The organism is Lacicoccus kunmingensis DSM 17847, assembly GCF_059568765.1.
Genome location: NZ_JCANUC010000009.1, coordinates 57,226 through 105,460, shown reverse-complemented (window position 1 = coordinate 105,460; position 48,235 = coordinate 57,226). Strand labels below are relative to the sequence as shown.

The window sequence follows — 48,235 nt, the reverse complement described above, 5'->3', positions numbered from 1 at the left end:
TTTTCTTCTTCAGTCAGTTCTGCAATCCCTTCAGACATTGGTTATCACTTCTTTCCTATGTATTAATGCAATCGTCATGATTTCTTTAATATGCTGATCTTCCAGAGAATAGAACGCGAGTTTCCCTTCTTTCCTGAATGTAACGATGCCTTCTTTGTAGAGCGTGCGTAAATGATGAGATGCATTTGCTACAGTCACACCGAGTATATTTGCGATGTCACAGACGCATAATTCCTCTTCCTTGCATAAGGAATAGGTGATTTTTGCCCTATTCACATCGGCAATAGCCTTAAGCATCTGTGATATACCGGCAATATCGACAGTTTGTAAATTCTCTTGCATCCGGTTAACCTTTTCTTCGTCATAACAAAAAACTTCACATGTTTCTTTCTTATTCATACATACACCTCGTCAATCAAATATTTGTTTGAATATAGTATATCATCTTGTTTTTCTTTATTAAAGCAGATGTTTGAATAATAATAAACTTGTATAAGTTTTTCGCGACATAGAAAGAATTTTCTGAAATAAAGCTGAAAGAAATTACGATATCGTAAGTGAACTTTATTGTGATAAATAATTTATTCGTTCTTAAAAGTACACATAAATTAAATAACGTTCGTAAAGTATTTTCACACATTTACGAACGTTGTTTTTAGTTGTTTTGAAAGCATCCGTGAAAGTGTACTTTTATGAACGCTTATCATCTTTATAACTATACAAATTATAATTCCAATAAAACGATAGTTATTTAAAAATGACCCCGATTCAATATCGAGGTCATCTATGCACTGCCTAAGTTTTTTGAGCTGTTACATTATAGGTTACAGTTCACAGTCGTTTAAGGTTTGCTTTTTACTAGTTCAATCTCAGCGTCATTGCATTCAGCGCAACAACGACCGTACTGATCGACATCAGTATTGCACCGACAGCAGGAGACAGGATAAGCCCGACTGAAGCAAGTACACCTGCTGCAAGCGGAACTGCGATTATATTATACCCTGCCCCGAGCCACAAGTTCTGTACTGTCTTACTCATCGTCTTCTCTGCCAGTGACAAGAAATTCATGATATCCGACGGTTCACTCTTGACCAGTATGACGTCTCCGGATTCGACTGCGACGTCAGTACCGGCACCGATTGCCACACCGATATCCGCCCGTACGAGGCTCGGTGCATCATTGATGCCGTCCCCGACCATCATCACTTTCTTACCCTGCTCCTGGTACGACTTGATCATTGCCTCTTTGTCTTCAGGCATCATCTGGGCATGTACATCAGTGATCCCCAGTTCAGCTGCGACGGCTTCCGCCACCTGCTTATTGTCCCCTGTCAGCATGACCGGTTCAATGCCGCGGTCAATCAGCTCTCTGATCATTCCTTTGGAGCTTGATTTGATCTGGTCGCCCTGTGCAACAATACCGCTGTTTTCACCGTCTATGACCAGGAAGCTGACCGAGTTCCCCTGCCCTGCAAGGGATTCAAACTGTTCCTTATCATAATCCATATCATTATCTTCAAAATAAGAAACACTTGTTATTTTCATGTCTCTACCCGCAATTGTGGCTTCCAGCCCGATGCCGGGTATGTTGTTGACACCTTCCGCCTGCGGGATATCGACATCTTCTTCTGCTGCTTTGTCAAGAATACCTAATGCCAGCGGATGACTCGAGCTTTTCTCCATCGCTGCCATGAATCCGAGTACTTCTACATCCGAATATGCATCATTAAAGCTTTCAAAATGGTTCACTGCAAAGTTGCCTTCTGTAAGCGTACCTGTCTTATCCATCATTACGACGTCCAAGTGTCTCGCAGTTTCAAGGGATTCACGGTTCTTCACAATCAGACCGTTTCTTGCGCCAATGGATGTCGACCGTGCCGTCACCAGTGGGATGGCGAGCCCGAGCGCATGAGGACATGCAATGACCAGCACCGTCACCAGTCTTTCAAGCGCAAAGTCCACGTTGTTTGAAATCAACATCCATACGATAAACGAAATCAGCCCCGCACTGAGTGCGAAGTAGAATAGATACCCGGCAATCCTGTTGGCCAGCAGTTCTGCGCGTGACTTATCACTTTGAGCCTCGCTCACAAGCCCCATCACCTGCGACAGATAACCGCTCTCCCCGGTACCTGTCACTTTTACCGTAACCGTACCGGATCCGTTCACAGACCCGCCGATGACAGAATTATCGACTGTTTTTTCAACATTCCTGGATTCACCTGTAACCAGCGACTCATCCACTGAAGTGTGGCCGGATACGATGATGCCGTCTGTAGGGATGTTGTCACCTGCCCCCACTTGGACGACGTCACCTTCGTTCACATTTGAGAGTTCAACTTCTCTCGTGTTGCCGTCCTGATCAACGAGGACAGCAGTGCTTGGGAGCAGCTCGGCCATTTTTTTGAGTGCGTCCCCTGCATTACCGACAGCATTCATCTCAATCCAGTGACCGAGGAGCATGATGATGATCAATGTCGCGAGTTCCCAGAAGAAGTCCATCGTATGTGCATCCGGAGCAACGAAATTATTCATGATGAATGCATACAGGCTGTAGAAGTATGCAACGGAGATCCCCATTGAAATCAGCGTCATCATGCCCGGTTTACGAGCTTTCAACTCTTCCTTGGCCCCGCTCAGGAAAGGCTGACCACCGTAGAAGTAAAGAATTGTGGCAAGCACCAGCACAACCCATTCAGAGCCTGGGAATGTAAACTGGAATGGAAGTTCGAGGCCCATCATCGGGGCGAGAAAAATGATCGGTATCCCAAAAATCAATGAAATAAAAAACTTTTTCTTGAAATCTCCGTGATGATGATGGCCATCGTGACCGTCATGGTCTCCGTGGCCGTGGTGGTCTCCGTGGTCGTCATGGTCGTCATGATTATTATGATCGTCATGGTGATGACCATGATGTTTGTGATCATGTTCTGACATTTTATCCCTCTTTTCTTTATTATTAAGGAAAAGCATAGTGAAATTATCTCCTTCACTCCAATACCCGCTCGGGGTATTTAAAAACTTAAAAGATTACGCAACCATTTATATACAATCGCTTTCTCAATGATGATGCGTTTGACATTTGCACTGCCCGGGTGTACAACTGCAAGCTACTTCCTGCACTGCATTTTTTTTCTTCATCTCTATCGTTCTTTCAAGTTGCTCTATATCATCAAAACTTAAAATCGACTTTTCAATCAAGCCTGCTATCGTATTTCCGGCATCCTTATCACAAATATTATCGAAAGTCTCATCCAGAGTGAAACTAATGAATTCATCCTCTTTAATACTGGCTGAATATAGAAACTTCTTGCCGTCTTTTTCAGTCTCAAGCATACCTTTTTTAACTAATCTTCCGAGAAAAGTTTTTATCGTGGCTGTGCCCCAATCTTTCTTCTGCTGCAGTACGTCTATGATTTCTCTGCTGCCCATTTTATCCTGCGCCCAGACAGCACGCATCACCTCCCATTCGGAATCTGTAATCTTCAAATCTTGCTGTGGCATACTTCACCCCTCCAATCATTTACATTTGTATTGTTCTTAATTAAAGTTTACAATTGTAATCGATAATTGTCAAGGTCTTATTGCTTTTTAATGAATCAAAACTGGAGAATTAGGGATTAGGCTCTACAGGATATGATTATAGTATTAAAGTTTTGTGCAGTTTCTATGGAGTTCATCAAAATCAGTTTATATGTAAAATAAACGAGAATCCGATTCATGTAAGAATTTTTAAAATTCATAGGAGGGGTTTTCAAATGGCTCACGAACAACATCAACAACTGATTCAGACGTTACATGAATGTATGGCTGCCTGCAACCATTGCTACGATGCGTGCTTGAAGGAAGAAGATGTAAAAATGATGGCAGAGTGCATCCGTCTGGACCGCGAATGTGCAGATATGTGTGCTTTTCTGGAACAATCGCTGACGAGGAATTCACCATTTTCTTCTGATCTTGCAGCAGTTTGCGCTAAAATATGCGAAGCATGCGGCAAGGAATGTCAGAAACATGACCATGATCATTGTCAAAAATGTGCAGAGGCATGCTTCAAGTGTGCAGAGGCTTGTAAAGAAGTCGCATAATCAATTTTTCCAAATAGAAGGTGGCATACTGAAAACACCTCAGTACGCCACTTCTTTTATTTTCTTATCCATTTATAGCCGACACCCCATACAGTATGAAAGCATTCATCAATGGGAAAACCGCTTTCCCTTATTTTCTCACGCATATTTCTTACATGTGAATCTACTGTCCGACCTTCAGTTTCAGAATCCATACCCCATATTAAATCAATCAATTGATTTCTGGTGAACACTCTATCCGGATTTTTTATAAACAATCCAACGAGTGCAAATTCCTTTGGTGTCAACTTGATATATCGACCCTTATAAGCCAATTCAAATCGATCTTCATTCCATGACAATCCACCTATCTCAATCTGACTGCCGGTCTGGGTCCGCCTTAATAAAGCCTCAATCCGTGCAATCAGTTCAGCTTCATCAAAAGGTTTTGTGACATAGTCATCTGCGCCAAGCCTGAGTCCTTTGACGGTATCCTCTTTCTGTTCGCGCGCAGTCACCATGATGATCGGCACATCTGAATATTTCCGGATTTCTCTGCAGGCCTGCCAACCGTCCACTTCCGGCATCATGATATCGAGTAATACAATGTCAAATCTTTCTTCTTTGATATATGTGAGCCCTTCTTTCGCACCGAGTGCTTTTTTGCAATCATACTGGTAAGGTTCCAAGTACAAAGACAACAATTCCAACATTCTTTCTTCATCATCAATCAATAAAACTTTCTTCATTTGCAGCTCCTTTTTGTAAAGATATGATGAAAACCGTACCCTTCCCTGGTTTGCTCTCCACTCTGATATGACCGCCATGCAGTTCCACGATTTCTTTGGCGATGGTCAGTCCGAGTCCGGAGCCTCCGTTCGCTCGTGACCTTGATTTATCTGCACGATACAGCCTTTCAAATATGTGCAGCACATCTTCTTCAGCGATGCCTTCGCCTGTATCCGATATGATTGTCAAAATTTCATTTTTACTTTGGCTCACTTCCATTGTGATGCTGTTTCCTGCAGACGTATATTTTATCGCGTTATCCAGTATATTAAGCAGCACCTGCCTGATTCTATCGGAATCGACATAAGCCACCAGATCATCTGGATAATCAACAGTAAATTGTATATTTTTATTCTCAATGGCGGGTTGGATTCGTGTCACGACAGTTCGAATCAACTCTCCGAATTCCATTTTTTCTTTTTTGATGGTAAATTTATTATGATCTATTTTAGCCAATTCAAATAGATTTTGAATGAGATCGACTAAATGTCTTGTTTCTTCCTGAATAATTTTAATGTATTGATTTCTATTCTCTATGGATAAGTCTTCCCGACTGAGTATATCCGCATACCCCTTCATATAAGTTAAAGGTGTACGGAGTTCGTGTGAAATACTGCCTAAAAATTCGTTTCTTTCATTTTTTAAACGTTCCAGATCTTTTGATAGTCTTGAAATTGAAGTTGCCAATTCACCGAGCTCATCCTTCCGATGGGTGTATAGCCCCACTTCATGATGCCCGCTGCTTAATTGTTCCGTCGCTTTTTTCATTTTAAGCAACGGCTGCGTGATGACTCTGGAAAGTATGAACACTGTAATGATTGTTAAGAAAACAGTGAGCAGACCAACAAATAAAAATTGCTGGCTGAGTTGGTCGATGATTCTTTTAATATTATCGCTATCAGCAAACATGAACACATGCCCTATATGGTTTTCATTTATGGTGATCGGGCTGTCTGTAGATACATAAGGTTCATTGGACCAGTCTGATTCAAGAATCGTTCCGCCCTCAGGGACCCCATCATGGTCAGTATGTTCAACCACTGCTGCCAGCTCTGATTCCACCGGATTCGAACTGGTTATGACCTCACCGACGTCATCTGTTATCACGACGATAAATTCAGATTCTGATTCCATAATGGCAACATGCTCTATGGTGGAAGAGGTATAGTTTTCTTCCAGTACGTCGCTGTGGGTATTTCCGCGTGCCAGTAAATCACTCATCACTTCTTCAACACGATTGTCGACCAGATTAGTATACAAGATATAAAACAGGATTATCTCCACGGTCAAAATAACCAGGAAGAACAGCAGCCCTATTTTCAAAGATAATTTGTTTAACATAAAAACCCTCTTTTTCTGATATATTGACGAACTATGAATTATGAAAACAAGTATCTTTAAATGATTTGTTTACAAAACTTTAAATCATGGAATCTATAGTATTTTAAAAAATTTCACTCATTTGGCATTTCCATCATTTAAAATCTTACCCCATTGCTCTACCGAGCCATCTTTAGACAAGTACGCATCTCCATTTATAGTATATATCCCTAATTCTTCAGTATTCCGAGGATTTCTAGCAATGTATAAAATCCCATCATCATTCATTTTAGGTATATTAATTGCAACCTTATCATCATTTCTGACACTTCTTTTGACCAGCTTCACACTCTCCCCATACGTCGCATAATATAAATCATCCTCAAAGAAATATACAGCTGTGCCTGAATGGCCGGCATCAGTTAATACTTTAAAGTCATTTCCACCATTTTTTGATAAATAAATTCCTTCGGAAGTGGCAGCTGCAACAAAATTTGAATCCGCTGGATGCATGGCAAATGATAACACGCCTCCTTCTAACCCTTCAGCATCTACTTCCTCCCAAGTTTCTCCTTCATCTACACTTCTATAAAACCCTTTCTCCAGTTCAGAGTTTCTTTCAGGATTCATGAGAAAAATATCGTGGCTGTCATACCCAACTGCCATGGCATGGTAATCAGTTTCCCCTTCAAACTTGATATGCTCGAGGGTTCGTCCCCCATCAAAACTGCGCTGTATACCGAATGGATTGGGTATATCGGAATCTCCGCCTGGATGACCAGAAGTGTAGAATCCTTCATCCACAGCATTGAATCCCATATAGTCATTATAATTTCTAGTCGTTTCATACCCTTCACTATCGCAATATATTTTCAGGCCACCATGGGTCGCAAAGTATAATCCATTAGTTTCACCTGCATATCCTATTCCATGAATATGCTCTATTTTGTTATCAAAAGCGACTTCAAAGTCTCCCTCTTCATTACTGGTACATCCTGCCAGAAATATCGCTGATAGTATTATTATATTGATAAATAGTATTTTTGACATCATTATTATACCCCCATGCACTTATTACAAAATTAACGCGGTAGTATTCTCATATATTTTATAATTATTATATGGATTTTTTGTGCAGATGTGATATATCATATCTATTTCAAATTGTCCTAAATTCAATGTGCTGAAAATGCAAAGCTCTGCTGTTTATTAAATACATATAAATTTAATGAAATCTGGATTGAAACTGCACATGTCACTGTTATAGTCTTGAGTGACACAAAAAATGGAGGTTGTTTACATGGTAAAAAACAAAATAACATTGGGTTCCTTTATCATTTTCGCATCTATTTTATTGGCTGCATGCAACGGCGAGGAGACTCAGCCTGACGATAATGGGGAGAACTCGGAAACTGAAAATGAGTCGGCCACTGAAGAAGGAACTGACACGGAGTCAGACGGGCACTCTGAAGGCCACATGGATCACTCTGCTGAAGAAATGTCAAGTTCCGGTGAAGTACCCGACGAACTTGAAGAGGCAGAAAATCCGACATATGGAGTTGGGAGCCAGGTGATTATAGAAGCAGAACATATGCAAGGGATGGATGGTGCTGAAGCCACTATTTCAGGTGCTTTTGATACTACCGTCTATACTGTCTCATTTACACCAACGGATGGGGGACAACCGGTTGAAGATCATAAATGGGTGATCCATGAAGAATTGGAAGACCCTGCAGAAGCACCATTGGAGCCTGGTACTGAAGTAGTGCTGGAAACAGATCATATGGAAGGCATGGAAGGCGCAACAGCTACAATTGATTCAGCGGAAGAAACGACTGTCTATATGGTGGATTTCGTGACCACAGATACTGAGGAAGAAGTACAGAATCATAAATGGGTAACTGAAGAGGAACTTGCACCTGCAGAATAACTTCTAAATGATTTTCAATAATTATAGGAAATCATTTGAACGATGTTCTTAACAAATAACATGACTGATATTAAACTCCCGGGGTCACAGATGATACAATAATCTGTGACCCCGGGGGTTTCTTTCGTCACTCTGGTGTTTTTCCTATCCTCTTGCAGTATATCCATCATCCTCATACATAAAGTTTGGATCATCTTATTTTCACCAATAATTATTCAGTGCTGGCAAAATACTCAGTCAGACGGACGAGATTTGATACAAATCCATATTCACTATCATACCAGGAAACGGTTTTTACAAGTTGACTGTCGCCATTCTTTACTATGTCTGTGAGTGTTGCATCATAAACGCCACCGGCTGACGTTCCGATGACATCTGAAGACACGATTGGTTTGTCAGAATACTCAAATGATGGGTTCGATGCTTTTTTCATCAATTCATTCACTTCTTCAATTGTCACTTCTTTTTCCAAGTTGGTATAGAACTCCACCAATGCACCACCCGCCAGTGGTACTCTGACAGCTGAACCATCAACGATCCCCTCAAGTGCAGGAATAACCTTCCCTACAGCCTTTGCTGCTCCGGTGGAAGTCGGGATAGCATTCATCGCACCTGCTCTTCCGCGCCTCAAGTCTTTACTGGGACTGTCATGCAATGATTGTGAAGGTGTATAGGCTTTTATTGTCGTCATATACCCGTTGACAATTCCGAAGTTATCATTTAAAACTTTAGCAACCGGGGCTAAATCATTAGTTGTACAAGAGGCAGAAGATATGATTTTATCATCTACGATAATCTCCTCGTTCACACCATAGACAATCATCTTTGTTTGCTCATCCGCCGGCGCTGTTATGACGACCTTTTCAGCACCCGCGTCCAAGTGTACTTTTGCCTTGTCTGCAGTCGTATAAAAACCGGTTGCTTCCAGCACGATATCTATCTTCAGTTCTTTCCATGGAAGGTCTTTTGCATCAACTTCCTGGTAGACCCTGATTTCTTTCTCACCGACGATCAGAATATTTTGACGCACCTCAACATCATGTTTCAACCTGCCGTATGTCGTATCGAACTCCAACAGATATGCCAGGTTTTCAATACTGGCTAAATCATTTACAGCCACCAGTTCCAGTTCTGAATACGTGTCGAGTAATCTCCTCAATACCGTTCTTCCCACACGTCCAAATCCATTAATTGCAACTTTTACAGTCATCCAATTCCCTCCATATATATTGACTTTGTTTTTATAAAGACAAAGTTAGTTTAGAACATAACATTAGATGATTATATAGTCCATTTATGTAAAAACCATCGAGATGGAATGAAAAAGTAGCAGATCGACTGAAAAACAGTTGCTCTGCTACTTTCTTGAACTTTAATTAAGTTGCAAATCCGTCAAGCAAGTGTTATCTCCCTCGAAAGTAGAAAAATCATGCTCGAGAGTATTACCTTCGTAATTGACTTCCATCGTGTAATTCTTGTCCCTCGGCAGCCAAAAATCCAAAAAGCCGTTTTCCAGCGTGGTCATCGTTTCGTCGATGTGAACTTCACCATCATCATCGGTGATCTTCACGTCCATTTCTTCGTTTGCAAGTTCACCCTCGCATCCAGTCAGACTATGAACTTCACACGGATGTGTATATGTCATGTAAGGTGCCGCTGATACAAAGAACTCATCTTCAGGAAGGTTGTAAGTATCTTCCTCCCCACCGTCTTCCACTACAAGATTCTTATCATCAATAGAAGCAGATTCCACCATATTGCTGGCACTCAACTCTGAAACAAATTCTTTGACATCTATTTCGTTAGAAGCTGATTCATCAGCACACCCAGCTACGATGAATGTTAAACTCAGAAAAACTATCATCAAGTATTTTTTCATTTAAAACTCCTCCTTAAATCTTATTATATATATACCATTGAAATACTTTACCTTTTGCTTTCCTAGTTTCTATGTTTATAGCTAGAATCCTTGGAAATCGCCGAAGAATGGCTGTAGCCAAATGATAATTTGAGTCAGACCGTCGAAGTACAGTAGCACACCCATCAAGACCATAATGACGCCACCAACCTTCATAATTATGTTTGAATATTTCAACATCCAACGTGTACGGGATACAAAGAAGCTCAAAATGAAAAATGGTATTGCAAATCCAAGACAGTAAACAATCATTAAAACTAAAGCATTATTTGGTGCTGTTGCACTCATAGCAAAGATAGCACCAATAATTGGACCATTACAAGGTGTCCATCCAGCACCGAATGCCGTACCGATAAAAATTGAACCTAAAAATCCAGATGGTCTATTTTTAAACTGTATTTTTCTATCTTTCATCAGGAAATTAAAGTTGAGCACACCTGTGATGATGAGTCCAAATACCACTATCAGAATGGAACCGAGCTGCCTGATTAAATTCGAATGCTCGACAAGGAATCCGCCGAGAAATACTGTACCAAAACCAAGTGCAATATATACCAGGCTGAATCCAATGAGGAAAAACAGTGTATGTAATATCGCTCTTACGTTAAATTTTTGATTTTCCACTTCATTATAGCTCATACCTGTAATGTAGGAGACAAAAGCAGGAAAGACCGGAAGCACACAGGGTGAGACAAAACTTAAGAATCCGGCTCCGAATGCAAGGAGAAACGTTACTTCACTTCCCATGCAAATACCTCCTTTTCATAATTTATCGTAACAGATAGGATCAAGACAGTCTCTTACTGTCAGCTTATATTTAAGAACTTTCTATGACATCAACAATCAGAATTTTTTCTGTCGTATCAATCCTTTTCTCTAATTATGCATATGAATGAAGTCCTGCAACAATCAGATGGATTGCAATCAGGTTAAAGAGTATCAGTATAAAACCTATTAATGCAAGCCATGCAGATTTTTCTCCTTCATACCCTCTGTTCAGTCTCAAGTGTAAGAAAATGGTATAGAACATGAATGTGATGAACGCCCATGTTTCTTTCGGGTCCCAGCCCCAGAATCTGCTCCAGGCGATCTGCGCCCAGATTGCTGCAAAAAAGATGCCGCCGAGTGCGAATAATGGGAAACCTATGATGACCGAGCGGTAGCCGATTTCATCCATCAAATTCAAGTCCGCTCTATTTGCCAGTGGTTTGACAAAGGCCATTAACCGTTTTCTCAGTATCAGACGAAGTACTCCATATACGATTAGCCCTAGAATGACAGACCAGACCACAGTGTTCAATGACTGTGAATTGATGACAGGCGGTAAATTGATGCCTGTATGAAAATGATCCGCAAGTTCATATTGATTATCCCCGCGCTGATCGGTATACATGAACTCATCACTGTAACCGACTGCGCCTTTCATGATTAGCGTCGTTCCGATATAAACCAGAACTATTACAAGCCCTACCATGATCATCTCAAGTATACGAGCTCGCCACGACTTCTCACGTAGCGGAATTGCTTTCAGAAGATAGATCAATCCCGCAACGGCACTCATGGAGAGGACACCATAGGATATTGATACAGTGATCACATGAATTGCGAGCCAGTTACTCTGCAATGATGGAATCAGCGGATTGACATCAGTCGAAAACATACTGCCATAAGCGATCAAAAGCAATGAAACGGGAATCACAAACAATCCCAGGACTTTTGTTCGATAATAATGATATGTGATCAGATAACCCAAAATTATCATTATTGAAAAAGTTGCAATAAATTCATACATGTTCGATACCGGCGCCTGTTCCGTTGCAACCCATCTCAATATAAAATAGCCAATTTGCATAAGGAAAGCTATTACAGTCATTAAAATAGCCAGTTTTTCAGATTTCTTCTTCTCAGTTTTTACACTGAGTGAAAGTGGCACCAGTGCAATCAAAAGATGGAAGTGAAGAAAATCCATATCTTATCAAAGATGCTTCTGGATCTTGTCTTTGATCGGATGGCACTCCCGTCATAACGCATGAGATCCTTTATTTTATTTTTATCGTAATCACTGTCGATCATCTTTCCGCAGGATTGGCACAGCTGGGTGCCCTGCGGGTTCACATGACCACAGGATTCGCATTTTATTTCTTTTAATTCCATAAAACTTCACCCTATTCCGAAGTTGAAAGTTCCACAAAACGGTAAATATCATTTTTGGTCAGCTGATATTCCTGTTTATCCACGACCACACCATTTTTATCGATGGCGATCGTCGTCGGCAATGGACCGATCTGATAAGCTTTGGTGACATCCCGGTTGCGGTCGAGCGCAATTGGATAGGATAGATTATCATCCAGACTCATCAAAAACTGATTGATCTGCTGCTCGTCCTCTGAGACGTTCACAGCGACCAGTTCATACTCATCGTGACTTTCGTTATAAACTTCGTTCATATCAGGCATTTCTTCACGGCAGGGGGCACACCATGTCCCCCAGAAATTCAGGATGACACCTTTATCTTCATTAATTTCCGACAGTTGAACAGTCCCTCCGTCGAGTGTCTCAAGCTGGAAGTCGACTGCGTCATCACCGACCTGTACTGCCTGTATATCCGAAGTTAAATTGAACCATAAAGTCAGACCTACCAAAATGAAAATACTTGATATGATGCTGATCCTGAGAATGTTTCTCGTTTGTTTTTTCATATTGATCTCCTTTACATTCACAATTCATCTATATAAATCATATGATTTATAGCTAACTGCGGTTTCACATTAATATGACAATTATAAAATCAGCCTTTTGCATTGGCTATCAATTTTTAATCTCATAGGGTTTTAAAATCTGTACCCGCTTTGAGCCCTAAGTGTTGGAAATTTGGAATGAGCCATTTACATCATCATTCTTTAGATAGTACTCAACTGTCCCTAATTCTTCTTTAAAGTTCCTATGTCTACTCAATCAAAACCTCTCAGGTTACATATTGTTAAATTTCGATTCTGATATGACAAAATATATTCAGCCATAACATTAGATGATTATATAGTATATATGTGCAGAAATTATCCAGATGCGTGTAAGTGAAGAAATAGCAGGTCACTTGAAAAACAGTTGCTCTGCTACTTGTTTGGATTTTAATTACGTTTCAAATCTGTCAAACAGATATTATCCCCCTTGAAAGAGGATAAATATTCTCAAGAGTTTTACTTTCATGATTGACTTCCATTTTAGTCATATTAAATACTTATTTTATGCATAACTTCTCGAAAATTTTAATTTAACATGATACATGGCAAGTTTCTTGCAAAAGTAGAAAGAAGGAGTTGTGTAGTATGAGGAGAAATAATTTTTTAATAAGCTTGTTTTTACTAATGGCAGTCGTCGTGTTATCAGCTTGTACAAACAATGCCGGAAAAGCATCTGTTGAAAACAATGACGATGGTAAAACAACAAACGGAGGGATGAATATGGAAAGACATGATGAAAGTTTCATGGGTGAAAGTATGAATGATCATTCCATGGAAGAAGAAATGGATGGTGCGTCTATGGATAATGGCCATATGGACCATGACAACGTGGTGAGTCTGAATGACTCGACAGGAAAGGATGAACTGGGTATCCCACCTTTACTCCAAAGTGGAAGTGACGAAAAAACTGAGTATACAATACGCGCTCAAAAAGGGGAAACAGAAATATTTGATGGCGTTCAAACAAAAACATATGGCTATAATAGTTCGTTTCTTGGCCCTATGCTCCAATTTGAAAAAGGAGAGACCGTGACAATAAACTTAATCAATGAACTCGATGACAATACTACTTTTCACTGGCATGGACTGGAAGTAGCAGGGAATGAGGATGGCGGACCACATGAAGTATTGGAACCGGGGGAAGAAGATACTATCGAATTTGAGGTGACACAGGAAGCTGCAACTTTATGGTTCCACCCCCATCCGGAAGGAGAAACTTCTGAACAAGTATATAATGGTCTTGCCGGCTTAATTTACATTGAAGATCAAAATTCAAAAAATCTCGAGTTACCAAGTGATTATGGTAAAAATGATATCCCGCTTGTTTTCCAGGACAAAATATTTGATGATGAGAAACAACTGAACTACGAGGCAGCGGCTAATGAAGATGGTACAGTCGGTGATACATCATTAATTAATGGCACGTTGAATCCTAAATTGACTGTAGATAAAGAAAAAGTAAGACTTCGACTGTTAAATGGATCAAATGCAAGAAACTATATCTTTAAACTAAATACGGGAGATTCTTTTGTACAAATCGCAACAGATGGCGGTTTCTTGAATGAACCGGTCTCAATGAATGAAATTACGCTCACACCTTCAGAAAGAGCTGAAATTATCGTTGATTTTTCAAAAATGAACAGTAATGAAAATGTAGCTTTGATTAATGAAGATGATGGTTCTACACTCTTGCCTTTTGAAATCACAGATCAAATTGGTAAGAATACAGAGCTACCTGATGAAATGAATGACTTTTCAGTCACAGAAGAAGAAATGAACATGCCGGTGACAAAAGAAATTGAACTTTTCGGCATGATGGATATGGTAACGATAAATGGTAAAAAATTTGACCCTGAAAGAATTGACTTTACTCAAAAACAAGGTGTTACGGAAGTATGGGAAATTTATAATAAACCCGATATGATGGGCGGCATGATTCATCCGTTCCATATCCACGGGGCCCAATTTAAAATCCTTTCAAGAAATGGAGAGACACCACCTGAGAATGAAAGAGGATGGAAAGACAGTTTTTCCGTTGTCCCGAATGAGACTGTAAAAATCGCCATTCAATTTAAAAATAAAGGTATATATATGTTCCACTGTCACATCCTTGAACATGAGGACAATGGGATGATGGGACAGGTCAAGGTAGAATAGACCTAAAATTTTTCAAATCGATAAATAATAGTATTAAAAAAATCAGGAAGCTATTTCCTGATTTTTCTATAGCTTATATGTGGTTATTAAAATAAAATTGGACCCAACTGCATAGTTTCAGTACATTCAAAGGCTTCTATGCCTATCCAAACTAAGACCTCCCAAGTTCAAAGGTCATCTCTTTCCTTTGTGAACTTGGGAGGTGGTACTTTATAATAGTAAGGTCTTTTCTATTTTACCTAGTGTAAGATTGCTTCAACTCTTCTAGATTATTGACAACATGAGCAGCTGCTGCCTGCTTTTTCAGATTCATCCTTAACCTTGTAACCTGTATCTTCAATAGTATTTTTAATTTCTTCTAATTTAACATCATTGTCATTATATGACACATCCACTTTTCCATCTGAAAGCAGAACTTTTACTGACTCGACTCCACTAATCTTGCTAACGTTCCCTTCAACTTTATTAGCACATGCACCACATGACATTCCTTGTACATTTAATGTTTTTTGTTGCATATAAATTCCTCCTTTAAATTTCCTCTTAATGTAACACACTTTGTGCTTTATCTAGGTAAAGTATATTGAAATGTAGGAATAATAAAATTATCATTTTGCTGAACTTATAGAGCCACCCCCCATAATCATTTAAGTTTCATTTCATGGCAGAGGCAACTAGTGAAATCTGAGCACATGACCCACTTATATAATTCGAGTTCTAATTTATCCATCACTCCACTTTATTCCTCCTTAAGCAACAGACGGACCAACAGAAGGACCAGCATGCGAGTCAACAGATGAATCATCAGACGGTTCAAATCGTTTTAAACGCAGTGCGTTGAGTAACACTGATATCGAGCTGAAACTCATCGCTGCTGCTGCAAATATAGGGCTCATCAGTGGTCCACCGAACAGGAATAATATGCCCATTGCAACTGGGATACCCGCTGTATTGTAAGCAAACGCCCAGAACAAGTTTTGTCTGATATTTCTAATGGTGGACTTACTTAGTTCTACTGCTGTCGGGACTTCCATTAAATCACTTCTCATCAGAACAATGTCAGCAGATTCCATAGCTACATCCGTACCGGAACCAATAGCAATCCCGACATCTGCCTGGGCAAGAGCTGGTGCATCATTGATTCCATCCCCCACCATGGCTACTTTTTTACCTTCATTCTGAAGTTTTTTCACTTCACTTGCTTTATCTTCCGGCAACACTTCACTCAATACCCGGTCAATCCCGACTTGCTGGGCAATTGCTTCAGCAGTCCGCTTGTTATCACCAGTTATCATTGCTACTTCTATTCCCATGCCGTGGAGTTTTTGAATCGCTTTTAAGCTGCTTTCTTTTACTGTATCCGCAACTGCAATAATACCGGAAATTTCATTATTGATTGCTATATACATTGGTGTTTTTCCTTGATTCGCTAATTCATCTGAAGTACTTGCCAATGAACCTAAAGAAATGTTTTGATCATCCATCAATTTTCTATTACCCAGCAACATATTTTTATCGCCAACCATCACTTCTATACCATGACCTGTTAATGCATTGAAATTTTTCGTTTTTTGTAAAGTTAACCCTTTATCTTCGGCGTCATTGACTATTGCTTCACCTAGAGGATGTTCTGAGCCTTTTTCAGCGGATGCAGCCAACACCAATAGTTCATGCTCTTCAATCCCCTCTACAGTAATTATATCAGTGACTTTTGGTTTGCCTTCTGTAATTGTTCCTGTTTTATCAAAAACTACCGTTTGAAGTTTATGCGTCGTTTCAAGGGCAACTCCACTTTTAATTAATATGCCATTTTCAGCTCCCTTACCAGTTCCAATCATAATGGATGTCGGTGTCGCCAAACCGAGTGCACATGGACATGCGATAACCAACGTCGTGATAAAAACGGTGAGGGCAAAGAGTACTGATTGTCCACTTATAAACCATAATAAACCTGCGAGGATAGCAAGTCCAATGACAATTGGCACAAAGTATCCAGAAATAATATCAACCAGCCTAGAAATAGGTGCTTTTGAACCTTGTGCATCTTCTACCAGCTTTATAATTTGAGACAATGCAGTATCTTTTCCGACTTTAGTCGCTTGATACTGAATTGTTCCATTTTTATTGATACTCGCTCCAATAATATTATCTCCACTGATTTTTTCTACTGGAATACTTTCACCTGTCAACATGGATTCATCTACTGCGGTCATACCTTCAGTAACAATACCGTCAACAGGTATTTTTTCTCCTGGTTTGACAATGATTGTGTCACCAACCATCACTTCATCGATTGATATTTCCATTTCGTGTCCATTTCTTACTACAATCGCATTCTTAGGTGCAAGTCCCATTAATTTCTTAATCGCATCTGAGGTCCTTCCTTTAGTTAATGTTTCCAGATACTTACCTAATGTAATTAAGGTTAAAATTACTGCTGCAGTTTCAAAATATAAATCATTTGCAAAACTCACATTACCAGAAAAGATCATAAATGCTGCAAAGATACCATATGCGAATGCTGCACCTGTTCCGACAGCAATTAAAGAATCCATATTGGGATGTCCACGAAGTAAGGTTTTAAAACCCGATGAATAAATGCTTCTAGCCATATAGACAACAGGTAACGTAAGTATAAATTGTATGATCACAAACCCTTCCGGACTTAAAGCCGGATCGATGATTCCAGGTAATGGTGCGCCTATCATATGACCCATCGCAATATATAATAGAGGTGCAGTAAATATCGCAGATATCAAAAATCTTTGCCAGAGACTTTTAATAGCTTTTTGTTTTTGATTACGGTCTTCATCAACAGATTCTGTTGATGTGATATCTTCATGTGCTTCATATCCAGCGCTTGATACTGCTTCCAGAATATCTGAAACTGAAACCATGGAAGCATCATAGTCAATATTCATTTTTTCTGTAGCTAAGTTAACATGAGTGTCCAATACACCATCAAGTTTTCCTGTGGCCTTTTCAATAGTTTGTACACATGATGCACATGTCATACCTTCTATTTTAAATGATTTCTGCTCCGTATCTGTTAACGCCTTATACCCAGCCTTATCTACGGCAGCTTGGATTTCTTGTACAGATAGTGCATTCTCGTCGTAACTGATATTCAGTTTTTCAGTAGCCATGTTCACATTTGATTCTTTTACACCTTCTAACTTCTTGGTTGTTTTTTCGACTGTTTGTACACAGGATGCACATGTCATGCCTTCTATATTAAATGATTTTGTTACCATTTATTATCAACTCCTTCTCTAATTGATTGATTCAGCTTCATAACCAATCTTCTTTATAGATTTCATTAAACTATCTGCTGCCCGGCCGGTTTCATCAAATTTAACTCTGGCTATTCCTTTTTTCAAATTGACTTTTGCATTTTCCACATCTGGCAAGCTTAGCAATGTCTCTTCAATTTTACTCACGTTGGGAGCACAGTTCATTCCTGTAATCTTTAAAATCGCCTATTCCATAATTCTCATTCCTTGCTAAATATTTTAAAATTAATTTTTCTATTGTCTTACCAGCATCCCTGTTTAAAATATTAGAGAAACTTTCATCCAAACTACTTTTAATAAATTCATTTTTTTATATTAGAGAAATAAGTATACTTTCCTCTTTTTTTCTGTACAAAGCATTCCTTTTTCAACAAGTCTTCCGATAAACGTTTTGATTGTTGCCGGCTTCCATTTTTTCTTCTGCTGTTAAACTTCTACAATATCATTGCTTATAACATTGCTCTGCACTCAAACAACACGCATTACTTCTCTTTCGAAATCGGTAATCTTAGAATCTATTTCAGAATGCATAATCTTCCTATCTACTTTGTTTACATTTGTAATCTATATATACATTTAGTTTACAACTGTAATCATAATTTGTCAAGATTTTTTTCTATAGTTCCTTCTTCTATCAATTGCTTACATTATTAACGAAAATATAGCAGTGGTGACCGGAATCGAACACGCCGATCAAGGCTTTGTAGACCTTTGCCTTAGTTCTTGGCTACACAGCCATGAATTTAAACTAAATATTTAAGTGGATATAAGCAAAATTTATTAGCGATTTATTTAAAATGGAATCAACTAATCCATTCATTTTTATTTATATAAATAGTGCTGTGTTAGTCATTTCTCAATACTATGGCTTAGATTAGAATAAGCTTTCTGTTATGACATAAATTAAGAAATAATCGAAGAATTTATTTTTATATATAATGTCACTAGCGTTACATAAAACAATTTAGAGTTTATCAACCCGGCTCACATGGTCGGCTTCATTACATTCAGAATATTCTGAATGTAATGGGTTCTACATTTTGAAAAAAAGCCAACGACCCGGCAAATGGTCATCCAATCCACAAAATGTAAAATATTTACTGTGCGTCATTTAAAGAATCAAAGGGTCGTACATCAAATCATCTAAATGGGCCACCTCCCCCGCATCAAAATGGCGACAATCTGCTGAAAGTCGCGCTCCCAGTGTTGTTTTTGCCGGCCTTTCGAGGCGCGTGTGTCATTTTTGACGATAAATTGCATATATTTTAAGTGTTATTTTGCATAATAAATGTTAAAACCCAGCTATCTTCGTGAAAAGATAAGCTGGGCTTTTTAACTATAGTGCAAGTTATCACTTAAATCAGTGCAAAATAACATAGAAAATGACAAGATGTGTTTTTCTCTCTTAAATATTTGATTGATTAGAGTAGACCCTGATCACACATATTAAATATGTATGATTGCCGAATAGAATTCAAGAAAGATGTAGGTATCATTATCCTTTTAATAACCGCATCAAAGACTGATACGTTGAACAATATCACAAGTAATTCGCATCATAAAGTTATACGTTAGGCTTTTGGGAAGTAGCAATATACCGTAGAACGAATACAAGGCCGTTATCTAAAGACCTTGTATTATCCTGAAAAATTTCATATATACTACAGACTATATCTACATGCTAAGTCAAGACTGCCAATATAATTTTGACTTGATACTGTCCAGCTAGTGAAGGTTGTATGTCTATAAGAGATGTTTGCTGGCCGACTGGCTTCAATTTAATAGGGTGAAATTTAGGTTGGTTCGCCCTTACAATAAATTCTCTTTAAATATTTTATATAATACATTGAAAAATGAAAAGCGATGGAGCTCGTCATAACTGCCCTAAGGCTAATTCCTCCTAACAAATTCCGTAAATCAACGGTTTGGTTAGGAGTTTTTTTTATATCTTTTCAGGAGAGATGAAACAACGAAATCTTGGCAAGTGAATGCTTTAGCTATTTTGATTGGTGGTGCTATTGAAAGTTTGCTTCGTTACAGCGTTAACACCTGGAGGGCGTTTACAACTTTCCATTTGGGAACATTACTGAAAAACATTAATGCATGTTTTCTAGCTGTCCAATACAAGACTCTAGTAAAAGACCATTTAAATCAAGCGCTAGAATTTCAGTCAAGAGGAATAAAAGTTTTATCTTTAATATCTTTAGACAGAGTTGAAAATTATCATCAGTGTTTTTCAATTGAATATTTAGTGTAGTTTTTACTTTCATAAAAATATTTAAAATGTTCGACTTATCGTGAGTATATTTACTCTATTGCTGATGCCTTATAAAGAAAACTCTTGCCATTATAAAAGAGTAAATAAAATAAGGAATAAATCTATCAAATCTTATACATATTTCCTATGATATAATTATTATCAAGCATTTTTGAAAGGACGTTGAATGAGTAATGAAGAAAAGTGTAGTTATAGCTGAAAAACCTTCTGTAGCTAGAGATATTGCACGTGTACTAGATTGTAATAAAAAAGGTGATGGCTTTTTAGAAGGCAACAAATATATTATAACTTGGGCACTTGGTCATCTAGTTACCCTTGCAGATCCAGAATCATACGATACTAAGTATAAAAATTGGAACTTAGAAGAGCTTCCTATGATTCCTTCTAATTTAAGGACGACTACAATAAAGAAAACCCAGAAACAGTTCAACTCAATAAAGAGACAGCTGAATCGTTCAGATATCAATGAGGTCGTGATAGCAACTGATAGCGCAAGAGAAGGAGAATTGGTTGCGAGATGGATAATAGATAAAGCTAATATAAATAAGCCAATTAAACGACTGTGGATCTCATCAGTGACTGATAAAGCAATTCAAGAAGGCTTCAAAAACTTAAAAGACGGTAAACAGTATGAAAACTTATACCATGCAGCTGTAGCACGATCTGAAGCAGATTGGTACGTTGGCTTAAATGCAACAAGAGCCCTTACTACAAAGTTTAATGCTCAATTATCTGCAGGACGAGTGCAAACACCAACTGTGGGTATAATAGCTCAACGTGAAGATGAAATAAAAAACTTCACCCCAAGAAAATATAATGAAGTTACTTTTAAGTCTAACAATGGCATAACTTTTCTCTGGAATGATGATAAAAATAATTCCAGAATTTTTAATAAAGAACAAGCAGACAATCTTTATAATAAATTGAATAACCAAATAGCAATTATAAATTTTGTTGAAAAGACTCAGAAGAAAAATTTTGCACCACAGCTATATGATTTAACTGAGCTACAAAGAGATGCTAATAAGTTTTACGGATTTTCTGGGAAACAAACGTTACGCATAATGCAGCAACTCTATGAGAGACATAAGGTTTTAACATACCCAAGAACTGATTCTCGAGTTATTTCATCAGATATTGTACCGACACTTAAAGACCGAATTAAAGCATGCAGTGTTAGTGAATATAACAAACACACCAGTAAGTTGGCTCATAAAACTTTTCACTTACCAAAATCAGTAGTAAACGATAAAGCTGTTAGCGATCATCACGCAATCATTCCAACAGAAGAGCCCGTTTTTATTGATACATTGGATATCAATGAAAGAAAAATTTATGATTTAGTAATCAAGAGATTTTTAGCAGTACTTAGCGAACCTTTTGAATATGAACAAATAAAGATAATAGCAGAAATAAGTGGAGAAACACTAGTCGCTAAAGAAAACCTAACTACAAAACTAGGTTGGAAAGAGATTTACGGAGAGAAACACAGTAGCAAAGGAAGCAACCTTAGACAAGGTCAACACATTGAAGGTCAGCTTCTTCTTAAAGAAGGAAGTACGTTGCCGCCTGAACGACATACAGAAGGGTCACTATTAAAAGCGATGGAAAATCCAGCTAGATACATGGAAGAAACTGATAACAAAATGACAAAGACACTTCAAGCTGTTGGAGGAATTGGTACTGTAGCAACACGTGCTGATGTAATAGAAAAGCTTATCAATGGTCGGTATATAGAACAAAGAGGGAAGTATCTGCACCTAACTAAGACTGGGAAACAGCTGCTTGGTTTTGCCCCCGAAGATCTTCGTTCCCCAGCTTTAACGGCAGAATGGGAAGATAAACTGCTCAAAATCGAAAATGGAGAGTTACAAAAAAATCAATTCATTTCTGAAATAAAGTCATATACTAAAGATATTGTTCAACAGATTAAGAACATGGATGAAACTTTTAAGCACGATAATATTACTGGAACTAAGTGCCCAAAGTGTGATGATTTTATGCTAGAAATAGAAAATAGACAGGGTAAATTTTTAAGGTGCAAAAACCAATCGTGTAATCATAAAAAGAACATCTATAAAAACACTAATGCCAGGTGTCCTAATTGTAAAAAACGATTAAAACTCTATGGTGAAGGTGATGGACAAACATTTACATGTGTTTGTGGACATAGAGAGAAACTATCCTCTTTTGAGAAAAGACGTAAAAAACACCAAAAATCTAAGGTGTCAAAGAAGGACATTGATAAATATGTTAATAATCAAGATGATGAATTTGTAAATAACCCTTTTGCAGAGGCATTATCAAAGTTGAAAGAATAATTCTTTTTTCAAATATCATTATTAATCCAAAACTCCCTATCTGGATATTTAAATTCAACCGCACTTTCTTAATAGTAAGTGCGGTTGAAAACGTTAAAACTTTATTTTATTTGCTTTAAATAGCATGTAAAAACCCAACCCTCTATAACAATACCTTCTTTATGATCAGAATAGTGTATATAAGTCCAATTTCTCTTCTTTTCTGTTATTTGAACTACATCCCCATGACTCAAACTTCCTTGGGATTTTGAATTCACTTTTTTGTTTTCACGAGCTATAAGGTTATTTTTTGTGACAATCCTGAAGTTTTGAGTAATTTGTTGTTCCGTCTCTTTTTTATAACGTCATTTAACCATTTTATCGATTCTCGATCTGACACATTGTGATTTTCTGTAATATATTCTTCATAGCTTTCCATAACTGTAGGTATTTTTTCTTCCACAAAATTTATTACGCCTGCAACATTGTTTAAAAATTCCATAAGGAAGTAAAGCGTTATAATAATAGCCCCTATTGGTTTTGGTATGTAATCTTTAATACTCATTTCTCTTTTTACTCGTTCTGCTGGATTATCACTTTCTAAAATTTCATTTGCTTCTTTCAAATCTTTTTCAGTAAAATCGAACTTTTCAATCTCTACCTAAAAATCATTGATTGAACTCAAAATTACATTGATGTCAGGATATGTCACTTGACTGCCTTTCCTGAAGTTTTCTATTATCCCACTGATATCCGGATATGCCACTTGACTTGCCTTTCTGACACTCTTAGCAATCCCACTGATATCTGAAGAAGGTGTCATAGATTTACTATTAGTTTGCAACAAACTTAAGAATTCATTATAATTAATAAAAATTGAACTTTGATATTTCATTAATTTTTCCTGTAACTCATTATAAAAATAATTATTCAACTTTATTAACCTCCTTTTCAAAAACGATAATTTTAAAAAAGAATTATTCTTATATGATTTTATTAGATAAATTTAAAGTCATAATGCACATAAATGCGAAGTTTTAGTCAATTATGTACAGTTATTTATTTTTGTACATTTAAAACAAGAGTTAAATATACTGTAATGATAAGCATGTGGATAAATATTAAAGTTATGTACATATGATTTTATAGAGATATTTCTTCATCTGTTGCGATGATGATTTCTCCAACATCTTTTCGTTTCAACTGCGTCTGTACCGATTTGAACTGCTTTGTCGTCTGCGGAATATGCGTCAGTTTCAAAGGACTCGGAAGCATCGGCAGCTCATTCAAGTCCCATTTCTGATATTTTTTATCGTAACGTTCCGGATCCTGAAGCGTCACCAGGTGACCAAGCGCCCACGTCACTATATAATTATTTCCTTCAAGAAAACCATTTCCTTTTTTACTGCATTTCAGTACACGGGCAATGTCCCGTGCCACTGAAGGTTTTTCAGCAAGTACTACACTCTTTGCCAAAATATTCATCCTCTCTCGTTCGTCCAATATATCTTTCAATTATACTTCTTTTAACAGATAGAATAAAGTTAAGGAAAAAAGACTACCCGAAATTGAGTAGTCTTTACAAAGTGATTATTTTTTTCCGCCTGCTTCATCCACAAATTGTTTTGCTTCTATAAGGGACATGCCGGTTTCGTCTCTGACGTATTTTACAGTTTTGACGTTACCTTCAGTCTTCAGTTTTTCTCTGACTTTGGCCTTCCACTCTCCCTTATTCTCATTGACTCTCAGTTTGCCGTTAATTTCTCTCAAGTGTTGCAGCTCTTTACGCTGAGCCATAATGATAAAAGCAGATGCTATTACAATGAAAGCAAGACCCACTGTCATGATATCCATTTAAAACTCTCCTCAGTCTGTACAAGTACTGTTGTCCTCTATACCTTGCACATTCGATATATTCCATTATATGAATTATACCATTCCTGCACAGGACACTCCATTATCGTACGGCAGTATATTTCGGTTTTTTCACTGCTTCAATAAAATTCCTGATGATCTCTGTGCCGTGTTCGCATGCGAACGATTCCGGATGGTACTGTATACCGTAATGCGGCATAACGAGATGTTCAAATGACTGGATGGAGTCTTCCGTTTCTCCAGTCACTTTCAAATCTACGGGAAATGTTTCCCTTTCACTTACAAGAGAATGGTACCTCATAATTCCGATTGTTTCACCGAGCAAATTATACAATACCGAGTCACCCAGCACTTTCATTTCATCCATCTTACCGTGTTTGACAACAGTGCCTTCTACAACTTCACCACCGTAATAGGCTGTCAGCGCCTGGGAACCGAGACATATGCCGAGTATCGGCATGTCCCTGTAATTTTCGATAATATCAATAAGATGATCATTATCCAAAGGATGGCCCGGGCCGGGGGAAATCACGACACCATCCACATCCAGGGACAGCACGTCTTCATCGTCCGGGTATCTGACGATGACATCATCAAATGCTTCTATCATATCAATCAGGTTATAAGTGAATGAATCATAATTATCTATTACAAGTATCATGGCTGCACCTCCAGCAGGCTTTTGACTTTCAATTTTGTTTCTTCCAGCTCTTTTTCAGGGACTGAATCATATACAACGCCACAGCCCGCTTCCACATTGACATATTCCTCATCGACAAGCATTGTACGTATCGCAAGCGCAAAATCAAGCTCCTGGTTACAGTTGATATAGCCGACACCGCCGGAATATATTCCACGCTTCTCAGGTCTCACTTCGTAAATACGTTCAATCGCCCTGAGTTTCGGGGCGCCGGATACAGTGCCTGTCGGAAGCAGGCTCGTTACCACATCTATAGGGGAGATATCCTTTTTCACTTCACCGGTGACGACGCTGACAATATGCATGACATGTTCGTATCTTTCAATTTCCATTAAGCGGTTCAGCTCCACACTGCCCTGTTCACTGACACGGTTTACGTCATTACGTCCGAGATCGACAAGCATTCGGTGTTCACTGAGTTCTTTTTCATCGCTTGCCAATATTTCAGCATTCTTTATATCCTCTTCAACGTTCTTGCCTCTTTTAATCGTTCCGGCAATCGGGTTTGTAACCACTTTGCCTTTTTGTACTTTGACAAAACTTTCAGGGGAACTGCCGACAATGATCGGATCGTCCAAATTCAAATAGTACATATATGGACTCGGATTCTGCCTTTTCAAGTTTTTATACAGCTGGAAAGTGAGGGGGTTTTTATTTTCTTCGAACCCATGCTTATACTTATATATTCTGGAAGGCACAGCCTGGAACATGTCGCCTTTTTGAATCAGTGATTTAAAATATGACACTGTATTTATAAAATCACTTTCAGTTATATTCGTCTCTATTTCCCGGGTAATATTTTCAAATGCGATTTCACGATGATACAGCCTGATTGACTTGATTTCTTCCACCATATTGTGAAGACGGTCTTCAAGCTCGGAAGCAGTGACACCTGAAAATAAATTCGATGTAATGATATGGATTTTCTCTTTATAATGGTCAAAGATATACACACTTTCCACCATATAGAAGAGCAGGTCATTCGTCGTGTTTTCGACTTTTATTTCCTGAAGTTTTTTAAACGCATGACGCACAAGATCAAAACTGCAGCTGCCGACAAAACCGGAAACGAAGGGCAGGTCAGCGAGCACCGGATCATCAATATCCGCTTTATATTTGTTGAGCAGCACTTTAAGTTCCTCGTATGGATCCTCACTCTTCTTGAAAATCCTGTCCGGATACTCGATGGTTAAAGTATCACTGTCCAACGCCACTTTCCCATAATAATCAAAAGCGACGATCGAGTATCTGCCTTTCATTTCATGCTGTGAAGCACTTTCAAATATCACTTTCTTCTCCCGCATCTGTGCCAGTGCTTCCGGTGTAAATTCTGCATTCAATGTTTCATATATAATATACATCCCAATTACCTCCATTTGATATAAAAAAATAAGCCTCCTCACAATAGGACGCTTACACGCGGTACCACCTAAATTGGGACTGATAAAAATCCCCGCTTGACGATTATATAATTTTGCACCGACAAAACCCATTTCATTCAATATCCATGCCAGTTCACATCCACCACTGACTTTCTGCAACTATAAAATATTGAACTACTAATTTTCATCTGAATAAAAAAACACCACAGCAACACATCCAAATAAGGACGCGTCACCGTGGTGCCACCTTAATTAACAAATTAATGTTCACTCTTGATCAATCAATTATATTTTAAAATCTGTCCAATTCACAAATATCATGTGCTGATTTTCATCGGCCATCAGCTTTCTTTGGCTACAAAATATATTTGCTACTGAATAGTTAAAATATATAGGGATTTAAGTAATAAGTCAACCTTAAATATCAGAATCTTTAAATATTGATTTTAAAACCGCCGCAAGGGTCGATAAAAATGACTATTATCAACAGTAAATTCATCTTGAATCAGAGCAATAAAAAAGCGTCAGAAAGCCATTATAAACTCTCTGACGCTTTTCTTCTATTCTTCAGGCACATCAAATTGTCTTTTTGCCATTTCCTGCTCATATACATAGAGCGCATTGCCATCGTCTTTCAATCTCTCTAAATAATCGATGTGCGTTTCGAATGTCGCTTCTTCTTCAACTTGTTCATCCAGGAACCATCTGACAAATGACAACGTCATATGTTCCTTGTCCTCTGTTGCGATATCAGTAATCTGATAGAAATTTTTAGTCACTGTACGCTCCTGCTCAAGACCTTTTTTGAAAGTGTCCAGAAGTGAATCGTATTCGTTTTCGGGTTCAGGTATGCCTTGGAATTTTGCGTGAACGCCACGGTCATTTAAATAATTATAAATTTTCGTGCCATGGTATCGTTCTTCTTTAGCCTGCTGCTTGTAAAAATTCGCAAATCCATCGTAGCTGCGGTCCTCACAATAAGAAGCCATTGCCAAATATTCATGGGCTGCCGCATATTCATGGTTCATCTGATCAATTAAAGCCTGCTTTAATCTGTCTGATAACATATATAGTACCTCCCTTTCTTACAACCATTATAAATAGTAATGAGTATAAATATCAAAGAATAGGGGCTGATTATTAATAACTATTCTAATTTGGAAAGCTATCTTTTCAAATACAATCATGATTTTTACTTGCTCACATTTCTCTTCATCTCGCTGGGCAGCTCGAAGAAGCCTTGGATATCCTGTACATACTCAAGTATGCCCATAAATTCATCATCTTCGTCAAAAACCGCTTTATAAGTGATGTGTATGTATTTGTCCTTAGTTTTAAACCACATCGTTTCAGTCTCTTTGACCCTGTTTTTCAAGTCCCGGATGACATACATTACCTTCTTCAAGCTCTTTGGCGGGTGGCAGTTCGCAACATTTCTCCCGACGGACAAAGGTGTTCTGATGAACATCATTTCTGATGATTCAACAATGTTGTTGAAATATTTGAACAAACCGTTTTTATCGACAAAAGTGATCTCCACCGGCAAATTATTGAGGATCAGGTTCGCTTCCCTTGTTGTCAGGTAGCCCCCGCCAAACTGCAGCTGCTCCGTATGATTCAGCGGTTTGACCCTTTGGCTGCCGACATAGTTGCGGTACTTGCCGATCAACTCTACAGAATAGCCGAATGCTGAGCTTTCCTCGGCGATGGCAAGCCAGTCTCTTTCCTTAAATAATATTTGTGTAATCGGTATGATCAGGAAATCCTCTTCAAAAATCATTTCTTCACATTTTGCCTTCAAGTCATCAAAAGTCCTTCTGATATTACGGAATTCTATACTGTCAATTTTCTGAAGGCGGTTGAAAAGCCCTTTTATCAACAGACGGATCTGGTCATGCTTTTTCCAAACTGTCCGGGGCAGCGGATAGATGCCGTACCTTTCAAGTATTGGAAAGTATAATTTTTCCTTGCGGTTAAAATGACTGTTTATCTCCCCCAGCCTTTTCGCTTCAGCAATCAGCGTATCGATCAAATTCTCCTCACCGTTTTCAACATCATCGATTAGCAGTTCGATAATATTTAATGAGTCCGACAGGAGATAATTCTCTTTTCTCAACACGTGGAGCGGATGATTCGGATCCTCGCTTATATGAATTTCATTTACATCGTGACCGTACAAATAGTGATGAATCTCAAAAAATTCTTGTATGTCGTATATCGTAATATCTTTATCTGTGTGATGCACCTGCAGTATCGCCTTAAAAACATCAATCAGATCCAGCTTTTCCACCTGACTGCTGTAATCTGATTTGATACTGTCAATCGGCTCGCCTTCATGAACTCTTTTCAGCAGCGTCCTTATACTGTTTACGTCTTCCATTATTTTAGACATCAAATCACCTCATACTTATAATTTTCACGCCGTACACTAAACACATATATATAATACATCTATTATATATTATTTAATCTTCTAATAATGGATTTTTCATGAAATTTAACAAATTCATCACTTCTGGAGTGATCTTGATAAATAAGCCCCCTTTACAAGAGGAAGGAAATATTAACTATAACTGCAGCACCCTATTGATTACAGGCAATTTTACACCGTGTTTTTTTATGTTAAAATAAGGAACATACAGTTTAATTGGAGGTGCAATTTTTGAAGAAGTTTTTACTGTTCATGATTAGCTTTGCACTATTATTTCTTGTACTCCAAACCGCATCCGGAATGGTTATTACAACGATGTATCCAGCGGGGACGGGTGACGCATGGAGTCAAAGCGCACTTCTCCCACAGGAAACAATGGTTTCCGGCAGCATACTCACGCCTGTCATCACTTTATTCACCGGTTTGATTGCTGCGGCAGCCGCTTACTTTATCCAGAAGAAATCTTTCCGCAGTATAAATTAATATACAGTTCAACCCCCTTCCAATATGGAAGGGGGTTGTATCACCATTTATTCTTTTTCCAGCTTATCAATATAATCTTTCAGTTCCTTTTCCTTATCTTTGCTGATTTTCGGAAAGCCAGGATTGATTTCTTTCAGTTTCTCATTCATCACTTCCGTGATTACTGCTCTTGAAAACCATTCGTTATCTGCGGGGAGAACATACCACGGTGCATGGGTGCTGGATGTATTGTTGAGCACGTCATCAAACACCTTTTGATAATCATCCCAGTATTCGCGTTCTTCCACATCATTAAAAGAAAATTCCCATTGCATATCTTCATTTTTCATACGGTTCAACAGTCTGTCCTTCTGCTCATCTTCTGAAACATGAAAGAAGAATTTGATGACATGAATATTGTTTTCCACCAAATACTTTTCATAATCATTGAGCTGACGGTATCTCATCTTCCATATATCTTCTTTTTTGCACCGGGCGGATATTCATAGTCATCTATATCATCGTGTACCTGTTTTACAATCACTTCTTCATAGTATGAGCGGTTCAAAAGAGATATTTCTCCCCTTGCCGGGAGTCCGTCGTGCATCCGCCATAAATAATCATGTTTCTTTTCCGTTTCACTCGGTTTGCCAAAAGAAGTTGTCCGCAGGCCCTGTGCGTTTAAATTCGAAAAGACGAAGCTGATTGCCTCATCTTTACCTGTAGCATCTAGTGCCTGGAGAACAACCATAATGCCCGATTTGCCTTCGGCAAACAGTTTCCGGTGCAGTGCTTTCAATGTTTCCACAAGTTTCGGGATAGATTCTTTTTTAATATCCTGTTCAGACTTGTCCAGATTGAGAAACGTGGGATAGTCTTTCAATTTGAATTCTTTTGTCGCAGGTACTTTGTAGTCATTGGTATTTATTTTCATTCAGAAACCACCTTGTGTTCATATTGGTATCAACGTGACTTATTATTCCACGATAAAGTAAATATGAAACATCAATACAAACACCCAGAAACGGATTAATACTCCCGCCTCTGATCAGTGGCTCCTGTATCCGAATTTTTAATACCGGTCTTGTAAGCAAGCCAAAGGGTAAGGATTGTCATCACTGTAAAGCCGCCGTACATCACCCATATGTTTGTCAAGAGACCCGCCTGCATCATCGCTGCCGTCACATTTGTCAGAGCATGCAGAACAATGGCAAGCGGAAACAACCACCACTTTCCTTTCTTCATCACTGCCGCCCAGACGAGTATTGAAAGTGCAATGTGTACTGTAATGGCAATGACCCGTTCAACAATTGAAAGAACATACATATAGAGCGGCGTCCCTGTCAATGCTTCCGCTGTACCCGGAGGCAGAGTCTCCGCTATCGTTCCGCCGCTGTTGATCATTATCCCGATAATGATCGAGTTCAGCATACCGAGTCCGACAATGATAATTGCCTCAATACCGCCGTGCCCGATACCATATGATACTGCTGAATCGACAATTTTATATTTCCGTTTCATCAAGAGGAATGCAAAGAGCCGGCCCGTTTCTTCAAAAATTCCCGCAGCGAGCACACCGTAAAGCACGTAAAGCCAGGGCGAGTCCACAATTAATGGAATCGAGCCGTCCACTTCAGGCTGCAGTACGAACATATGTGTAACCTGTTCAAGCACCATCGCAAACAGGATGAAGATTCCCGCACCGATAAGAATCGGCACCCATTGAATTTTAAATCTGCGTCTCAGTACCAGTATGAAAATGAAAGGCAACAGCACTGACAGCAGCCCTGCCACACCCATTACAATCAATGTTCCTGTCGGTATCATATCCCAATCCCCCGCTCATTTTAATTATTAATTTTATTATACCAATAATATCAATCTGATTTTATTCATCATTAAGTTTTTCAGTAAATAGGGTTTACTGAACATCTCAAAGTTCATCAGTGAATCACAGGTTCTATCCTGTGATTCACTCGGAAACAGAACACGAAACGAAATAAAAAAGAGAAAAAAGCATCCCGGAGGACCTTTCCGATGTTCATGACCAGGAAGTTGAGGGCGATTACGGTCTCACTGGTCTTTTGAAGGCATGCGGAAATACGGCCCAGCCCGTAGCGGCGCTTGCCTTCTCCAAATTTGCCCTCGATGGCATTACGTTCCGATGCATCCTGGTATTCGATGCGTTTTTGGTCGGCATTGATCTGTGCATCTTTGGCCGGGCGACCGAGTTTCGGCCCGCTCAGGCGAATGCCGTGGGTTTGACAGTATTTGCGGTTCTCCCGCGTGCGGTAGATCGTATCCGCCAATACAGCTTCCGGGTAATGACCATAGCGCTGTCTGTACTGTTCAACCGAAGCTTGGAGGCCTTTTCCTTCGTGATACGGATCCCATGACAGCACATCCAGAAATGCATAACCATCCACCAGACTCACCGACAATTTGGCCCCGAATTCGACCGGTGCATTCATCTTGCCACGGACAATCGGACGCACATGCGGCTGGCGGATACTGACGATGCGATCGTCGATGCCGGCCGTCTTTTCTTCAAACATCTTGTCTTGTTGGCGGTGTAATTCCTGGATGACCAGGAGGTCGCGGTACTGGCTGGGACTCAGGGATGCCAGTCCGTTTTTGTTGGCGAGTGTGGCGACATGTTTCAAATTGCGCTGCACATATCTCAACTGTTGATGGATGCCGTTTCGGATTTTATCTAGCCCGGGCCGGCGCTGTTTAGCGACCGCCAGATATTGCTTGCGCGCCTTTTTGCGGTATGTACGCGGTTTGGCCTGTTGGCTCACAAACGGCGCATGGAGGGTGTCGATCATCGCTTCCAGTTTTTCTCTGGCGGTATTCAACAGTCTCAGATCGGTCGGATATTGAATGTCGGCGGGGGCACACGTCGCATCCAGCATCAATTTGCCCTGGTTGGGTGATGACTGCTTGGACTGACTGTCACTGCCATCGCCAGCCGGTGGCGGCGGTGGATTATGATCCTCATCGTTCTCTGGCGTGTCGGTTGTATCATACGGTTCAGATTCCGCCGCCTGCTGCATCTCGACCATCCGTTCATTCAGGGTGTTGATATAATGGGCATCGAACCGTTTGCGGAAATGGGTCATCGCAGACGCCTCGAATGGCGGCTCGTCCTTAAAAGCTTCGAGCCCGAGGAAATACTGCATATATGGATTCTCCGTCACAGTTTCGACGGTCTCTTCATCACTGAGCCCGAGTGTTTCCTTGATGATCAGCGCGCCAAGTGCAAGGCGGGCCGATTTCGCGCGGCTGCCCTGATTGGTGTCTCCAAGCTGTTTGATATATCCCGACTCGACTTCTGCCCAGGGAATGAGGGACGCCATACGAACCCAGCGGTTGTCGGGGTTCAGCTGGCCTTCGAATGGCAGGAAAAAGTCCTCGGGCATGATCATCTGGTTCTGATTGTGTGTATACATAAGGGAGTCTCCATCCACAATATTGGTTGGTTCCATGATAAATGACTTTGCATCTGATTTCGACAAAAACGAGTATGAACCGCATTAAATCAAAGGGAATTTAATTTTCAGCAAGCCCTAAATATATTTACTCTTCCCGGGATCGGGTAAATATATTGTATGGACGAATGTCATTAACAACAGTTTTGGAGGGAACAGCATGGCTAAATTATCAGAGCTAATTTTTAAACGTTCTATTTTGCTGGCACTTTTCTCTGTTATACAGCTTTTGATCATCATTGTACTCAGTCTTTATTTAAGTATCATCATGCCATATTATTTTACAGTCATGACTTTCCTCTCCTTAACTGCAGCGCTTGTAATCATCAATGAGGACATTAACCCCTCTTATAAAGTCAGCTGGCTGATTGTGATTATGCTGTTTCCAATTTTCGGTTTGATTCTTTATACATTTTTCAGGGACAACCGTTTAAAAAGCAAGGAAAAGAAACGCTTATACTACACCACCGGTAAAATAAAAAACAATGTTCATAAAAATGAAGCAGTCTTGGAATATTTGAGAGACACCGATTCACAAGCCTACCGCCAGGCTGAATATATCGCTGCCAACTTCTTCAGTACCCCTTCCAATGACACCGGTTCAACCTACTTCTCCCCCGGGGAATTGCTTTTTGATTCAATGAAAAAAGATTTGAAGAAAGCTGATCACTATATATTTATCGAATTTTATATTATAGAAACCGGCAGGATGTGGGATGAAATCTTAGAGATTTTAAAAGAGAAGCGTGAAGAAGGTGTGGAAGTGCGTTTAATATACGACGATATAGGTTGTATTCTACGTCTGTCTGATAAGCATATTAAAGAATTGAATGATATCGGCATACAGACCGCTTCATTCAATCAGCTCGGTCTTAAATTTTCAATCGGCTACAACTTCAGGGATCATCGGAAAATCGTTTCAATTGATGGACGTATCGCTTATACCGGCGGTATTAATATCGGGGATAATTATATTAATACGGAGGACCAGGATATTTACTGGAAAGACAGCGGTGTACGCGTAGAAGGCGAAAGCGCCTGGAGTTTATCAACAATGTTCCTGTCCATCTGGGAATTTTTCGTCGGTGACGATGACGATTATGCCAAATACAAACCTGCCTTCAAACATTCAGACAATGTTATTCCATCGAATGGCATTGTACAGGCATTTTCAGACGGTCCTATTACTGCAGAGCTGATGACTGAGAATATATTTTTAAATATGATTTATTCCGCCAAAGATTATATTTATATTAAGACACCTTATTTAATTCCGGGAGATAAGATGAAATCCGCACTGACCGTCGCTGCAAAATCCGGCATCGACGTCCGCATCATGATGCCCGGCGTCCCGGATAAAAAGATAGTCAACGAAACTTCAAGGTCATATTATGCAGACCTTGTTTCAAAAGGTGTGAAAATATATGAATACACACCAGGATTCATGCATGAAAAGGTCATAATCGTTGATGATATTTACGCAGTAAACAGTACCGCCAATATGGATTACAGAAGTATGTGCCTCAGTTTCGAATGTGGTCTGTGGTTTTACAAAGCCCGAATCATCGAATCCATGAAAGAGGACTTCACTCAGTCATTCAAAGAGAGTAAACTGGTGACAATGGAAGACATCAGAAAGGTACCTAAGTATAAAAGACTTTCGAGAGCAGTGTTCAGATTATTCTTACCGTTAATGTGATAAAAATAATGCGTTGTCCGTTATTGAACGGACAGCGCATTTTACTTTTACCTATTAAGGGTTGTTGGACCATAATCCTGCATGTTTCAAAACAACACGCGGGTTCAATTTCAGCTGGGCCACGATCAGCTCAGCCAAGTCTTCAGGTTGCATGACCTTTTCAGGGTTACCGTCCGTCAGATCAAGTTCGACAGCCATATCTGTCGCCACCGTGCTCGGTGTCATCGTCGCGACACGTATATTCTTCTTACGCACTTCCATCATCAGTGATTCACTCAAGCCGATGACTGCAGCTTTCGATGCAGAGTAGGCACTTGTGATTGGTCCGCCCTTCTGCCCTGCAGTGGATGAGATATTGATGATATCTCCTGTATTGCGCTCGATCATTTCAGGCAGTACCGCACGTGTCGTATAGAACACACCATTGACGTTGACATTGATGATGTTCGTCCATTCCTCCGGAGTCAAATCCATGAAGCCTCCGAATTTTGAAATACCTGCGTTATTCAGCAGAATGTCGATCGGTCCAAGTTTTCCGCGGATGGACTCCACCGCTGAAGTGATGGCTGCCATATCCGATACATCCGCTGTTGCCACTGCCGTTTTAACGTCATAGCTTTTAAGCTCTTCCTGTACTTTTTCCAGGTTTTCCATCGTGCGGCCGACAAGACCGATGTTGACGCCTTCCTCTGCAAGTGCAATCGCCGTCGCACGGCCGATGCCGCGTCCCGCACCTGTAATCAATGCTGTTTTACCGCTTATGTTTTGCATGTATAAATCTCCTTTACCTCTTATATTCCATTAATGATTTTAGCATGATTTGCATATATAACATAACTTAGACTTTCAAAATACCGGCAAGATCATTTAAATGGCTGATTTCCATGTCCGCTTCAACTTCAGATTTGTTTTCCAGACCGTAGGGATTATACCAGCACGATTCAATCCCTGCGATATTTGCTCCCGCAATATCGGAGTCCAGACTGTCACCCACCATCAAAACTTCAGATGTTGCAAGAACAGATCTGTTCAGACATTCTTTAAAGTAATTGATATCCGGTTTTGCATAGCCGATATCATCTGAGACAAACAGATCAGTGAAGTACTTTTTTAATCCTGCCAGCTGCAGCCTGTTCTCCTGCATTGACAGTACACCGTTGGATGCGGCATAAATTCCATAGTCCGCAGACAGCCTTTCAAGCAATTCTTCAATGCCGGGCTCCCTGATACATTGCTCCCCGAGTGATTGTCCGAAGTTTATCTTGAACTGATCGCTGTCATAGTCGAGTCCAAGCTTTTCTTTGAGCTGTACGAAACGCACATTAAGGACTTCATCGACACTCAATTCATTTCTTTTCTGCTTTGCCCACAAGCCTTCATCAATCTCATTAAACACCTCATAAATGTTTTCAACAAATTCCAGTTCCATCTCTGAAAATGTTTTTTCCAATGCACCTTTGCTGCATTGTTTAAAATTGAATACCGTATCATCGATATCCAGAAAAATAGCCTTATACATGTTGATGCTCCTAACTGTTTATGACTTCACTATAAAGCAGCGTCCAGCCTGTCTATTTTGACGTCCAATCCAAAGTAATCCTTTAATATTCCAGTATAATTTTCAGCATTCACTTCAATCTTCTCTTTTACACCATACTTGGTGAGTGTAAGATGATTTTCAGACATCGATGCCCGGCCGTATTCCTTCGGCATCGTAATGATCAGTTTCTTAACGAAGATGGAATCCGGATGATGCTGATTATAATCAAGGTTATCGTAAAACGCCTCCGTCTTTCGCGGAGTGAAACGGCCTTTATATAAAGTTTCAAACACATTATCCTTTTCTTTCTGCACTTCAAAACCATCATCGGTCTCAATCGCGCGGAATCTGCCGCCTGTGACATCTATGACTACTGCATCTTCTGCAGGTCGGATCGGCATCGCACGGGTCGGCAGATCTCCAAACCCTACATCCGCCACATACAATTCATCCGCCCGGACAAGCGTCGACATGTGGCTCCCCTCCGGCGACCACCCCGTCGGGCTTTTCACTGTGGCCGATACGCTATAGGCATCAAAGCCCTTTTCATTTAAATAGTATTTGAACAAAGTATTCATCTCATAGCAGAAACCACCGCGTCCAGGGATGATTATTTTGTCGAATAAATCCCCAATTTCCACTGAAATAGGGACTTTATTCTGCACATCTATGTTCTCAAAAGGTACACGGTTCATATAGCTTGAGATGAAACTATCCAGATTATCATCGGGATAATCCAGAAATTCATCTATTTCCTGAATCATATTACACCTCCTGGAAGTTTTAGCCTTTTAAAGCTGACCGCCGTGAAACACTTTCAATATAAAATCCCGTTCCGGTACATTCAGCCTCCGGTAAGATTCTAAAAAATGACCGGTTATCATAGGCAGTTTCCTTAAGGCTGACATTAAACTGATTTTTATTCAGACTGACAACAGCGTAACGTGCCGTCGGCTGATCATTGCAGCCGAGTGCACCCGGATTTAAGTACGTACTGTTTTTCCCCTTGAAATAATGGACAGGATGGTGGTGGCCAAAACATATGAGTGATTCATCATGGGTCATAAACAACCTTTCCATATTTTCAAGAGACGGCTCGACAAGTGAACTGAAAGGGTCCGCACTGATCGGGGCTTTCATCTTCCCTCTTTCGATATGATAATGGGTAAACAGAACATCATTATCGCCTAATTGTTGATTTATCGTACGGGGTAAATCCCTTAATTTTTCTATATAGGATGCATCCATTCTATCCAGTATCCACTGATGATGAATTTTAACATTTGGATGGGTGGCCGGATGCTTATCCGCATCGGCTAAAGCCAGCACCGCTTCATTATGATTCCCGGTTATCATCGAAACATCTGTTCTTGAAAATAACATGTGGAGCACTTCATTGGAATCAGGACCGATGCCAATCATATCTCCTAAACAATATATATGTTCAATATCTCTTCTCTTATCAATTTCTGAAAGTGCCGCTTCTAAAGCCGGTGCATTTCCATGAACATCGGTAATTATTGCGATTTTAATGATCCACACCGCCTTTTTATATAATGAATTTCTATCTGATAATGCATGCTACATACGTATCATCTTCGTCAGTCCGTCAGGCAGCATCTCTGTTATATAAATATCGCCATGCTCATCGACAGTGACACCATGGCCGAATGTTCCAAAAGTCCGGCATCTGCCGGCGAATTTATCATCAGGGCCGAAAACATGCAGTGACGGCACCTGGTCGGTGACATATATCAATCCGTCTTTATCCTGACATATATCCATCGGGTGAAAGACATTCGACAACTCCTTCAAATAGTTCCCGTTCTGGTCGAAAATCTGGACTCTGTTATTCTCACGGTCGGTCACCAGCACCCTCTCTTTCTGATCAACCAAAACTGCATGAGGTGTGATGAAACTGCCTATCTCTGTACCGAGTGCTCCCCAGGTATTGAGCCATTGCTCTGATTGATTAAAATGATGGACATGGGCATTCCCGTAACCGTCAGATACAAAGAAATCCCCTTCTTTTGTAAAGGATATATCTGAAGGATGATTGAAAGGCTCACCGATATTTCCTGGGTTATATTTATCCCCTATAGTTCGGAGCATCTCTCCATGTTTGTTGAATACAACGATCCTGTGGTTGTCCCGTTCAACAACGAAAACTTCTCCCTTCGGGCTGAAGTCAAAATAGTGGGCATCTGTGATTTCTGGATTGCTCCACTGATCTACGAGTTTTCCGTCCGTGTCAAAAACAAGCATGAAAGGATGACTTCTCTGCAGAACGTAAATATATCCGTCTTTATCACTGGCTACAGCTGAAACATTATTGATGTACTCCTTAGCATCATCCGCCCACTTACTGTCCACTTTATATTTTCTATCACCTAATCTGAATACCATGTCAGTCATAATTAATCACTCCTGAACAGAATCATCTAGTAATCACTATTATACCTTTACATCCATTCTACCAAAAAAGGCCAGCTCATTCTTCGGGGGGACACAATGGAACAGATTGATTGATTCTCCATAAGGGTATAGCTAATGTGAGACTCATAGGCTAGGAGCATTCCAATGAAAAATATTAAATTGAACGATAATGTTGAAATACCGATTATAGGGAGCGGCACAAACACTTACGGTAAAGAAGGCAATAAATTCCCAGGCGCCTTAAGAGGCGACACTGAAGAAATAGACTGGACAATCGAAAACGGTTACCGTCATTTCGACTCGGCGCAGTTATACAACAATGAAGAAGTCGTCGGGGACGGTCTGAAGAAATCCTCACTCCCGAGAGAAGCGTTCTTTATTACTACGAAACTGAACACCATGGAAGGTTATCATGGTGCAGACTGGGCCCATGCAGAGATTGAGAAGAGTCTGGAGAAGCTTCAGACCGATTATTTTGATACATTCCTGATTCATTTCCCGTGGGATAATAATGATGAGATTCTTGAAGCATGGAGTATCCTGGAAGACTACTATGAACGCGGCGTATTCAAAACAATCGGTTTGTCCAATTTTGAGAAAGAACATCTTGATCTGATACTTGAGCACGGCAAAGTCAAACCGGTTGTCAACCAGATCAAATCCAATGCCGGTAATTGGAACGATCAACTGATCGACTATAATAAAAAGAATGATATCGCCACAATCGCGTGGGGACCGCTCGGCGGAATCGAAGGTGATGCCGAAAAAGTCCTCGATGAAATCGGCGGCAAGTATGACAAAACACCCGCCCAGGTCGTTTTGCGCTACCAGATTGAACGGGATGTCATCGTCATTCCGAAGTCCCACAACAAAGACCGCCAGGCACAAAGCCTGGATATTTTCGACTTTGAACTGACGGAAGAAGATCGCAAACGCATCAATGCGTTATAAATACGAATCAATGCGTTAAATGGCAAACATAGGGGCCGGGGAAAATCCCGGCTCCTCTTTGTATGAACCCACAATATCCTTCTAGGCGTTCAGCATATTTATAATTTCCTTATCCGACTGTTCGTTATACAATTGCCCGATCAGATAAGGAATATCCGTTTCAAACTGCACCCCGTAGCGGATTTCTTTGTTGGACGCGTTCGTCCTCCTGATCACTTTATTTATATAAACCACTGCAATTTCCATCGCACGATGTACAGATTTTCCCTGAAGCATCAAACCGGCAACCACACTGCTGAACAAATCGCCTGTGCCTTCAAAATGACCTTCTATGAATGGTGCATACTTTACATCGAATCCTTCATTGGAATAATTGAAACTCGCTGCACCCATCTGGTCTTCTGTCTTTACACCTGTGATGATGACATGTTTCTGATTGATTGACGCCATATCATGAATGAGCTTCGAAATGTCTATATCATCAATTGATTCAAATTCCGTCCTGGTCAAAAATGCCGCTTCTGTAATGTTTGGAATGATGATGTCTGCACGCGCACTCAGTCTGCACATCTCATCAACATATTCTTCTGTGAAACCGTCATACAGTTCACCGAGATCCGCCATCACAGGATCCAGAACGAATAAACCATCCTCATTCAAAAATGTCTCCACTATTGCACGGCTGCGTCTGATCTGTTCCACCGAGCCCATATAACCAACCAGCACGCCGTCAAAAGTTCTGCCCAGCTCCTGCCAGTGTTCGAGAATTTTGTCACTTTCCTCTGTCAGATCAAGGTATGTGTAATCCTCAAAACCTGAAGTCGTATGGGTGCTGAGTAAAGCTGTCGGCAGCACATTCACTTCGTTGTTCAGAACACTGAGAATCGGCTGGGCAACATTCATTGATATACGGCAGCTGGCGGAAATATCCTGAATCACTAATACACGCGGTTGGTACACTGATATCACTCTTTCACTGTTAATTAACACTTATCATTGTAACAAATCAAGTGCACAGGTACTATTCATAATTTTTCTGTAAACGTGTATAAAAATGGCGCAAATGTTCTTTATAATGAAGCCACCACAACTCATCAAAAGGAAACATTTGCGCCTATGAAAAATATTATAATATCTTAAACACTGATGATGCCAAATATTACAGCTACAACAATCAATACGAGGCTCAGTCCCCATAGCCAGAAAAATGAATAACGAATATGTTTACCCATTTCCAATCCTGATAATCCAAGCGCCAGCCAAACTGCCGGTGCTAATGGACTGATAAACGTACCTACGATATTTCCTATAATCATGGCATAAGCAGTTGACAGGGAATCGACTCCCACTGTCGAAGCTATCTGCTCTATAATCGGGAATAATGCGAAATAATAAGCATCCGTACTTAACAGCATGTCAAAAGGTATTCCCAAAAAGCCGACAATCAGATGAATATATACTGTTACTGATTCTGGAAGGATCGTTACGAAATCAGTTGCTATCGCATCCAGCATACCTGATCCTGTAAGTACCCCTAAAAACAGACCGGCCGCAAGTATAATACCCGCCATTGTCAACGCACTTGGTGCATGGGCACGTATCCTTGCTGTTTGATCTGTGACATTTGGATAGTTGATCAGCAATGCAACAGCGACTCCCAGCATGAACGCAAGGCCTGATGGAACAAGACCTGATACAAGAACACCGATCACAGCAAGAGCTAAAATCAGATTGACCCAAATAAGCTTCGGTCTTTCCAGTGAATTTCCATGTACATCGGTTTCTCTACTTTTTGGTTGATCAGCTTCTTCATCATTTCCTTCGGATGACTCTCCCGGAACCATTGCAGCATCAACCACTCCGTATCTCTTTTCAATTTTGCGCTTTTCTCTGAACCCAAGAAAAATAGCAAGCCCTACCATTAAAAGTAAACCTACAATTTGAACAGGAATCAGCGGCTGCCAAAGCTCATTTGGATCCATTCCCAGTACAGAAGCAGCACGTCCGAGCGGTCCTCCCCACGGGACCATGTTCATAATCGCCGCGCTCCCCGCTATCAGTAAGAGAAGTAAGTAAGGATTCATCTTCAATCTTTTATATAACGGCAGGAGCGCCGGTATTGTTATAAGAAAAGTCGATGCTCCTGAACCGTCCAGCTGACCAACCATTGCAATCAGCACTGTTGCCACGGCAACTTTTACTACATTACCGCCTGATAAAGATATCATTTTATTAATTATCGGTTCAAAAAGACCGGCATCCTGCATAATTCCAAAGAATATTATGGCAAATATGAACATGACCACCACATTCATAACCTGAGCAATACCATCTTCAAAAAATACGCCAATTTCCACAATACCAAAACCGGCGATTAAAGCACCGATGACCGGCAGAATAATCATTATAATAACTGGCGAGGTTTTGTTCCAAATCAATAATGCCACGATGGTTATAATTGTTAAAATCCCTATTAAACTAAGACTCATATTCTTTCCTCCTGTTAATAAAACTTTCCCATTAATGAACACGCTTTCATTTATAACAAAAAATTATTATGCGCTTTGTAATGAATTAATCAAACATTAAAAAATCTTATTAACATCGTATAACATAACTCAGTCTATGTAATGTTATGGATTTATTGTTTTTTAAAACTACTTTCAGTAATTTTTTTGGTTTTTATGAACAAAAAACATAATGGCTGTAAACCATTATGTTAATAAAGAACTTACTTGTATTTGAATTGCTTTACCCTAATAAATATTTACGCTCTGGGCGCCCCACTGCTCCATATTCCACCTCTGAACGGCACTTGCCTATGGAAATCAAATATTCCAGATATCGTCTTGCTGTCGTTCTGGAAGCCCCCATTTTCTCACCTATTTCCTCTGCAGACAAACCGCCCTGACTGGTCTTAAGGACCTCTAATATATTATGAAGGGTGTTGGCATCGATACCCGTTGGCAGCATCTGTTCATTTTCTCTTTTATGTTCCTCTGAATTCTTAAACAGCTTGTCCACAACATCTTGATTTACTTCTTCTTTATTTTTTAATAAATTCCTGTCTTTAAGGTATTGCTCTATTGTATTTGTAAACCGATCAATTGTAATAGGCTTAATTAAATAGTTTTGCACACCGTGCCGCATTGCTCTTTCCACGAATGTTTTATCCGTCGCTGCTGTAATCATAATAATATCAACGTTTTCATAATTTTGGCGGATAGTCGGAATGATGTCTGTTCCCAGTTGATCCGGCATATAAACATCAAGCAGCAGCAGATCGACCTCTGTGGTATCTAGAAGCTCAAGAGTTTTCTCGGCATTTAAGGCTTTTCCGACAACCTCTATACCGGAGATCTTTTCAAGAAACTTTTCATGAACATCGGCTACACGATAATCATCTTCTGCGATTGCGACCTTTAACGTCTCCATTGTCGTTACCCTCCCATTTTCGTTCTTTAGGTAAGTATACCGTAAACACTGAGCCCTCCCCGACTTCACTTTGAACTTCAACCAGTCCACCAAGTTGGGTGACGGTTTCATGAACATTTGAAAGTCCATAACCTCTTGGGTCACGGGATTTCTTTTGTGTGAAATCTCTGTTAAAAAGAAGCGGCATGTTTTCTTCGGAAATACCAGTTCCATTATCATGGACTTCAAAAATGATATCATTCCCAAGATCTGTAGCAAAAAACGTCACATATGAATGTTTCTGATTCTCAGCAACAGCTTCAAACGCATTATCTAAAAGGTTCCCAATGATTACTATAAGGTGCGTCAATTCGATATGATTGGGCAGCGTTTGCAGGGAACTGTTTGAATCGATGTCAAAGTCAATTTTTTGTTCGGATGCTTTCCCCATTTTCCCCAAAATTACGGCTTGTATCTTTGTGTCCTCAAGCTGATTGAAGAGAATACGATTTTTAATCTGTAAATCTGTCGTTTCATTCTGTATCATATGAACAGCTTCGTCGTATTCACCCAACTGCAATAAACTCGATAATACATATAATTTATTTGTAAATTCATGGGTTTGCGCACGTAAATCTTCCGAGTAACTCTGTACTTCGGAAATGGTATTGAGCATCTGTTCAAATTCAGTTTTATCACGGAATGAGGCGACAACCTCCTTCACTTCATCTTTATGAAATATCGGCGTCTGGTTTACAATCAATGTCTTATCTTCCAATAACAATTCCTGGTCCATTTGGGGTTCCCCCGTTTTAAAAACCTGGCGAGAATCGGAGCCGGGCAATAAGTCTTCGATTTTGGAATCCTGAAAACTGCCCTCTACATTCAACAGTTTTCTGGCGGGCTGGTTCATCATCGTTATCCCGCCATCTATGTCATATGACAAAATACCTTCTCTGACTGATTGCAGGATGGCATCCCTTTCTGTGTATAATTTGCCTATTTCATAAGGTTCCAGACCCATTGTGTCCTTGCGGATATTCCTCGACAGCATGACACTGCCTACAATGGCGATTAAAAATACAATAATTGATTGGTAGATCACATTAATCACATCATCAAAGATCCGCTCTTGAATATCTTCCACAAGGAACCCGACTGACACAATCCCGATAATTTCACCATCCTGATCAAAAATCGGTGATTTCCCTCGAAGCGAGGGGCCTAATGAGCCGTCTGCCCTTGAAATATAATATTCACCTTCCTCAAGCGCCCGATGATTATCTCCCCCGACCATCTCCTCGCCGATTCGTTCAGGCCTGGTGTGGGAGTACCGAATACCATCTTCATCTCCTATAACAATAAACTCAGCATCTATTTGTTTTCTAATTCTTTCCATAGCCGGCTGAATCACTTGTGCGGGGTCGTCTGTTTGAAAAACCTCTGTCAATTCAGGCATAAAAGAAATCGTCTTAGAAATTTTTAATGCCGTCTGTCCCCTTTCTTTCTCTATATCCTTTGCCTCAGAATAAGAAAAAGAAGCTGTTAAAATAATAATGACAAAAAATATAAGTGATAATACCAGAATCAGTATTTTAGTCTGCAATGATACTTTCAAAGGCTTCAACTTCCTTTAACATTTAAATGATCTTTCTAATGACTTTTATTTATAAATGATACTCTTTCTCTATAACTCTGACCTGATTCTATTCCTTTAGAATCAAATACTGTAGTGCACATAGAGGATATAATTTAATTTTAAATCATCAACAGTTTTACTTCTATATCAGTTATACTATTTTCTCAAACACTTTTCCAAATGTGCTCTTTTAACTAGATAATGCCCTGTCATTAACACTGCTACCAAAAAAAGCACTCCCCATCTTCGGGAAGTGCTTTTCCATATATAAAACATATATTAACGTTTTGAGAACTGTGGTGATTTACGGGCTTTCTTGAAGCCTGGCTTCATACGCTCTTTCATACGTGGGTCACGTGTTAAGAGGCCAGCTCTTTTAAGTGGACCACGGTACTCCGGATCTGCTTCCAGCAATGCTCTTGCAATTCCGTGACGGATTGCCTGTGCCTGTCCTGTGAAGCCTCCACCTTTAACGTTGACCAGTACATCGTAGTTACCTTCTGTTTCTGTAACTGCGAACGGCTGGTTTAAATCCAGGATTAAGCTTTCAAACGGAAGGTATTCTCTCATATCACGGCCATTTACCGTTACATTACCTTCTCCTGGTACTAAACGTACACGTGCTACTGCGTGCTTACGACGACCTGTTCCATAATATTCTACTTTAGCCATTTAATCAATTCCCTCCTAATCTTATCCGCGAAGCGTATAGCTTTCTGGTTGTTGTGCTTCATGTGGATGCTTGTCTTCTGCATACACAAAAAGTTTGCCTAACTGTTTACGTCCAAGTGAGTTTTTAGGTAACATGCCTTTGATGGATGTTTCTAATAAACGCACAGGGTTTTTCGCTTTTAATTCACCGGCTGAAATTGATTTCATATTACCGACATGACCTGTATGTCTGTAATAGATTTTATCCTGTTCTTTGTTACCAGTCATTTCAATTTTACCTGCATTAAGAATAATTACATAATCACCAGTATCTACATGTGGTGTGTAAGTTACTTTATATTTACCGCGCAGGATAGATGCAACTTCTGAAGACAGACGACCAAGTGTCTCACCTTCAGCATCAATAACATACCATTTGCGCTCAATGTTTGCTTCATTTGCCATAAATGTCTGACGCATTATTTTTCCTCCTGATTCACACTATATTTCCCTTTAAAATAAAAAAATCTCGCTTTTTTCTATATACTCTTCACAATAAGTTTCCGGGGCTTATCATGGGAATGATATAAAATTATACCGTTAATTATAATACTACTATATTGAGTATTTGTCAATATTAATTACTAATTCAGTTACTTTTTATCGCTCATTCAAAATACACTTTTTCTAAATAAAGTCCTTCCGCCGGCGCGGTTCTGGGTACAATCGTCCGGTCTTTCTTTGAAATGATCTCTTCAGTCGCCGCTGCTCTTTTTCCGGCGCCGACCTGAACAACGTAGGCAACCATGATTCTCACCATATTGTAGAGAAATCCGCTGCCCGTGATGACAAAGTCAAAGCCGTCCAGAGTCTCTTCGATTCTGAATTCAGAAATGTTCCGGACTTTATTTTTAATCTCAGCTTTTGCACTAGAGAAACTCGTGAAGTCATGTGTACCGATGAAAGGGCGCATGGCTTCCTGCATCTTTTCTTGATCCAACCGGTTCGGGTAGTGGGTTTTCAGACCGAAGTAGAACGGATTAACCGCTTCTGTCGTATATATCCTGTACCTGTATGTCTTACCTTTTGAATGGAAGCGGGAATGAAAGTCCGTGGAGACCTTTTTCACTCCCTCGATATTCAAATCATCGGGCAGGATCCTGTTCAAAATGTACTGCCACTGAGCCGGTTCAATATTCAGTTCCGTATCGAAATGGCAGTATTGCTCTAATGCATGAACACCTCTGTCTGTACGAGATGACGGATGGATCCGGACAGAGGTCTTATGCATTTTCTTGAGAGCTTTCTCTATGACACCCTGGACTGTCCTGTAATGATGCTGGTACTGGAATCCATGAAAGTCTTTTCCGTTGTAACTGAGCTTGAGTAAAATTCGCATTTACCCGCTTCACATCCTTACTAAAAATAACATCATACCAAAGAGTATAATGATGATGATTGCTATCGTATCCTTGACTCCCCACTTCAGTTCACGATAGCTCGTTCTGCCTTCTTCACCCTTATAGCCGCGAACTTCCATGGCGACCGCCATTTCTTCAGCTCTTTTAAATGCGGAGATGAAGAGCGGAATGAAAATCGGAATGAGTGCATTGACCCGTGATTTCAGCTTACCTGTCATAAAGGTCGAGCCTCTTGCACTCTGTGCCTTTATAATCTTCTCCGTCTCATCCATCAAGGTCGGTATGAATCTCAAGCTGATTGAAATCATCATCGCAAGTTCATGCATGGGGACTTTTATTTTCTTAAGCGGTGCGCCAAGACTTTCAATAGCGTCTGTAAGCTCTATAGGACTCGTTGTCAGCGTCAAAATCGTTGTGATGATTAACAGCATCACCAGCCGGATGGTAATGTATATACCGGTTATGACACCTTCAGAGTCTATTTGAATAAAACCCCACTCGAATAATGTGGTCCCGCCTCTTGTGAAAAATATATGCAGCAGAAAAGTAAATATCAAAATGAAAAATAACAGCTTTAATCCATTGAATAGAAAGAAGATATTGATCTGTGCAATCCTGATCACTGCAAGCATGAATAAAATCAGCAGTAGATAACCCAGCCAGTGGTTGGCAAAAAATACGACAATCATAAAGAACAGCACCGAAATTATTTTCGCCCTCGGGTCCATCTGATGGATGAAACTGTTACCCGGGATATAACGTCCAAGCAGCATATTACTAAGCACGTCTATCCCTCCATTCCTTGTAGAGACTGATAAATTCATCAGTATTGCGAGGCATCCTGCTGAACTTCACACCTTTTTTACTGACATCATGAGAAAGTCTCACAATATCCGGAATCTCAAGATAGTGATCGGTCAGCAGTTCTTCATCCGTTAAAATATCGAGTGTCCTGCCTTCTTTGATCAGCTTTCCCGAACTGAGCAGTTTGACTTCGTCCGTATATTCGAATACATCATTCATATCGTGGGTCACAAGTATGATGGTGATATTGAACTCCTGCTGGATTTGTTTAAACAGTTTCATCGTTTCGATATGACTTTTCGGGTCGAGTCCGGCTGTCGGTTCATCAACAATCAGAACTTCCGGCTCCATCGCAAGAATACCTGCAATCGCGATTTTACGCATTTGCCCGCCGGACAGATCGAATGGTGACCTCCCAACCTGATCAAGAGGGACACCGAGCAATGATAAATACTTTTCAGCTCTTTTTTGTGCATCTTCCTGAGAAAGGCCCATGTTCAAAGGCCCGAACATTACATCTTTTAAGATCGTCTCATCAAATAATTGATG

At 39.9% G+C, this 48,235-nt stretch carries 49 protein-coding genes and 1 pseudogene (1 of these 50 cut by a window edge); 8 read left to right on the top strand and 42 right to left on the bottom strand.

Annotated features, from left to right (window positions below; translation table 11 throughout):
- Nucleotides 1–30: 30 nt before the first annotated feature.
- From BO48_RS10260 to BO48_RS10250, 3 genes are all read right to left on the bottom strand, one after another.
- Nucleotides 31–399 carry an ArsR/SmtB family transcription factor gene (locus BO48_RS10260; RefSeq protein ID WP_052256044.1) on the bottom strand — a complete coding sequence of 123 codons (369 nt, stop codon included), beginning with the start codon at nt 397–399 and terminating at the stop codon, nt 31–33.
- A 459-nt stretch (nt 400–858) separates the two neighbouring features.
- The gene (locus BO48_RS10255; RefSeq protein ID WP_496367369.1) at nt 859–2,937 is read right to left on the bottom strand and encodes a heavy metal translocating P-type ATPase; all 2,079 of its coding nucleotides are present in this window, start codon (nt 2,935–2,937) and stop codon (nt 859–861) included.
- Nucleotides 2,938–3,060: 123 nt separating this feature from the next.
- On the bottom strand, nt 3,061–3,504 hold the full coding sequence (locus tag BO48_RS10250) for a CopY/TcrY family copper transport repressor (protein ID WP_239416244.1): 444 nt from the start codon (nt 3,502–3,504) through the stop codon (nt 3,061–3,063).
- Nucleotides 3,505–3,758: 254 nt separating this feature from the next.
- Here BO48_RS10250 and BO48_RS10245 point away from each other — a divergent pair, with 254 nt between their 5' ends.
- Entirely contained in the window at nt 3,759–4,085 is a 327-nt protein-coding gene (locus BO48_RS10245; protein ID WP_372909135.1) for a four-helix bundle copper-binding protein, read from the top strand.
- 56 nt (nt 4,086–4,141) lie between these two features.
- Here the strand turns inward: BO48_RS10245 and BO48_RS10240 are convergent, their stop codons facing one another.
- The 3 genes from BO48_RS10240 to BO48_RS10230 all read right to left on the bottom strand — a co-directional run bounded on the left by BO48_RS10240 (nt 4,142) and on the right by BO48_RS10230 (nt 7,223).
- Nucleotides 4,142–4,813 carry a response regulator transcription factor gene (locus BO48_RS10240; RefSeq protein ID WP_496367366.1) on the bottom strand — a complete coding sequence of 224 codons (672 nt, stop codon included), beginning with the start codon at nt 4,811–4,813 and terminating at the stop codon, nt 4,142–4,144.
- Nucleotides 4,791–6,194 carry a sensor histidine kinase gene (locus BO48_RS10235; protein WP_496367364.1) on the bottom strand — a complete coding sequence of 468 codons (1,404 nt, stop codon included), beginning with the start codon at nt 6,192–6,194 and terminating at the stop codon, nt 4,791–4,793. Before BO48_RS10235 ends, BO48_RS10240 begins: the two co-directional genes overlap by 23 nt.
- A gap of 117 nt (nt 6,195–6,311) precedes the next feature.
- Complete coding sequence (locus BO48_RS10230; protein ID WP_496367362.1) at nt 6,312–7,223, bottom strand: F510_1955 family glycosylhydrolase; 912 nt, start codon at nt 7,221–7,223, stop codon at nt 6,312–6,314.
- 250 nt (nt 7,224–7,473) lie between these two features.
- On the opposite strand from BO48_RS10230, the gene BO48_RS10225 reads away from it, so the two are divergent.
- A complete protein-coding gene (locus BO48_RS10225; protein WP_372909131.1) occupies nt 7,474–8,103 on the top strand; it encodes a YdhK family protein in 630 nt (209 codons plus the stop codon).
- A 211-nt stretch (nt 8,104–8,314) separates the two neighbouring features.
- Here BO48_RS10225 and gap read toward each other — a convergent pair whose 3' ends face one another.
- The 6 genes from gap to BO48_RS10195 form a co-directional block, all read right to left on the bottom strand.
- Nucleotides 8,315–9,313: a type I glyceraldehyde-3-phosphate dehydrogenase gene (gene gap, locus BO48_RS10220; protein ID WP_372909130.1), complete on the bottom strand. Its 999-nt coding sequence runs from the start codon at nt 9,311–9,313 to the stop codon at nt 8,315–8,317.
- 162 nt (nt 9,314–9,475) lie between these two features.
- Nucleotides 9,476–9,982, bottom strand: a complete 507-nt coding sequence (locus BO48_RS10215; RefSeq protein ID WP_496367360.1) for a CueP family metal-binding protein — start codon at nt 9,980–9,982, stop codon at nt 9,476–9,478.
- An 81-nt stretch (nt 9,983–10,063) separates the two neighbouring features.
- Complete coding sequence (locus tag BO48_RS10210) at nt 10,064–10,768, bottom strand: cytochrome c biogenesis CcdA family protein (protein ID WP_496367358.1); 705 nt, start codon at nt 10,766–10,768, stop codon at nt 10,064–10,066.
- Between the two features lie 133 nt (nt 10,769–10,901).
- The gene (gene ccsB / locus BO48_RS10205) at nt 10,902–11,990 is read right to left on the bottom strand and encodes a c-type cytochrome biogenesis protein CcsB (protein ID WP_496367357.1); all 1,089 of its coding nucleotides are present in this window, start codon (nt 11,988–11,990) and stop codon (nt 10,902–10,904) included.
- Complete coding sequence (locus BO48_RS10200; protein ID WP_496367355.1) at nt 11,963–12,175, bottom strand: hypothetical protein; 213 nt, start codon at nt 12,173–12,175, stop codon at nt 11,963–11,965. Before BO48_RS10200 ends, ccsB begins: the two co-directional genes overlap by 28 nt.
- 11 nt (nt 12,176–12,186) lie before the next feature.
- Complete coding sequence (locus BO48_RS10195) at nt 12,187–12,720, bottom strand: redoxin domain-containing protein (protein WP_496367353.1); 534 nt, start codon at nt 12,718–12,720, stop codon at nt 12,187–12,189.
- Nucleotides 12,721–13,347: 627 nt separating this feature from the next.
- On the opposite strand from BO48_RS10195, the gene BO48_RS10190 reads away from it, so the two are divergent.
- Nucleotides 13,348–14,919, top strand: coding sequence for a multicopper oxidase family protein (locus BO48_RS10190; protein WP_496367351.1), 1,572 nt, complete (start codon nt 13,348–13,350; stop codon nt 14,917–14,919).
- Nucleotides 14,920–15,188: 269 nt separating this feature from the next.
- On the opposite strand, the gene BO48_RS10185 is transcribed toward BO48_RS10190, so the two are convergent.
- The 4 genes from BO48_RS10185 to BO48_RS10170 all read right to left on the bottom strand — a co-directional run bounded on the left by BO48_RS10185 (nt 15,189) and on the right by BO48_RS10170 (nt 18,596).
- Nucleotides 15,189–15,437, bottom strand: coding sequence for a copper ion binding protein (locus tag BO48_RS10185; RefSeq protein WP_372909128.1), 249 nt, complete (start codon nt 15,435–15,437; stop codon nt 15,189–15,191).
- Nucleotides 15,438–15,668: 231 nt separating this feature from the next.
- Nucleotides 15,669–18,173 carry a heavy metal translocating P-type ATPase gene (locus tag BO48_RS10180; protein ID WP_496367349.1) on the bottom strand — a complete coding sequence of 835 codons (2,505 nt, stop codon included), beginning with the start codon at nt 18,171–18,173 and terminating at the stop codon, nt 15,669–15,671.
- 18 nt (nt 18,174–18,191) lie between these two features.
- Nucleotides 18,192–18,386 (bottom strand): cation transporter, encoded by a 195-nt coding sequence (locus BO48_RS10175; protein WP_372909139.1) that lies wholly within the window; start codon nt 18,384–18,386, stop codon nt 18,192–18,194.
- Nucleotides 18,387–18,527: 141 nt separating this feature from the next.
- On the bottom strand, nt 18,528–18,596 hold the full coding sequence (locus tag BO48_RS10170) for a hypothetical protein (protein WP_496367373.1): 69 nt from the start codon (nt 18,594–18,596) through the stop codon (nt 18,528–18,530).
- A 1,600-nt stretch (nt 18,597–20,196) separates the two neighbouring features.
- Here BO48_RS10170 and BO48_RS10165 point away from each other — a divergent pair.
- Nucleotides 20,197–20,469 (top strand): CrcB family protein, encoded by a 273-nt coding sequence (locus BO48_RS10165; RefSeq protein WP_496367348.1) that lies wholly within the window; start codon nt 20,197–20,199, stop codon nt 20,467–20,469.
- 194 nt (nt 20,470–20,663) lie between these two features.
- Complete coding sequence (locus BO48_RS10160) at nt 20,664–22,811, top strand: DNA topoisomerase III (protein ID WP_496367346.1); 2,148 nt, start codon at nt 20,664–20,666, stop codon at nt 22,809–22,811.
- A 274-nt stretch (nt 22,812–23,085) separates the two neighbouring features.
- Here BO48_RS10160 and BO48_RS10155 read toward each other — a convergent pair whose 3' ends face one another.
- The 8 genes and pseudogenes from BO48_RS10155 to BO48_RS10120 all read right to left on the bottom strand — a co-directional run bounded on the left by BO48_RS10155 (nt 23,086) and on the right by BO48_RS10120 (nt 29,139).
- Complete coding sequence (locus BO48_RS10155; protein WP_496367344.1) at nt 23,086–23,415, bottom strand: hypothetical protein; 330 nt, start codon at nt 23,413–23,415, stop codon at nt 23,086–23,088.
- A gap of 36 nt (nt 23,416–23,451) precedes the next feature.
- On the bottom strand, nt 23,452–23,724 hold the full coding sequence (locus BO48_RS10150; RefSeq protein ID WP_496367342.1) for a hypothetical protein: 273 nt from the start codon (nt 23,722–23,724) through the stop codon (nt 23,452–23,454).
- A 227-nt stretch (nt 23,725–23,951) separates the two neighbouring features.
- Nucleotides 23,952–24,266 (bottom strand): annotated as a pseudogene (locus tag BO48_RS10145) (toprim domain-containing protein); the annotation flags it as partial.
- A 114-nt stretch (nt 24,267–24,380) separates the two neighbouring features.
- On the bottom strand, nt 24,381–24,644 hold the full coding sequence (locus BO48_RS10140; protein ID WP_496367341.1) for a hypothetical protein: 264 nt from the start codon (nt 24,642–24,644) through the stop codon (nt 24,381–24,383).
- Between the two features lie 103 nt (nt 24,645–24,747).
- Nucleotides 24,748–25,326, bottom strand: a complete 579-nt coding sequence (locus BO48_RS10135) for an anthranilate synthase component II (RefSeq protein WP_496367339.1) — start codon at nt 25,324–25,326, stop codon at nt 24,748–24,750.
- The gene (locus tag BO48_RS10130) at nt 25,323–26,726 is read right to left on the bottom strand and encodes an anthranilate synthase component I (protein WP_496367337.1); all 1,404 of its coding nucleotides are present in this window, start codon (nt 26,724–26,726) and stop codon (nt 25,323–25,325) included. The genes BO48_RS10135 and BO48_RS10130 overlap by 4 nt, the downstream gene beginning before the upstream one ends.
- A 581-nt stretch (nt 26,727–27,307) precedes the next feature.
- Nucleotides 27,308–27,814, bottom strand: coding sequence for a ferritin (locus BO48_RS10125; RefSeq protein ID WP_496367335.1), 507 nt, complete (start codon nt 27,812–27,814; stop codon nt 27,308–27,310).
- A gap of 125 nt (nt 27,815–27,939) precedes the next feature.
- Complete coding sequence (locus BO48_RS10120; RefSeq protein WP_496367334.1) at nt 27,940–29,139, bottom strand: PAS domain-containing protein; 1,200 nt, start codon at nt 29,137–29,139, stop codon at nt 27,940–27,942.
- Between the two features lie 270 nt (nt 29,140–29,409).
- On the opposite strand from BO48_RS10120, the gene BO48_RS10115 reads away from it, so the two are divergent.
- On the top strand, nt 29,410–29,661 hold the full coding sequence (locus BO48_RS10115) for a hypothetical protein (RefSeq protein ID WP_496367333.1): 252 nt from the start codon (nt 29,410–29,412) through the stop codon (nt 29,659–29,661).
- Nucleotides 29,662–29,708: 47 nt separating this feature from the next.
- Here BO48_RS10115 and BO48_RS10110 read toward each other — a convergent pair whose 3' ends face one another.
- The 4 genes from BO48_RS10110 to BO48_RS10095 form a co-directional block, all read right to left on the bottom strand.
- Nucleotides 29,709–30,107 (bottom strand): polyphosphate kinase 2 family protein, encoded by a 399-nt coding sequence (locus BO48_RS10110; protein ID WP_496367331.1) that lies wholly within the window; start codon nt 30,105–30,107, stop codon nt 29,709–29,711.
- The gene (locus BO48_RS10105) at nt 30,104–30,574 is read right to left on the bottom strand and encodes a polyphosphate kinase 2 family protein (RefSeq protein ID WP_496367330.1); all 471 of its coding nucleotides are present in this window, start codon (nt 30,572–30,574) and stop codon (nt 30,104–30,106) included. Before BO48_RS10105 ends, BO48_RS10110 begins: the two co-directional genes overlap by 4 nt.
- Before the next feature lie 95 nt (nt 30,575–30,669).
- Nucleotides 30,670–31,467 carry a YhfC family intramembrane metalloprotease gene (locus BO48_RS10100; protein WP_496367328.1) on the bottom strand — a complete coding sequence of 266 codons (798 nt, stop codon included), beginning with the start codon at nt 31,465–31,467 and terminating at the stop codon, nt 30,670–30,672.
- A 116-nt stretch (nt 31,468–31,583) separates the two neighbouring features.
- Nucleotides 31,584–33,092: an IS5 family transposase gene (locus BO48_RS10095; protein WP_496367326.1), complete on the bottom strand. Its 1,509-nt coding sequence runs from the start codon at nt 33,090–33,092 to the stop codon at nt 31,584–31,586.
- A 199-nt stretch (nt 33,093–33,291) separates the two neighbouring features.
- On the opposite strand from BO48_RS10095, the gene cls reads away from it, so the two are divergent.
- Complete coding sequence (cls, locus tag BO48_RS10090; protein ID WP_496367325.1) at nt 33,292–34,830, top strand: cardiolipin synthase; 1,539 nt, start codon at nt 33,292–33,294, stop codon at nt 34,828–34,830.
- Nucleotides 34,831–34,884: 54 nt separating this feature from the next.
- On the opposite strand, the gene BO48_RS10085 is transcribed toward cls, so the two are convergent.
- The 5 genes from BO48_RS10085 to BO48_RS10065 all read right to left on the bottom strand — a co-directional run bounded on the left by BO48_RS10085 (nt 34,885) and on the right by BO48_RS10065 (nt 38,785).
- On the bottom strand, nt 34,885–35,601 hold the full coding sequence (locus BO48_RS10085) for a 3-ketoacyl-ACP reductase (RefSeq protein ID WP_496367323.1): 717 nt from the start codon (nt 35,599–35,601) through the stop codon (nt 34,885–34,887).
- 67 nt (nt 35,602–35,668) lie between these two features.
- On the bottom strand, nt 35,669–36,349 hold the full coding sequence (locus tag BO48_RS10080) for a YjjG family noncanonical pyrimidine nucleotidase (RefSeq protein WP_496367322.1): 681 nt from the start codon (nt 36,347–36,349) through the stop codon (nt 35,669–35,671).
- A gap of 29 nt (nt 36,350–36,378) precedes the next feature.
- On the bottom strand, nt 36,379–37,134 hold the full coding sequence (locus tag BO48_RS10075) for an arylamine N-acetyltransferase (RefSeq protein ID WP_496367320.1): 756 nt from the start codon (nt 37,132–37,134) through the stop codon (nt 36,379–36,381).
- 19 nt (nt 37,135–37,153) lie between these two features.
- Nucleotides 37,154–37,912, bottom strand: a complete 759-nt coding sequence (locus BO48_RS10070) for a metallophosphoesterase family protein (protein WP_496367318.1) — start codon at nt 37,910–37,912, stop codon at nt 37,154–37,156.
- A gap of 39 nt (nt 37,913–37,951) precedes the next feature.
- The gene (locus tag BO48_RS10065) at nt 37,952–38,785 is read right to left on the bottom strand and encodes an NHL repeat-containing protein (protein ID WP_496367316.1); all 834 of its coding nucleotides are present in this window, start codon (nt 38,783–38,785) and stop codon (nt 37,952–37,954) included.
- Nucleotides 38,786–38,950: 165 nt separating this feature from the next.
- Here BO48_RS10065 and BO48_RS10060 point away from each other — a divergent pair, with 165 nt between their 5' ends.
- On the top strand, nt 38,951–39,757 hold the full coding sequence (locus BO48_RS10060) for an aldo/keto reductase family protein (RefSeq protein WP_496367314.1): 807 nt from the start codon (nt 38,951–38,953) through the stop codon (nt 39,755–39,757).
- A gap of 81 nt (nt 39,758–39,838) precedes the next feature.
- Here the strand turns inward: BO48_RS10060 and BO48_RS10055 are convergent, their stop codons facing one another.
- The 9 genes from BO48_RS10055 to BO48_RS10015 all read right to left on the bottom strand — a co-directional run.
- Complete coding sequence (locus tag BO48_RS10055) at nt 39,839–40,717, bottom strand: pyridoxamine kinase (RefSeq protein WP_496367312.1); 879 nt, start codon at nt 40,715–40,717, stop codon at nt 39,839–39,841.
- A 176-nt stretch (nt 40,718–40,893) separates the two neighbouring features.
- Nucleotides 40,894–42,282 (bottom strand): CitMHS family transporter, encoded by a 1,389-nt coding sequence (locus BO48_RS10050; RefSeq protein WP_496367372.1) that lies wholly within the window; start codon nt 42,280–42,282, stop codon nt 40,894–40,896.
- Nucleotides 42,283–42,508: 226 nt separating this feature from the next.
- The gene (locus tag BO48_RS10045; protein ID WP_496367311.1) at nt 42,509–43,192 is read right to left on the bottom strand and encodes a response regulator; all 684 of its coding nucleotides are present in this window, start codon (nt 43,190–43,192) and stop codon (nt 42,509–42,511) included.
- Nucleotides 43,158–44,789, bottom strand: a complete 1,632-nt coding sequence (locus tag BO48_RS10040) for an ATP-binding protein (protein ID WP_496367309.1) — start codon at nt 44,787–44,789, stop codon at nt 43,158–43,160. Before BO48_RS10040 ends, BO48_RS10045 begins: the two co-directional genes overlap by 35 nt.
- A gap of 300 nt (nt 44,790–45,089) precedes the next feature.
- On the bottom strand, nt 45,090–45,482 hold the full coding sequence (rpsI, locus tag BO48_RS10035; protein ID WP_092984601.1) for a 30S ribosomal protein S9: 393 nt from the start codon (nt 45,480–45,482) through the stop codon (nt 45,090–45,092).
- A gap of 21 nt (nt 45,483–45,503) precedes the next feature.
- Nucleotides 45,504–45,941 (bottom strand): 50S ribosomal protein L13, encoded by a 438-nt coding sequence (rplM, locus tag BO48_RS10030; RefSeq protein ID WP_496367307.1) that lies wholly within the window; start codon nt 45,939–45,941, stop codon nt 45,504–45,506.
- A 187-nt stretch (nt 45,942–46,128) separates the two neighbouring features.
- Nucleotides 46,129–46,860, bottom strand: coding sequence for a tRNA pseudouridine(38-40) synthase TruA (gene truA, locus BO48_RS10025; protein WP_496367306.1), 732 nt, complete (start codon nt 46,858–46,860; stop codon nt 46,129–46,131).
- Between the two features lie 9 nt (nt 46,861–46,869).
- A complete protein-coding gene (locus BO48_RS10020; protein ID WP_496367304.1) occupies nt 46,870–47,667 on the bottom strand; it encodes an energy-coupling factor transporter transmembrane component T family protein in 798 nt (265 codons plus the stop codon).
- Nucleotides 47,660–48,235: the 3' portion of an energy-coupling factor transporter ATPase gene (locus BO48_RS10015; RefSeq protein WP_496367303.1), read on the bottom strand. It continues 285 nt past the right edge of the window; only the last 576 of its 861 coding nucleotides appear in the window; its start codon lies off the right edge, out of view; the stop codon is at nt 47,660–47,662. The genes BO48_RS10020 and BO48_RS10015 overlap by 8 nt, the downstream gene beginning before the upstream one ends.

Coding starts and splice junctions, on each gene's coding strand:
- BO48_RS10260 (WP_052256044.1), bottom strand. CDS start 399: ATGAATAAGAAAGAAACATGTGAAGTTTTTTGTTATGACGAAGAAAAG.
- BO48_RS10255 (WP_496367369.1), bottom strand. CDS start 2,937: ATGTCAGAACATGATCACAAACATCATGGTCATCACCATGACGATCAT.
- BO48_RS10250 (WP_239416244.1), bottom strand. CDS start 3,504: ATGCCACAGCAAGATTTGAAGATTACAGATTCCGAATGGGAGGTGATG.
- BO48_RS10245 (WP_372909135.1), top strand. CDS start 3,759: ATGGCTCACGAACAACATCAACAACTGATTCAGACGTTACATGAATGT.
- BO48_RS10240 (WP_496367366.1), bottom strand. CDS start 4,813: ATGAAGAAAGTTTTATTGATTGATGATGAAGAAAGAATGTTGGAATTG.
- BO48_RS10235 (WP_496367364.1), bottom strand. CDS start 6,194: ATGTTAAACAAATTATCTTTGAAAATAGGGCTGCTGTTCTTCCTGGTT.
- BO48_RS10230 (WP_496367362.1), bottom strand. CDS start 7,223: ATGTCAAAAATACTATTTATCAATATAATAATACTATCAGCGATATTT.
- BO48_RS10225 (WP_372909131.1), top strand. CDS start 7,474: ATGGTAAAAAACAAAATAACATTGGGTTCCTTTATCATTTTCGCATCT.
- gap (WP_372909130.1), bottom strand. CDS start 9,313: ATGACTGTAAAAGTTGCAATTAATGGATTTGGACGTGTGGGAAGAACG.
- BO48_RS10215 (WP_496367360.1), bottom strand. CDS start 9,982: ATGAAAAAATACTTGATGATAGTTTTTCTGAGTTTAACATTCATCGTA.
- BO48_RS10210 (WP_496367358.1), bottom strand. CDS start 10,768: ATGGGAAGTGAAGTAACGTTTCTCCTTGCATTCGGAGCCGGATTCTTA.
- ccsB (WP_496367357.1), bottom strand. CDS start 11,990: ATGGATTTTCTTCACTTCCATCTTTTGATTGCACTGGTGCCACTTTCA.
- BO48_RS10200 (WP_496367355.1), bottom strand. CDS start 12,175: ATGGAATTAAAAGAAATAAAATGCGAATCCTGTGGTCATGTGAACCCG.
- BO48_RS10195 (WP_496367353.1), bottom strand. CDS start 12,720: ATGAAAAAACAAACGAGAAACATTCTCAGGATCAGCATCATATCAAGT.
- BO48_RS10190 (WP_496367351.1), top strand. CDS start 13,348: ATGAGGAGAAATAATTTTTTAATAAGCTTGTTTTTACTAATGGCAGTC.
- BO48_RS10185 (WP_372909128.1), bottom strand. CDS start 15,437: ATGCAACAAAAAACATTAAATGTACAAGGAATGTCATGTGGTGCATGT.
- BO48_RS10180 (WP_496367349.1), bottom strand. CDS start 18,173: ATGGTAACAAAATCATTTAATATAGAAGGCATGACATGTGCATCCTGT.
- BO48_RS10160 (WP_496367346.1), top strand. CDS start 20,664: ATGAAGAAAAGTGTAGTTATAGCTGAAAAACCTTCTGTAGCTAGAGAT.
- BO48_RS10140 (WP_496367341.1), bottom strand. CDS start 24,644: ATGGATATCATGACAGTGGGTCTTGCTTTCATTGTAATAGCATCTGCT.
- BO48_RS10135 (WP_496367339.1), bottom strand. CDS start 25,326: ATGATACTTGTAATAGATAATTATGATTCATTCACTTATAACCTGATT.
- BO48_RS10130 (WP_496367337.1), bottom strand. CDS start 26,726: ATGTATATTATATATGAAACATTGAATGCAGAATTTACACCGGAAGCA.
- BO48_RS10125 (WP_496367335.1), bottom strand. CDS start 27,814: ATGTTATCAGACAGATTAAAGCAGGCTTTAATTGATCAGATGAACCAT.
- BO48_RS10120 (WP_496367334.1), bottom strand. CDS start 29,139: ATGTCTAAAATAATGGAAGACGTAAACAGTATAAGGACGCTGCTGAAA.
- BO48_RS10110 (WP_496367331.1), bottom strand. CDS start 30,107: ATGAGATACCGTCAGCTCAATGATTATGAAAAGTATTTGGTGGAAAAC.
- BO48_RS10105 (WP_496367330.1), bottom strand. CDS start 30,574: ATGAAAATAAATACCAATGACTACAAAGTACCTGCGACAAAAGAATTC.
- BO48_RS10100 (WP_496367328.1), bottom strand. CDS start 31,467: ATGATACCGACAGGAACATTGATTGTAATGGGTGTGGCAGGGCTGCTG.
- BO48_RS10095 (WP_496367326.1), bottom strand. CDS start 33,092: ATGTATACACACAATCAGAACCAGATGATCATGCCCGAGGACTTTTTC.
- cls (WP_496367325.1), top strand. CDS start 33,292: ATGGCTAAATTATCAGAGCTAATTTTTAAACGTTCTATTTTGCTGGCA.
- BO48_RS10085 (WP_496367323.1), bottom strand. CDS start 35,601: ATGCAAAACATAAGCGGTAAAACAGCATTGATTACAGGTGCGGGACGC.
- BO48_RS10080 (WP_496367322.1), bottom strand. CDS start 36,349: ATGTATAAGGCTATTTTTCTGGATATCGATGATACGGTATTCAATTTT.
- BO48_RS10075 (WP_496367320.1), bottom strand. CDS start 37,134: ATGATTCAGGAAATAGATGAATTTCTGGATTATCCCGATGATAATCTG.
- BO48_RS10065 (WP_496367316.1), bottom strand. CDS start 38,785: ATGACTGACATGGTATTCAGATTAGGTGATAGAAAATATAAAGTGGAC.
- BO48_RS10060 (WP_496367314.1), top strand. CDS start 38,951: ATGAAAAATATTAAATTGAACGATAATGTTGAAATACCGATTATAGGG.
- BO48_RS10045 (WP_496367311.1), bottom strand. CDS start 43,192: ATGGAGACGTTAAAGGTCGCAATCGCAGAAGATGATTATCGTGTAGCC.
- rpsI (WP_092984601.1), bottom strand. CDS start 45,482: ATGGCTAAAGTAGAATATTATGGAACAGGTCGTCGTAAGCACGCAGTA.
- rplM (WP_496367307.1), bottom strand. CDS start 45,941: ATGCGTCAGACATTTATGGCAAATGAAGCAAACATTGAGCGCAAATGG.
- truA (WP_496367306.1), bottom strand. CDS start 46,860: ATGCGAATTTTACTCAAGCTCAGTTACAACGGAAAAGACTTTCATGGA.